A 57,671-nucleotide genomic window follows, 5' to 3' on the forward strand; every position below is an offset into this window, starting at 1 on the left:
AGATTGTCATTGATACCGTTATCCCGTGCCAGCTTCGCAATGGATACGCCGGGCTGGAGCGCTTGCTCAACCAGGCAGATTTTGAAGTCCAGCGGGAAATTGGGACGACGTCTTGAGGGTTTTGCGGGGGTTTGTTTCATGAGTAGCGTCCATTAAAAAAAATGATGGACATCATCTTCGACAACTTGACGGGTAATTAACAGACGGCTCTGGGCGTACGCTTACCCAGCTCTTGGACATGCTCGTGCTTTAAAAATCCGTAAAGCCAATTTAAATATCACAAATATTAATTTATAATTATATGTTTTATATAGATATTAAATAAAATCAATATTATTGACTCATGATAATTTTTCTTGACTACCTACTATAAACAGATCAACAATCTGTTTATAGTTTGTTTTGTGGGGTGTGTCATGGCTAAGCCAATCGATTACGAGCGCAAGAATAGAATCATCAGCCATGTCGTTGCCAACGGCCATGCCAAGGTCAATGAACTTGCCGAGCTTCTCGGCGTGACAACGGAAACCATTCGGAAAGATCTTGCCTACTTACAGGAGAAAAAGATCCTCGAAAAAGGGCATGGCGTTGTGACTCCCTCAAGTTCCTATCTTGAGAATCCCTACGCAGTTAAGGAAAGAAAAGATGTTGAGGCCAAAACGCAAATCGCGCATCTGGCCGCCAGCCTTGTTCCTGAGCAAGGCGTTGTCTTTCTGGATTCGGGCACAACAGTGGCCCAACTGGCTAAGCAATTGAACCTTCGCAACGACTTGACTATAGTAACAAATTCAATGATAGCCGCTCAGGTTCTTCAGGATACAGGCAATCAACTTCTGGTCACCGGCGGTGAGCTACGCCAAGCCAGCTTTTCCTACGTCGGCAGTTGGGCCATAAAGGCGCTTCAGCAGATTAAAGTGGATATTGCCTTTATGGGATGCGATGGCTTCCATGATGGCGGGCCATCCATCCGCTCCTTCCGTGAGCTGGATATTAAAGAAGCGGCAATAACGAGCGCTAAACGCTCTGTATTGTTGGCAGACAGCAGCAAATTCCAGCAAACCGGTATGTATCTGTACGCACCTTTCGAATCGTTTGATGTATTCATTATTGAACGTGCTCTTAATGCGGAAGAGAAACAGTATCTCCCTGACTCTTTGAATATGTTACATCCATAAGCGTATAAACTGAGGTTTAGATGGAAAAACAAATTTTTAAAATCGAGCCGTTTTTCGAACCCCGTATTTGGGGCGGTGAACGCTTAAAAAAACGTTACGGTTACACAACTGATATTTCCCCCGTTGGTGAAGTCTATAATGTGGTTGCGCTGCCTGGTCAGGCTGACTGTGTTGTTACTAGCATAGATAAGACCCTGTCGCAGCTCTATGTCGAAAAACAGGAATGGTTCAAATGCGACACCGTCCGGTTACCAATCCGCGTCAATATTCTTGATCCACTGGCTGATTTATCAGTGCAGTTACACCCGGGCGATGAATATGCACTCAAGCATGATAATTCCAGAGGTAAACCAGAAGCATGGGTCATTCTAAATGCGCCTGAAGATGGCCGCATTGCTTTCGGACATTATGCAAAATCCCGCGAAGAGTTCAGCATACTTAGCGAGAAAAAAGAATTTGATAAACTGGTTCGCTATATTCCTGCGAAAAAAGACTGGTATCTGGACATCCCGGCAGGCACTCTGCATGCCATTGGCAAAGATGTTCTGACTTATAACATCTCCCGCAATGCCGACCTGACCTATCGTCTGTACGATTACAACCGTATCGACCCGAAAACCGACCATGAGCGTCAATTACATATTGATAAAGTTATCGATAATGTGATTGTACCTGATGACGCAAAAGATTTTATATGGTTTGACAGCACCCATGAAAATGGCTGTGAAATTAGCCGTTACTGGAATGAGCCCGGCTTATATACACTGTTGCGGCTAAAAACCATCACCGAAGGACATTATTCACAACCGCGTTTCGCTTTTATTACGATTGTTGAAGGTAGCGGCCGGATTAATGGGATTTCGGTTAAAAAAGGTGAAACCATTCTCATTCCTGATAATTTTGGCACCCTAATATTTCGCGGTAAAATCGATTGTTTTATTGCAAGCTATGAAAACGAATAATTCCGGTTACGACAAATTAAATTAATTTTGGAAGGTCGCTATGAAATTACAACTCGCCATTGACAAACTGAATCTGCTGCAGGCACTTCAGGCAGTAGAAAAACTGGCTGCTTATGTTGATATCATCGAAGTCGGCACGCCATTCCTGCTTGATGCAGGCCGGGAAGCTGTTAAACAGCTGAAGGCGAAGTTTCCAAATAAAGAAGTGTTGTGTGATGCGAAAATAATGGATGCAGGCGGCTACGAAGCCAAACTAGCTTACGATGTGGGCGCAGATTACATCACTGTACTTGCTGTGACTGATGATCTGACCATTAAAGGCTGTGTGGAAGAAGCCAGAAAACAAGGTAAAAAAGTCCTTATTGATATGATCTGCATAAATGATTTCTCTGCCCGCGTTCCGGTACTCGAATCGTTAGGAGTGGATGTCATTGCCGTTCATACCGGCGCCGACCAGCAGGCCAGTGGACGTACTCCTTTGCAGGATCTTGAAGAACTGCGTCGCTGCGTAAAAAAGACGCCAATCGCCGTAGCCGGAGGGATCAGCAGCAAGACCATCAACAGTTATCTTGCTTTCCGCCCGGATATCATCATCGTCGGCAGCGGTATTCTGAACTCGCATGATCCTGAGAAGGAAGCGCGTCTTATCGCTCATGCGATAAAGGAGGCCAACAAATGAACGATGTAAAAAACAATGTTCATGAGATTTTAGCCGAACTCAACCGTAACGCCGAACAAATTGAGTCAGAAGGATTCAACAAGCTGCTTGATGAAATCATCACAGCGAAACGCATTTTTCTCGCGGGTTCAGGACGTTCCGGCCTGGTCATTCGGGCGTTTGCCAACCGTCTGATGCACCTAGGGCTGAACGTGAACGTTATTGGCGACGTGACGGCCACTTTCGCTCAAGAAGGCGACCTGCTAATCATCGGTTCCGGCTCCGGTGAGACCCAGAGTCTGGTTGCAATGTCCCAGAAAGCCAAAAAGAACGACCTCAGGGTCGCGCTTATTACCATGGCTCCAGGCTCTACCATTGCGCACCTTGCTGATGCGGTGTGTATCCTGCCTGGTGCTTCGCCTAAGGTTCAGGAAGAGGAGCCACAAGTCGCAAGCATCCAGCCAATGGGGTCTGGTTTTGAACAGCTTACACTGCTCTCATATGACGCGTTAATCATGGCACTGATGCCTCGGCTGAATCAGACCAGCGATTCAATGTTCATGCGACATGCAAACCTAGAGTAAGTAACCCGGTGAGACTAAATTCAGGGGGCTAATACAGCATATATAACTTGCCCACCCTATGACGAAACATAATAGAAAAAAATTTCTCTATATCAGATGAACATCTTATCTCTCATCCAGTAGATTAGCCCCATGCTGATTAATATACAAAAATATTGCCAGATGATGACGCTTAGCCACATGCTATATTCGCTCCGGTCAGGATAGACATCTTCGCTCCCAGGCATCTTAATTATCTAATAATTTGTTAAAATACAAGGGCCAGGACAAACTTCAATGGCAGGACTTGCCGAATATCCCCCCCTTCGTGGTGTTTATGCTTCAACCCGGCCATATTCTGGTACGCTGGAAAGAACAGACGAAAAATGACTGCTGGCCTGCCGGTCCAGTGTTCTCCCGCCGGGATAGCGAACGATCACAGAAGAAACTCCCTCACGACATCCTTGGCCCCAGCATAAGTGTCCCCTGACTTCGTGGTTCGCAAAGTGCCTGCGATGACGGCTTCAGGATCCTGGACATGACCGGTAAGATTGATACGCGCTTTTTCCACAATTTCCTCCTCGTGCATCGGCCGAAGGGCGCCGCCAAGCGGCACAAGCAGTGTATGCTCCGCCCTATCGCCAGCGAGACTCAAGACGATGACGCGCGCGCCGGGCTGGCGGTCCGCGCCGCGCATGCGTGCATCCAGCATCGGGTCCACCGCGACCCGGACTTTTGCCGCCAGCTCACGCAGGCGCGGCGAACGCAGGTTTTCCCCGGCATACCACGCAGCGCCGCGGGTCAGGCCCATGGCAGCGGCCGCCAGCGTGTACGGCAAACTGAACTGGGCATCGGTCGGATTGTCCGGCGCATAGTCCATGAAATCCTCCGCCAGCCGCGCGGGCGCATGCACCTCAATGCGGGCGATGTCCTCCGGCGTCCAGCCGGTGTCCCGCATAATGAGGTCCATGCACTCCAGGGCGCTTCCCAGCCAGCGGCAGGCCGGATAGCGCTTGAAACTGCCGTAGCCGATATACCAGCGGCTGCCCAGCCCGTCGGCCAAAATCTCCGGCGCAAAGCGGTCTGACCCCACCATCCGCCAATAGCCTTGCGGGCCATCCAGCACATCCCGGCTGCCCGCAAAACCCAATCGGGCCATGATGGCGGCCTGCACCCCCGCCTGTGCCGCCGGCGCGACGGCGTCCTTAAGCGCGGCGATGGGCCGGTCCCGCCAGTTGTATTTGTGCAGGCTGGGCACGCACGTCAAAGTCGCGGCCAAACCGATGGCCTGGTGCATCAGGCGTTCATCGAACCGGCACAGCCGACCATATACTACGGCGGCGCCGATGGCCTGGTGCTGGGCGACGCCATAGACCTGGGCGAAACGCTCCGCGCTCGGCTGCAGCGCATGGATAAGGCGATTATTCACCTCAAAACCGGCGGCCAGCGCCGCCAGCACATCGGCCCGATCAACGGCCCCCGGCTGCTGATCCAGCGCCGCCAGCGCCGCCGCCAACAGCGTGGCACCGGGATGGCCAAGACCTTTCCCATCAATTTCGACACCATCATCATGGTCGAGGGCATTGATGATAAAGGCATTGGCGAAAGCCGCCGCAGCCGGGGCATGCCGCCGGTTAGCGCCAAATACCAGGCAGGGCCCGGTTCCGCCAAGCGCCAGGGCGGCACCGCGTGCCCGCTGCGCCATGGAAGTGCGGCTGGCGGCCCAGCCGCAGCCGATGGCGTCAAGCATATGTAGTTGCAATTTGTGCAGAATCGCCGGCGGTACGTCCGTATCGGCCAAATGGGCCGCGAAGCGAACCAGGGTACGGGTCAATGTCATGGAGTAAAATCTCTGTTCAGCGCTTAAAGTAGCGAGCCTGGATACGCCGTTCCACATAGCTGGCCAGCACGGAAAGCGGCAGGATGGTGACGACAAAAAACAGGGCGACGAAGGTCAGCGTTTCCAGGGGCCGGAAAGTCGCGGTGCTCAGGCGCTGGCCCTGGTAGAGCAATTCACCTACCGCGATGTAGCTGCCGAGGACCGAGTTCTTTACCGACATGACGCATTGACCGACAAAGGCGGGCAGAATACGCAGGAAACCGATGGGCGCGGTAATACGCACAAGGACTTTGAAAGGGGTCATCCCTACCGCCAGCCCTGCTTCCGCTAATCCGGGGTCCACCGACTGCAAACCCGATCGGAAAATCTCGGCGAAAAAGACACTGCCATACAGCGCCAGGGCCAGCACGCAGGTCCAGTAAGACGATAACGTCAATCCCGTCAATATCGGCAGGCAGTAGTAGGCCCACACCACCAGTACCAGCGGTGGTATCGAACGCACCACTTCGATCAGCGCTTGCGCCGGCAGGCGCAGCAAGCGTGAGGATGCGGAGCGCAAGGGAGCCAGCACCAACCCGAGTAAAATGCCCAGCGTGACGGATAAGGCCAGCACCCGAAGGGTCATCAGAATGCCGTCGGCCAGCACACCCCGATACTCCAGCAGTACCCCAAAATCCCATTGATAAGCAGGCATAGTCAGTTTCTCTCGGGCATGGGACCGGACGAGGCAAGAAAACGGCGGATCGCCGTGTCAGGAGGACGTTGCAGTAGCGCCGCGGGCGTTCCCTGATCAACGATACGGCCCTGGTCGAGGAACAGAATGCGATGGCAGACCCGCAACGCAAACCGCATTTCATGTGTGACCACCAACATGGTGGTGCCGGAACCGGCCAAATCGGTCATGACCGACAGCACTTCACCGACCAGTTCAGGGTCCAGGGCGGACGTCGGTTCGTCGAACAGGATCAGGCGCGGTTGCATGGCCAATGCGCGGGCGATGGACACGCGCTGCTGTTGCCCGCCCGACAATGTCGCCGGGTAGGCCTGGGCCTTTGACTCTAATCCAATGCGGGTAAGGATCGCCATGGCTTGCGCGATGGCGATGTCGCGCGGCACACCGCGCACCGAAGTGGGCCCCTCTGTGACATTTTGCAGCACCGTCCGGTGCGGCCAGAGGTTAAAATGCTGAAACACCATCGACATTGCAGCGCGTTGCCGGGCCAGCGTACCCGCGCGCGCGGGATGACGTTTGGTTCCCTGGAATCCTATTTCTTCGTCAGCCAGCCAAATCTGGCCCGTATCGGGATGCTCAAGCCGGTTGAGGCAGCGCAACAGGGTCGATTTGCCCGATCCGCTGCGCCCGATCAACCCGATGACTTCGGCGGCATGGACGTTGAAAGAAATGTCGCTCAGTACCGGGCGACCGGCAAAAGACTTGCCCAGGGATTCAACTCTCAGCAACGGCGGCGGTAAAGACTCGCTCATGGTTTCGTTGCCTGGACGATATATTTGCTCCAGATACGGTCGAGCGTGCCGTCTTTCTCCAGGCTGTCAAGCCGCTGGTCCAGCCATTCACGCAACGCGGCCCGATCTTTGCGCAAGCCGATATTGGTGGGTTGCTCCTGCACCGGGGTGGGAATGATCATGGTGCCGCGGCCGCGCTTCGCGATGTATTGCGACATCTGAATATCGTTGGTGAGTAAAGCGTTGGCCCGCCCGCTCTCCAATTCGAGCTGCATGGCATCGCTGGTGGGAACAATGACCCACTGCGTTTTCACCAACCTGGGTTGTAGCAATGTGACCGCTGCCGAGCCGTCGATGGCGGCGAGTTTGACGGAGGCCGAGTTGACAGCGTCCCAGGTGGCATACCGACCGGCATCGTTTGCGAGCGTCAGGATGCCAATCTTGTGCGCGCCCATCGGCCGCGTAAAGTCGATGGCTTTGGCCCGCTCCGGCGTGTTGTTAAACCCGCCCAGCAAATCAAAACGATCGGACTGCAAACCAGCCACCGCCGTACCCCACTGGGTATCGATGTACTCGATGTTGACGCCGGTAGACTGAAACAAGGCCTGGGCAATATCCGGTACCAGACCGGTCCACTCATTGGTGCGCAGATCCTTCTGGTACCAGGGGGGCGCATTGACGGCACCGATACGCACGACCTTGCCGCCCAAGATATCCTGCAGGCTGGCGGCGGCGCACATCGAGGTCAGCCCGAACAGCATGCCCAAGGCTAAAGTAGAAGCGGCCACCCACTGTGTCATTCGAAATTTCATGTTATGCTCCAAAATGAATAATTTCGGCCAGTTTATAACCCAACATGCATTCACCAAAATGCATAATTCATATAAGAATATTCACTTATGGCAATGAGTCCGAAACAGCTTGATGTCTTCGTCAAGGTAGTACAGCTTGGATCGGTGACCGCGGCCGCCCAGGCGCTCGGTATGTCGCAGCCTTCGGTAAGTAAAAGCCTGGCATTGGTCGAACTGCAGATCGGTTTCACGTTGTTCGAACGCGCCAATGGAAAAATGGTACCCACCCCCGAGGCCGAACAGGTGTTTGAAGAGGCCATGCGCATGCAGGAGGGCATGGCCCGCTTCGAACGCTTCCTTGACCACGTACGGCGCTACCGTTTCGGTCAGTTGCGCGTTTGTGCCACCCCCGCCCTGGCGATCAACATGCTGCCGCTGGCCGCCGCCATGTTCCGGCAAGAATTTCCCGATTACGGCCTGGTGCTCGATATGTGCCTGAACAACGACATTGAGAACGCCGTCGGGCAGGGGCAGTACGACCTGGGGTTTATCGTTCAGCCGCAGGAGAGTTCGACACCGGTGGGCAACCTGGTTTGTCGTGGCGAGATAGTGTGCGTTATGCCGCAAACGCACCCATTGGCGGCGCAGGCGGCAATGACCTGGGACGATATCGATCCCCGCGAGCTGATCTACATCACCACCGACCCGCGCCTGATTGCCATGATGTCCGCCGCTATTCCCGGTTTTCGCGAACGTCCGGTATCCGCGCTGGAGACCAACCGATATACAATGGCGGTGAATCTGGTGCGCCAGGGGGCGGGATTGACGCTGGTAGACGAATTTACCCTGTCAGGCGCGAATATTGATGGCCTTTCCATCAAGCCATTCAACCCTAGGCTCCCCATAGCCATTACGGCCATTACCGCCGGGCGCAGCGTTGCGGCACAACCCACCGAGAGTTTTATCAAGGCGATGCGAACGCTTATTGACACGCCTTCGCGCAGGAAATAATGATAACGTTAATAATCAGGTTATCTAATTTCGTTATCCACAACAAAATAAGTTAAGAGAGAAGCGAAACAACCATGCAACCACTCTCTACCGCCCCAGCCAATGTGTTCCGATCGGTACGTTTTATCCTGACTGATATGGATGAAACGCTGACCTACCAGGGCAGGTTGGCTGCTTCTACCTACGCAGCGCTTGAGCGATTACAGGCGATAGGAATAAAAGCGATCCCCGTTACCGCGGCACCCGCGGGCTGGTGCGATCAGATGGCCAGGATGTGGCCGGTCGATGGCGTGATTGGCGAGAACGGCGGCCTGTTTTTCCAGCGGGTGCCGCATGGACATGGTGTAATGCGTACATTCTGGCATAAGCCGGAAGAACTACCGGGCATCCGTAACCGGCTTGACGACATCGCCAAAGAGGTGCTCGGTGCAATACCGGGTGCCACTTTCGCCGACGATCAGCCCTTCCGACTGACCAGTCTGGCTTTTGCGCAGCCTGGGGACCACGCTATTGCCCGCGGCCTGGCCGAGCACTTACGCGCCTCTGGCGCAAATACTACCATCAACAATCTATGGGTGTTGGGCTGGTTGGGTGACTATGACAAGCTGGTCATGACACGGCGCATACTGGCGGAGGTCTACGGCGTGGATATCGACTCCCGGTCGGATACAATTCTCTACACGGGAGATTCCACCAACGACGCGCCCATGTTCAGCTTCTTCCAACACACGGTGGGGGTCAGTACGGTGCGCCAATACCTGCACGAGATCCCCACTCCCCCCCGCTGGATCACACAAGGGCCGGGAGGCGCCGGTTTTATCGAAGCCGCAGAAGCCGTCATTGCTGCGTATCAGTACTGAATAGACGAACCAGCGGGCTGGACAAGAAGCGGCATATCCCCCGGCGGTGTTCATTTCCAAAGTAAATAAGGGCTGCTTGCTTTTTAACGATGTCGATCCTGCGCTCAGAGGCGATGTCTTTATAGTGTATGTAGCATCAACAAATGGCAGAGATTGCGACTTTTCATTACGGGAAGGTCAGCGCTTCGTGCGTCGCGGACGCGGCACGAAGCGTGCGCAAACCGATAAGCACGACCATCACCATGACGAGCCCCGCGACGATGGGTACGCCGAAGCCTGCCCGGGCGCCAAAGGCGTCGATAATCCGGCCCGAAAGTGCGCTGCCGAGCGCTACGCCAATACTGATGCCGGTCGTCATCCATGTCAGTCCTTCAGTGAGCTTGGACGGTGGAACAATGAGGGTGCCAAGATTCATGACGACGACCATGGTCGGCGCGAAGGATAGGCTTGCCACAAAGACCATTCCCGTCATGATATAGACGTCCGGTGAGAGAATGGGCAATATCGCTGTTACCGCCGTGACCAGTACGCCAATAAGGAACTGCCTCTCAAGCGGCAAGGCAATTCTGAACGCGCCGAAAGCCAGGCCGGAGATCACCGAGCCGAGCGCGTAGGCGGCAAGGATGAAACTGGCGGCCGTTGGCCAATGTTGTGCGTTGGCGAAGGCCACGACGGCCACATCGATTGAACCCCCAATCACGCCCATCGCCATAAGCGCCAGAAAGATGATACGAAGACCGGGGATACGCAAGGTAGAGCTTCCGATCCTTATGCCGCTGCTGACCACTTTCGGCTCCGTCTGCCGTTGCAAAAGAAAGGCGGTCATGCCAATCACCAGCAACAAGACGGCAGCAAGAGGTCCCGCTTCGGCAAAGACGCTCGTGCTCAAGGCAATGGCCAGTACTGGGCCAATAATATAGGACAGCTCTGTTAGCGCGGTATCGAGGGAAAAGGCCGTATGCAATAGCGGATTGCCTCGGAATAGCGCTGTCCAGCGCGCCCTTATCATGGCAGGCATGTTCGGCATTGTGCCGGCCAGTGCAGCAAGAATAAAAAGGAATGGAGCAGTGACTTTCATATAGGCTGCAATCAGCAGCGCCAGCAGCATGACAATGCTGAAGGCGGTAATAACCGGAAGAACCCGGCTCTGGCCGTGCCGGTCAACGAATTTTGACACGCGCGGGCCGATAAGCGCGTTTGCTAACGTAAATGTGGCTGCGACCGCGCCCGCCAGCCAATAAAGGCCACGCTGCTCCGCCAACATGGTAATGATGCCGATGCCGATCATCGCCTGTGGCAGGCGCACAATAAAACTCGCGAACACCAATCCCTTCACTCCGGGGGTCGTCAGCATGTCGCGATAAGGATTAGCCATGATATCTCCAATTTGTATTCCGGCGCCGGCTTAAATTTTGGTGTTACATTGATTTTTGGCATCATTTAGTGCAATGCCTAAATTTTATCTATGCTCTTATTTTAAATAGCAATTTACCACTATAACCTTATGTTATTTGAATCCATTTCCGGATACATTTCCCGCTGCTTGCAGCGGGGGTTTATTTACTAGCCATATTAAAGAGTAATGACACATTTGGCACCGGCGTCCCTTATGAGTAAGTGAACGGCGCGCGCAATGCTCACTCTCAATCACCATTTAGTTGCGACAGCGCGCGATTGAGTGCCTCAGCCAGATGCTTACGATGGTTGATGTCAGTCATCATCGTTAGATGTCCACCGGGAGGTCTGCATTAAAATCATAGTCCCCTAGACCTTGCGCTTTTTTTATCAGTTCTTCAAATTCGGTATCATCAATATCCCTGATTAGAATACCTAATTTATGGCGTTCCGCTTCGAAAGCCATTGCTTTCGCATGTGAAATGAAATCCAGCTTAATATCTTGATTTTTGTACATTAACTTATGAGGCGCGAGCGGACTGTTGCAGGCGGATGCGTACGCGGGCTTCAATCCGTTATATGAAGGAGGCCATATCCGCGAGGTCGGCTGCATGGCCCACGCCCGGCGCAAAATCCATGATATCCACGTGCGGCATCCGTCGCCGGCCACCACCGAAGCCCTGCATCGGATAGGTGGGCTGTATGCGATCGAAGCCGACACCCGGGGGCGTCCGGCCAAAGAACGACGACAGGCGCGCGAAGCGCGATCCCGATCGATACTCATCAGCCTGAGCGCTGGATCCGGGAAAAGCTCACCACGCTGTCGCGACAGGCCGATACGGCCAAGGCGTTCAACTACCTGATGAACCACTGGCAGGCGTTGTGTTACTACGCCAGCGGTGGTTGGGCGGAGATCGATAACAATATCGCGGAAAACGCGCTGCGGGTGGTGGGCCTGGGCCGGAAAAACTACCTGTTCATGGGCCCGGACAGCGGCGGCGACCGGGCGGCGTTGATGTACACGCGGTGTCGAACCGGAATCGTACCTGCGTCATGTACTGGCGATTATCGCGGATCATCCCATCACTAAGATCAAAGATCTCCTGCCGTGGAACCTCAACATCCCTGCTGAATAACTGTCAATAGGGTGCCGGGCGGGCGCTTACCCCAAAGCCGAGTTTTGTTGAGAACAAAAACATAATACAAGATGATGAATATCGCCGCCTTCATCGCCGCGAGCCAGAGAGTCAATTGATTATCCCCGCTGGATCAATCACACACCATCGCCAGCGCCGTCACAGATAAATTCGCAGGTATTCCGCCAGGCAAAGAATGGCCATCGCCTGGCCATAGGGCATCGGAGTCAATGGGATCTGACGATAATAGTCCAGATCCTTGCCCATCTCGGTGCCAAACGATACTTGTTTGAGTTCGCCATCGTCGCCGATATGGTCCACCACCCCGCGCACCGCTTTCTGGGCCACTGAGGCATATGACGGATCGATATACCGTTTGCGCACCGCCTTGAGTATACCGTAGGCGAAGCCGGCGGTAGCCGAACTTTCCAGATAGGAACCGCGGTCATCCAGCAGCGTGTGCCACAGTCCGCTGTCGTGTTGTAGCTCAGCCAGAGCTCGGACCTGGCTGGTTAGCACTTGCAATAGATAGCGCCGGGTGGCGTCCTGCTCCGGCAGGTCCAGCAGTTCAAGGAAATCAGGTATTGCCACCGTCAGCCAACTGTTGCCGCGTCCCCAGCGTGCCTGGGAAAAGTTATGATGGCCCTCAAAGGTCCAGCCGTGAAACCACAGTCCGGTTTCCCGGTCCATTAAATACTGAATATGCACCAGGAACTGATATTTGGCCTCTTCCACAAACTCGGGTCGGTTCAACAGCTTGCCGATTTTAGCCAACGGCAGCACGGTCATCATTATCGTGTCGTCCCACAGTTGCTGATGATTCTCTTTGTGGATAACGATATGTTGCAGCGCGCCTTTATCGGTACGCGGCATGCCGTACATTACCCATTCCGCCCAGCGTTCCAGGTAGGGGCGCCAGGCCGGATTGCGGGTTTCCTCGTAGCGATAGGCCAGCGTCAGCAAGGGGCATACGGTATTGACGTTTTTGGTTGGCGTGCCTTCAGCCAGCCGCGCGCTGAACCAGTCGTCGATAATTCCCCGCATTTGCTGGTCGCCGGTCTGCTGGTAATATTGATAAATACCGTACAAGCCAATGCCGTGGGTCCATTCCCAGCCGCCGGACCATCCCTTGGCATCAATCACCCGTCCATCGTCAAGATGCAGCACGAATTCGCCGGTAGGGTCCTCTATATTGATGAGATTATGAGTAACTTTGTGGATTAGCGTCTTAAGCGCGTCGCGGGAGATGAAATATTCCGGCTGGCGCAGTAACGCGCTGTGTGTTACGGGAAAGATTGTCATGAGGTTATCCTGCGTATTTATCGTTTTCAGAAGAGGGCATCGTGGAGCGCGCGTTACCGGCTTTGACCGCCGGGGCTTTGTGACGGTTTAGATAGCCGATGTTGTTATTCCCCCAGAGTGATTCGTATTGCAAACCAGTCAGCATTTCCACCGTGGCGCGAGTCTCGGGCGACACGCTTTCCGGCAGGGTGCGACTGGCGGCGCGCATCCGGCGGTTTTCGTCTTGCAGCAGTTGATGGGTGTGCAGATTAAGCTTATAGGTCAGGGATATGGCAAAGCCTATTGCCAGTACGCCTACCGTACCGACGCTGAGAATCAGTAGGATGGTATGGCTGACTTGCGGATCCTGCACGCTTTGACCGGAGACAAAGCCGGACAGCTGCATGACTATGCCCACCAGCATCACCGCCCCGGCCTGTGAAGCTTTACGGGTCATGGTCATCACGCCGGCAAAAATACCTTCCCGGCGTTGCGAGGTGATAATTTCATCCACATCGGAAATGTAGGTATAGGTATTCCACGGCACATAATTGATCCCGCCGCGGCCCAGCCCGGCAATGACGGAAATGAATAACAGCAAGGCGTATACATCGCTCATACCGGCATAATACACAAGCGCGAACGACGCAGAAGCCAGGCCGAACAGCACCACAACAAGGCGATAGGAAGGCGCGGGTCCGAAGCGGATGCACAGCGGGATCATGCCGATGACCGCCACGAATTGCAGAATAGCCATTACGCCCATCAGGTTAGAGGCCACCGTGGCGCTTTGCATTAGTACGAACACGACATAATAGGTAAACACCGCGTTGAACACATCCTGCGCGATATACCCCCCCAGATACAGCCCTAGATGCTGACGGAAAATCTTGATGCGCAGGGTCGAGGTGAGTTCGACGCGCAGGCGTTTGAGGCTCTGGCCTAGCGTCAATTGCTGCTTTTCGCGCTCAACCTTACGTTCAGCCTCGGATTTCAGCGCAGCCGGGCGCTCCCAGGTGAAGCAGTACACCAAGGCCAGCACGATGGCGCAGATAATAGTGAACACCAGACTGGAGTAGAAAAACGAAATGGCGTTGTCCTTACCGAAGTGGGACAGAAGAATGCCGGGCATGAACGCTGCCAGAATCGCGGACAGCTGTCCCATCGCGATACGGGCGCCGGAGAATTTTGTTTTCTGCCTAAAATCATCCGTCATTTCCGGCACCAGCGTTTCGTAGGGCACCAGAATCATGGTATAGACAACGTCGAATAACAAATAGGTCAGCAGGTAGAACCAGAAACCCATGCCGCCGACCCACATGAAGGTGTAGCTAAAGACACACGGGATGCCCAGCAGGATGAAGAATTTGCGCCGCCCGAACCGTTTACCGAACCAGTTGTTACCGAAGTTGTCGCTTAGGTAGCCCATTAGCGGGCTGGCGAAAGCGTCCAGCACGCGCGCGCACGCGAAGATAAAGGTGGCTTCAATGGGGGAAAGCCCACAGAAGGTGGTATAGAAATAAAGCAGCCAGGCAGCGGTCAACACGGCGGTGCCCGCGCCTAAAAAGTCCCCCGAGCCGTAGGCCAGATAATGGGGAAGTCCTATGGTACGTGTTTTCATTGTCATGGTGCCCCAAATTGAAAAGATTGGATGGGGAAAGACGCCGGCCCGTGATAAGTAAACCGGCGCCTTCTGCTCTATTATCTTTTATCGGCCGATGCTTAATCGGCGTGGGGAACCAGCAGAACCTTGACGGCTTCCGGCGTGCCGAAGGTTTTGAACGCTTCCTGCCAGTTATCAAGTGAAAATTTATGCGTAACTATGCCCTCGGCGGTCATCAGCTTGCGATGGAACAAGTCGATAACAGTTTCATAGCAGCCTGGGCTGAGATGCGCGCCACGGATATCAAGCTCTTTGCGATCGCCGATAATCGACCAGTCAACGGAGGTTTCCCGGCTGAAAACGCTGAATTCTACAAAACGTCCCAGCTTGCGCACCATTTGCAGCCCTTGATTTACGGCGGCGGGGTTGCCGGTAGCCTCAATATAGACATCGCAACCATAGCCATCGGTCATCGCTTTCACCCTGGCGACCACATCGTCTTCCAGCGGATTCAGCGCCTCGTCCGCCCCCAGTTTTTTCGCCAGCGCCAGGCGGTATGGCATGGTATCGATAACGATCAATTTTTTGGGCGTCTTCAGCTTAATGGCCTGGATCATACCCAGCCCTAATGTACCGGCTCCCGCCAGTACCACCACATCGTTAAATTCAATGCTGGCGCGGTTGACCGCATGTACGGAACAGGAGAAAGGCTCTATCAGGGCGCACTCTTCCGGCGACAGGCTCTTGGGGATTTTATGTACCCGGCTGGTGGGTTTGAACAACATATATTCCGCCATGCCGCCGTCGGCGTCCTGCTTTTGAAAACCGTAGATATCGTGTTTTTCGCACATCCAGTACTGCCCGTTGCGGCAGAATCGACACTTTTCACAGGGGACGATCTGCTCGGCGATCGCCCGATCGCCCAGCTCGACGCCGAAGTGCTCCAGCGCGTTCGGGCCGGCGGCCACGACTTCACCGTAGAACTCATGACCGGAGACCACCGGTGTTTTGACGTACCTGGGGAAAGTGTCATTTCCCCAGAACATCGGGGCGCCGTGATAGCAGTGGAAATCGGACGCGCAGATACCGCAGGCGCCAATCTTCACCAGCAGCTCCTTTTCCTTGGGCTGCGGCACGGGGGCCGATACCAGACGGTAGTCTTCGGGGCCAAAGTTGACCAATTGCTTGATTTCAGAAGGTAGAGTTGTCACGAATGTTCTTCCTATTACAATGATGTGCAATCAGGTTAAAATGTTTTCGTAAACATTAATAACAATCTTCGTGTTTTATGTGATCCATATTACAAATTATTTATTTTTTATCTATATATCAATCAATTGTATAAATATTTATTTTAATTTTTAAAAAAAATAATTTTCAATCTCAAAGTAATTCCAAAAAAAATTAGTATAATGTTTACGTAAACATATTGGTTATACAAAATTTTCGGCCTCCGATTACCCCTCATGGCAGTCTAAGCGGATGTTCTGGCCGTGTGCTGGAGCATCATGCGAAGGAGTAGTGGTTTTGGCTATGCGGGCTGCAATGTAGTGGATGTAGCGTTTTACTTTATGCCGCTTAACGTGGGTGCGGTCATCTGACCGCCGGGTTAAACGCGGTCTAGGGCCGCGATGGCCCTGCCGGGGCTTGAGGTTATGAACACTTTCTTTTGCCGGAGCGCTGTTGACTGGATTTATCGCGCCAGTCCTGACGAGTACGAGTAAATCCCTGGTCTTTTAGCGATGGTTTTTCAAGAAGCCATTGATAATCGTGCGTTGTTGCCAGGGGCGCTCTTCAATCGCCGCGATCAGGTTTTCCGCGACGGTCATTGCCCATTGTTTGTAATCATGCACCACGCAGGGGTAGAACAGGCCGAAATCCTCCGCATTAGGAATATCATCAATCGACAGAAAATCGATCATATTGAGTGACCAGCGAGCGGCAATGTTGCTGGCGGCAAGTGAAATAGCACCATTAATGCCGATGATAGCGTCGTAATCGATCGCTCCGGAGGAGAAGTGGCTGGCTATTTTCTCCTTCGCCAAGTCGTAGCGATAATCGGCGTACAGGCGCGTGACCCGTACGTCAGACGGAATATTTTCACAAATACCGTTTACTCGCGAGCGGGTGATGCGCGAACGCTCGTTGCCCCCGACGATCAGGAGCTTTCGGTAGCCTTTGTCCCTAACCACTGAAGCAATAAGCTCGCCGGCGCGCTGGTCATTCACACAGACTGCGGGCAGAGAGGTATTGAACTGGCGGTCGAACTGAATCAGTTTAGTCGAAGAATTATACAGTATTTTCAGATGGCTGACGTCATAGTCCGGCGTATCGTTAATGACCGACAGCACCACGCCCGCCGCTTTATAGCTAACCAAAGTGTTGATGGCCCTGGCCTCCGACTCCCGGCTGCCGCGGGTGGTGAAAATCATCACGGAATACCCTTTGGCCTCGGCATGATGACACATTTCCTGGATCACGTAGGCGTAGCTTTGGTTAAACGTATCATCGGTGACAATACCTATAATCGGGCTCTGCGTGGTTTTGATATTTTGCGCGAAAACGTTAGGAACATAGTCTAACTGGCGCGCAATCCGCAGAATTTTCTCCCGGGTTTGCGTTTTTACTTTTTCCGGCGCGGTAAAGGTTCGGGAAACGGTAATACTGCTTACGCCGGCGAGGAGCGCAATATCCGTGATTGTGGCAGATTTATGACTAAAAGCTTTCATAAGGCGAAGATCACCGATCCGAAAGGGATCCAGTATACCATCTAAAATACCTGGGATTATCCACAAGTTTTAAGAGTGTTGTTTTAATGACGATAGCCGGCCACGCAAAGCCCGCTTGCCGCCATCAAGACGGCGACCAGCGCCAGTAAAATAAAGCTCGGCACCCAGTCGCCGGCAAGCTGATGAAGCCCGCCAATCACGGCGGGACTGGCTGACGCCACAATGTAACCTACCCCTTGGACAAAAGATGAAATTGCCCGGTTATCATCAAGGTTTGTGGCATGCGCCATGACCAGCATGAAAACGACTGAAAATCCCCCTCCCGCGCCGATACCGCCAAAAAAGATCCACAGAAAACAGACTTTCGGCGCCATAATCAGCCCTACCGGCAAAATGAACCACGCGATTGCCACAATCAGAAACAGCCGGGCATGGGAAAAATGCATTGTCGACCTCAGCCAGGGAATGCCAAAACAGCCCACGATACCGAGAATTTGAAACAGTGATGCCGCGAAACCCGCCTGGTAGATATTCATGCCCCCGCGTTGCACCAAATAATCCGGCAACCAAGCCGTCATGCCATAAAAAATAAAGGTATGGCAAGCGAAAGCCGCGGCCAGCAACCACGCCACCGGCCGGCGACTGGCGGTTTTATTGGCCGGCGCTGATTCCCCGATGGCGCTTTGCCCGCGGGAGACGACTGTTGTCTGACGGGGCCGCGAGTGATAGCCGATATGCGACGCGGACGTATTACGCGCGGCCAGGTATGCCACCCCGGCCCATAAGACCATCGCCAGCAGCGCCAAAATGCACCAGCTCGCCAAGGCGAAACGCCAGCCGAAGGCCGAGGCCAGCGGAGCGGTGAAAGCGGAACTCAGCATGGCTCCCACGCTCATCGCCATGACGTATACGCCGGTCATTAGGTCTGAGCGGCGGGAAAAATCCCGGGCAATGACCATCAGGCAGACGATATTGCCCAGCGTCAAGGCGGCCCCCAGAACGAAGGTGCCCGCAAAGATGGCATTTAACCCTCCTGCGGACCGTAGCAGCGTGCCGAGGACTATTGCGCACAATGTAATAAAAATGGCGCGCTCAATGGACACTTTTGCAAGGATCAGCGAGGCAAACGGCGTGAGGATACCGAAGCAGAAAACCGGAATGGCCGTCAACACCCCCGCGAGGCCCGAACTGATACCGAGGCCCGCCCTGATATCGGCGATCGCTGAAGGTAGGGAGGTCAGCGGCGCGCGCAGATTTAAGGCCAATGTAATAAATGCAGCTAACAAAATAACGTTATAAATTCGGAGTTTCCGACCGGCTCTTTTCTTTTCCGGGCTGAGCCACACCTGTAAGATTTTATTCATTTTTTACTCAGGGCATTCTTTCTGTCAGCGGCATGATGGGGTTGGAGAACAAGATCAATTATGCGCCGCAATCAAAAAAAATATTTATAATCAGTAGGTTGTAAGCTATTCTTTATTAACTTTAGAGTTTAAAAATCATCATTCGCTGACTGATAAATTTTACTGGAACATATTAAGCAGGAAAGTAAGTGTTGCGTTAAAAATAATGTCAAATTGCTTTTGATGAACATTTCACTGCAGTCCAGAGGACAAGCGGAGTTTTGTGAAGATCATGAAATCGGCGCTCAATAGGTAACGGGGTCCGCTCGCCACGCGATTTTGGTTTTACCCGGGTATCCAGCCCCAGCCGCGAGGGACAAACGCTTTGGAAACTGGTCATAATTCTTTAGCGGTAGCCGGAACAGATAGATTCCTTTGTTCTTTATACAACCGGTTTTGGCAATACCGCCAGTAGGTCTTTATCAGGTTGAACACAGTTACTAGGATTAACGGCGCGGATAAAGGAATATGTGCTAGTACCACGCCGCTGGCAACTGACCGCGCCAGGATTAAATAGATATTTTTCATGGCGCATGTGATGCCTGATTTTGCTATTCAGTAGGGCAAACAAAGTCATAATTTATGAGGAGAAATGGCGTAAACGGGCGGCGAACTCGCCTTGCCGTTCGATATTGACCTGACGATACTGACTCCCCTCCCGTGCCCCATCATCCTGATTTGGCAACATTAGGAACCGTTAAGGAACTATTGAGGCTCTCTCTGCCATTATGCAACCTCATTCATTTCTCTGTTGTGCATGTAGGTAGGTTAACGTTATCGGACGGGCTGTGGGGGCCCGGCTATTTTTCATCACCCAGGCAGGTTCCGTTTGCGGTGCTCTTTCATCAGCGAGTAGCCGCTTGCCTTGTTCACGGTCGAACACATCGACAATAAACGACCAGAATACCGACACCACAAACAGGTTAAAGACGGAAACCCAAATAAGGAAAGCCCTGCCGACCCACACCGAATGGCCGGGTGTGGCCACCGTCATCAGCAGCATGAAGATAAGCAGGTTGACGATAAAAAAACGGTAGGTTAAAGCAATAAAACGCTCGCGTGGCCATCGCCGCACCGCGGCGGCAAACAGCGGGTTCACCGCCAGCATCGCCAGCAGCGTGCCGGTAAACAGCCAGGGCAAATCGCGCATGCCGCCCGTCACGCCCAACCCATCCCGAATCGGCCGCAGCACATAATAAGCCAGAAAAAGGGCAAACACATACAGCCAGGACCATGCCAGCGCCGGGATCTCTTCTGGTTGGATATTAACGATCCGCCGTAGCGAGCCGGTAAGCGTGTTGATAACAATTTTGCCGTTCGTCAATTTTGTGGGCATTAGATAACTATTCCATCGTTATGGGGTCTATTTGGCATTAATGGGCCCGTATTCAGCGTTTCCCGGGCTAACTCATCGATTATCCTGGCATTAAATTTAACAGGCGCACACTGTATAAAACAGTCCGTAAATCCGCATAGGCTAATGAAAGCGGTGCATTAATGGTCATTTAAACCTCCTGGGCGATAGTGTCCCTTTTCCTGGCTATATCACAGATAGGGGTTCCTCATTAATGAATGCGAAGGAATGGTCTTGGCGCTCGGAAAATAGCGTAATCCTAGCGGAGGACGACTCATGAACATCACTCATAACGGCAAGTAAAACATAAGGGTAATTGTTCCTGAATAACTCTTCTATAGTTTGTTATATAAAGCAAGTGATCACTTTTTTTCGAAAATCTTGAGGATCTCGATTAGGTTCTTGTGAGTATAAATCTTCCTTCTTTTCGGAACTGATAATGAGAGATATTTATCAGCCACCACCCAAGAATCTGCTCAAAGGGTGCTTCATCATTATTTGAAAGCGGCAGTTTATGCGGAAGAAAACGCTTCCGTCCTGAACGATAACACAATTTTCTGAGGTACTTTCTCTATGTCTACATGGTTAATTACCGGTTGTTCCACCGGACTTGGTCGCTATCTCGCTCAGGCGGTTCTGGAGCGTGGATGGAACGCGGTGGTTACCGCGCGGGATCCGGTAAAGGTTCAGGATATTGTCACATCCTATCCCGACACCGCGCTGGCCGTGGCGCTGGATGTGACCGACAGCACCCAGATCGCCGAGGTGGTGCGTCAGGCTGAAGCCCGCTTTGGCGCGGTGGACGTATTAGTCAACAACGCCGGCCATGGTTATCGCGCGGCGGTGGAGGAAGGCGACGAGGCTGATGTCGACGAACTGTTTGCCACCAACTTCTTTGGCCCGGTGAAGATGATCAAGGCGATACTGCGCGGCATGCGGTCCCGGCGCAACGGTATCATTGTCAACGTTTCCTCTATCGCCGGTCGAGGCGCCGAGCCAGGGTCTGGATATTACGCGGCGACCAAATTCGCTTTGGAGGGGATGTCCGATGCACTGCGCAAGGAAATCGCACCGCTTGGTATCAAAGTCGTAGTGGTGGAACCCGGCGCGTTTCGCACCGATTTTGCCGGCCGCTCATTGCAGCAATCAAAGAATGTCATCACCGATTATGCCAATACAGCTGGGCTGCGCCGCAAAGAAAAGGATGAGAGCCATGGCAAGCAGCCGGGCGATTCCGCACGCGGCGCCCAGGTAATCATTAAAGCCGTCGAGGCGGCTGACGCGCCCTTCAGGCTGCTATTGGGCAGCGATGCCGTTAAGTATGTCCGCTCCCAATTGGAAACCCAGCTAACAGAAGTGAATGCCTGGGAAAAAATCAGTGTCACCACCGATTTCCCCAGCTGAGATCTCCGCCGCCGCGGCTTACTTATTTCCCAAGTCAGGGCGGCGATAATGGCATTGTTAATGTTCTTATATTGGCTTTCGGGTGTCAATTAAGAGGATCAGGCAAGCATTATCCATGATCACGTCTATTGTGCAGTACCCAAAGTACTTATATTTTTTGATCACAATGCGACATGTTTAAAATGCCGAATACGACAAATTTAATAAGTAGCAGGCAGTTTAGGATCTTTATGAGTTCTCTTCCTGAATTATCATTATCCAGAACAACGGAGTTTACAGATGAAAACCACCGGCTATGCCGCCTTCAGTACCACTACCCCATTGGCGCCGTTTGTATTCGAACGGCGCGCGCTGCGCCCTAACGACGTCGCCATGGAGATACTCTTTTGCGGCGTCTGTCATTCGGATCTCCATACGGCGCATAACGATTGGGGCTGGACAACCTATCCTATTGTTCCCGGTCATGAAATTGTCGGTCGGGTGACCGAAGTCGGCCCCGACGTCACACGCTATAAGGTGGGGGACGCGGTGGCTGTGGGCTGCATGGTGGACAGTTGTATGGAATGCGACCAGTGCCATAACGGCGAGGAGCAGCTCTGCCGGGAAGGCAATACCGGCACCTATTGCGGTCTGGACCGCATTACCCATGAACCGACACAAGGCGGTTACTCCAAACATTTAGTGGTGCGCGAAGAATTTGTGCTGCGCGTTCCTGACGGGCTGGATCTTTCACGGGCGGCACCGCTGCTGTGTGCCGGCATCACGACCTATTCACCGCTGCGCACCTGGAACGTTGGTCCTGGCAGCCGGGTCGGTGTGATTGGCCTTGGCGGGTTGGGCCATATGGCGGTCAAGCTGGCGGTCGGCCTGGGCGCGGATGTGACTGTATTGAGTCGCACCACCAACAAGGAAGCCGATGCCCTTGCCCTGGGCGCCGATCGTCTGCTGGTCTCCTCGGATGACGGGGCGATGTCGCAGGCCGCCTCTGGTTTCGATCTGATTATCGACACCGTGCCGGTCAAGCATGACCTCAATCCCTACATGCCGCTGTTGGATGTCGACGGTACGCTGGTGTTGGTGGGACAGGTCGGCCCCCTTGCTGAACCAAGCACCGTGCCATTGATCCTGGGCCGTCGCCGGATTGCCGGCTCGCCTATCGGCGGCATTCGCGAAACCCAGGAAATGCTCGACTTGTGCGCAAAGAAAAACATCCTGCCTGACTGCGAGATGATCCGTATGGATCAGATAAACGAGGCTTTCGAGCGTATGGAACATGCGGATGTACGCTATCGCTTTGTCATAGACATGGCCTCTTTGCCGGCGTAATACGACACAGGTTTTGGCCCTTTCTCCACGCACAATCAAAACATTGTGCGTGGTATTAATTAATCAGCCCGACCAATACGCAACGCTGCCATTTCCGTTTCACTCATCTCCAACGAGTGGTTCTGCCCACTTTCCGAGGCCTGAACCGCTGCCTCAAGTACCGCCATCACCGCCAACGACTGCAGTGGAGGCACCGGATTTGCGCCTTTACCGTTCAGCGCATCACGCACCTGAAGGTAGAATTGACGCTGGTCACCCGCCGGCGTAGGCAATTGACGCGGCGTTTCATCACCGACATACAACGTTAGCGCGTCACTGTCCTCCCCCCAACCGGCACTCCCCGGTGTCATGCCGCCCACCAGTTGGCTTTCCTGACAATCGGCTCGTTGTTTTATCACGCTGCCTTTTGTGCCATGCACACTGAAACGCGAAATGCCCCCCGCCACCAGCATGCTGCAGTGCAAAACCACTCGGAGCGTAGGATAGTTCAAAACCACATGCGCCCAGTCGTTAATCTTTGAGTCATCGCGCAGGGTGGCAATATTGCCCTGGACACTTTCCGGCAGGCCAAACAATTGCAGTACCTGGTCGATCAGGTGCGGCCCGATATCAAACCATACCCCGCCACCAGGAACATTCTGCTCGCGCCAGCGTTCGCGCACCTGTGGCCGGAAGCGATCGATATGAGATTCAAACTGCACGACTCGCCCGATATGGCCTTGCTCAATGACTTGGCGAACGCCAAGGTAATCGCTGTCCCAACGGCGGTTATGGAAAACGGTTAACTGGCACTGACGAAGTTTCGCCAACTCGATGAGCTCACGGGCTTCCTGCATATCCAGCGTGAAAGGCTTATCTACCACCACATGCTTGTTTTTCTCCAGCGCATAGCGCGCCAGCGATGCATGAGTCATATTAGGCGAAGCAATCACAACCAGATCCACCTCTGGATGGGCAATCGCCTGTTGCGGATCGGCAATCACCATAACATCGGGCAGATCGGCATGGACCTTTTGCGCATCTCGTGAAGCCACAACAAACAAACGCAGGCCAGGAGTAGCGCTCAGTAAAGGAGCATGGAATGTCTTGCCGGCAAAACCATAGCCAATAAGCGCCACGTTTAGCATTTTATCGGTAGGTGAGGTTACGTTACTCATAGTTCTCTCCTGGTATATTATCGCCGATGAGGTTCTCTCCGGGCATCAGAAGGCACCATCAATATCGGTAACACCGATCAATTTGTGGTTGACGAATTCTTTTAAACCCAGGCCGATGAGCTCCCGTCCATAACCGGAGCGACGCACACCGCCGAACGGCAAGTCGGCTTTGACTGCCGTCGGATGGTTGATGTAGACCATGCCGGTTGAAATCTTCTCGGCTACCTTGACGCCATGCTCGATGTCCTGAGTGAACACGGAACCGCCCAGGCCGAACGGCGAATCGTTGGCGATGGCAATCGCCTCGGCTTCATCCTTAGCCCTGAAGATCAGCGAAACCGGCCCGAAGAACTCCCAGTAGTAAGCCGGGTTGTCCGGTGTCAGGCCGGTGAGCATCACCGGGCGCACAAAGGCACCCTGCGACGGCACCTCCGCACCTATCACTGTGGCAGTGGCGCCGTGGGAGACCGCCTGTTTGACCTGTTTGCGCACGCCCTCAGCCGCATCCTGTGAAGACAATGGCGCCAGGGTGGTCGACGGGTCTAGAGGATCACCCGCCTTTAGCGCGGCCACGCCCGCGGTGTAGCGCTCGACGAACTCGTGGTAGAGGGCATCTACCACAATTATGCGCTTGGACGAGCAGCACACCTGGCCGGCGTTCCAATGGCGACCAAACACCGCCCATTTGACCGTCCTGTCCAGGTCGGCATCGGCCAGCACGATGAAGGCGTCCGTACCACCCAGCTCCATCGTGGACTTCTTTAGCGCCCTGCCGGCCTGAGCCGCCACCACCGCACCAGCGTCTTCAGATCCGGTCAACGCCACACCATGCACCCGCGAGTCTTTAATGATAGTCTCGAGCTGTTCTCGAGTTGCATAAAGATTTCTGAAACCACCGACGGGTAGCCCGGCCTCCAGCATCAACTTCTCAAACATATCGGCGCACTGAGGCACGTTAGAGGCGTGCTTAAGCACGACCACATTTCCCACGGCCAGCTGCGGTGCAATGATCCGGGCAATTTGATAATAAGGGAAGTTCCATGGTTCGATAGCCAGGATAATACCCAATGGTTCGTGCACCAGCCGGGCCTCAACAATCGCCTTATCCTTACAAGGCAAAGACTCTGGTGCCAGCAGCGCCTCGGCATTCTCGACATAGTACTCGAAGATGGCGGCAGATAACTCGACTTCCGCTTCAGCTTCGGTGAGCAGTTTGCCCATTTCCAGGGTCAACAGCCTGGCATATTCCGTATGTTTTTCCCGCAACAAATCCGCGGCCTTCTGCAAAATGACCACACGCTCGGCAATAGGCGTGGCCTTCCATGCCTGAAAAGCGGCATGTCCCTCATCTAAGGCCTGAGCAACTTCATCATAGGTGGCGTTGGGGAAGATTTTCAGGGTTTCACCCGTATAGGGATTAGTCGTTGCGTAAGTCATGATAAAAGCTCCTTGACATTCGGGATTACGCCGGTGCGGCGGACAGCGAGACCCTATCTGTCACAAAGCCATAGCTCACATCGGACTTCTCCATACGCATGGAGGCCTTGTTGACGTTACGGCTGCTTTCTTTACGAAGCAAAGAAGTCGAGTTGAGCATTGGAAGGCAATCGCGACACATTGGGGGATAGCCTCAGCCTTTCTTTTTTTTCTTGGAACATGTTACAGGCACCTAATACTTCGATTAAGAACAAAATCCCGAATGTGCTACTGAGTCTAATTCATAAATGAATGGTCAACGCTATGCGCAAAGGAGGCGCCGCCTAGGCTCTTGGCATGAAAATTTTTCGGTATCAACTCGAAGGCATCGGACTTGGATAGACGTAGGAAATAATTCCGTCAATGCGCCAGTCCAATGATTATCCAGCAGTCAACCTTAGGATAGACAGCGTGATCATTCCTGGTAACGCAGCGCATCGATGATGATAGATAAGGCAGGAGAGAATTCCCGCCGATTCGGATAATAGAGATGATAGCCCGGATAAGGGGCGCACCAGTCGTCGAGCAAACGAATCAACCTCCCCTCTGCGATATGCTCCAGCACCATGTCCTCGGGGACAAAAGCCAGGCCATGACCCGCCAGTGCCGCCCTGACGATGGACGAACTGTTGTTAAATACCCATTGTCCCGTCACACGAAGCTTGACCTGCTGCCCATCCTTATCAAAATCCCACGGCATTAAGCCTCCATGGGTCGGAAGCCGAAGATTGATGCAATTGTGCTGAGCTAAATCATGCGGTGTCCTGGGCATTGTCCGTTTCCCGAAATAGTCAGGTGAACCGACAACAGCGATGCGCATATCCGGGCCGATGCGCACGGCAATCATGTCTTTTGCCACCTGGTTGCCCATGCGAACACCGGCGTCGTAACGCTGGGAGACAATGTCCGCCATCTGGTAATCGATGGTGATCTCGACATCAATATCGGGATACTCGCCAAGGATTTTAGACAACTTTGGCCACAGGTAGCTATTTGCGGCGTGCTCAGCCGAGGTAATGCGAACCGTGCCGACGGGCTTGTCACGAAGCGCGTCCACAACGCCCAGTTCAGCATCGATCTCCTCAAGTCGGGTCGACACGTTGAGAAATAGCCGTTCCCCCGCCTCGGTCGTTGAAATACTTCGGGTGGTACGGGTCAACAATTGGACGCCTACCTGGGCTTCGAGGCCACTGATGGCATGGCTTAATGCGGAAGGGGTCACGCCAAGCAGGGCCGCTGCCCGGGTAAAGCTGCCTTCGCGCACGACGTTGATGAAGGCGAGAACCTGGCTGAAGTTTTTGCGTGCCATTCTAGGAAACCTCCGCTAGCTCTGAAGGGTAGCGGAGTGCTTCGATCAACACCGCCATCGCCCGCGAAGAAGATTGACGACGTATCGGATAGCAGAGGTGATACCCCGGAAAAGTGGGGCTCCAATCTGCCAGAACCTGTATGAGCTGCCCCGTAGCGATATAGGACCGCGCCATTTCCTCCGGCACATAACCAAGGCCGAATCCAGCCAGAGCGGCATGCAGAATCTGCCGGGTACTATTAAAAACCAGTTGACCGTCGACCCGCACATTCAATTGCTGCTTTCCCTTTTTGAACTCCCAAGCGTAAATCTCGCCGTGGCTCATCAGGTGCAAATTGATGCATTCATGCTCGGTGAGGTCGTGCGGCGTCGTGGGAGCGGGACGTCTGGTCAGGTAGGCCGGCGAAGCAACGATCGCCACACGCATGTCCGGAGCGATCCGTACGGCGGTCATATCACGAGCGACTTCACTGCCCAGGCGTACACCCATGTCATATCGCTCTGTGACAATATCGGCAAAGCGTGCATCCACGATGAGTTCGACCTTGATCTCGGGATACCTGGGCAGCAGTTTAACCAGCCGGGGCCAAAGTACGGTTTCGGCCGCATTTTCAGTAGCAGAGATGCGGATAGTGCCTGCAGGCTTGTCTCGCAACTCGCCGACAGCCGTCATTTCATCCTCGATTTCCTCGAACCGGGGCGCGATGCGATCTATCAATCGCTGTCCGACCTCTGTTGGCGACACGCTACGGGTGGTGCGGGTCAGCAGCCGCACCCCCATTCTTTCCTCAAGGGAACGCATGGTATGGCTCAGCGCCGACTGGGACATACCGAGTTGCGCCGCAGCCCGCGTAAAACTTCGTTCGCGGGCAACCGCAATGAAGACCAATAGATCGCTGTAGTTATCTCTCGGCATGGCCTTTGTCCCTATACCTTATTCATGAAAATGACTCACAAGTGTTTCCCAACTTTACCATCTAGTCGCGACCAGATCCATTCTCTATAGTTATGATCATAGTAAAAAAGCATCACAACAGCGCCATCAAGGGCCCCTCATCTTTGTTGCTCACGCGCTGTGGATAACCCGAGTATCCGGTTCCGTCAGCCCGTTGCCGTGCGGCTTCGCCGGTCATGCGTTGATGCACCTTTACAGGAGAAACAGCATATGCAGAAGCGCACATTAGGAAAGGACAAGCTTGAAGTCTCCGCCCTCGGTTTGGGTTGCATGGGCTTGAGTGTCGCCTATGGTCCGGCCACGAATACCCCGCAAGCTGTCTCACTCATTCGGGCCGCGGTGGACGGCGGCGTGACATTTTTCGATACGGCTGAGCTCTATGGACCTTTTCTCAATGAGGAAGTGGTCGGCGAGGCACTTGCCTCGGTAGGCGACAAAGGCATCACGCCGGCACAGATTGCGCTTGCGTGGCTACTGGCACAAAAACCGTGGATCGTGCCAATCCCTGGCACAACCAGGCCGCACAGTCTGCAAGAGAACCTCGGTGCCACCGCGATACACCGTTCAGATACGGATTTGACCAGGATCGCAGGCGCCCTGAATGAAGTGAAGATACAGGGTGAGCGCTATCCCGCTGCAATGCAGGCCCAGATTGGGCGCTAATCCGGGAGACGCAAAATGGCAATACAACATGAGTCAATCCATCAGACGGTGATGTCCACACTGGCACCCCTTCCATTGAGCACAACTACCAACAGTAGTGGCGGAGTGTGGCAAGTGGGTTCACGGATACTTGTGGCCTATTTTTCACGCTCTGGAAATACGCGCGTCATCGCAGGACTGATTCACCGTAAGCTCGGGACCGACCTCTTCGAGATCCGCCCCGCCTCGCCCTATCCCGAGGATTATCTGGAGACGGTCGAGCAGGCCCGGCAGGAACGCGACTGCGGTTTTCAGCCCCCTCTTAAGGCCGGTGTCGCTAATATGGCGGCCTACGAAACCGTATTCCTTGGTTTCCCCGTATGGGGAGAGACCGTGCCGCCGGTTATCCGCTCCTTCTTATCTGTGCATGACTTGTCCGGTAAAACACTGATCCCCTTCATTACCCACGGTGGCTATGGGTTCGGCAACAGCCAGTCCGTCATCGCCAGCCATGCACCGAAGGCACGATTAGTCAGGGGTTTCGAGATGGAGGCGGATCAGGAAAGACGCACTATGGAAAGTGTGGCGGATTGGCTGAAAGGAGTAGCGGTAAAAAGCTGACCACGGGCTTACTTCAGCCTATCTGGGCGCTAAAGGAAGAATCCACACAATCAAGCAGAATTAAAAGGCCCCCCTATGAAGTCACTTGCATTAAATACCGCCGCTTTGCTGCTTCTTGCTGCAAATGTATCAGCCCAACAGATGCCTGAGGTGACGGTCACTAGTGTCGGCTCGCAGCCGTCCAGCGCCGGTCCCGAGAAGAATTTCACCGGGTCGGTTCGTGTGGATTCCCGTTTTCAGGCCACCTCACCGGGCAGGGCCGGTGGCGGCATTGTCACGTTCGAGCCGGGTGCCCGTACAGCCTGGCATACCCATCCACTGGGGCAAACTTTGATCGTCACTGCCGGCGTGGGCTGGGTCCAGCAATGGGGCAAATCACCTCAAGAAATCCGGCCGGGTGATATCGTCTGGATCCCACCGGGTGTCAAGCACTGGCATGGTGCCGCTGCCACCACCGGCATGACCCACATCGCCATCGCCGAGGCGCTGGACGGGAAATCGGTCGATTGGCTGGAAAAGGTATCAGACGAACAGTATCAAACCTCGACATCACGTACTTCGACGAAGTAGAAACAGTGCTTTGTCATTCTTTTTTTGGCATCGAGTTGTGACGAACTGAGAACGGCGGACGATAAAGCCTTCGAAGGTCCTAACCCGACACGATGGGAACTCTGATAATTTAGAAGAATTCAAGGATCCGACTCATGTCTCGTAGTGATTTAAAACGCGATCCACGCCACTGTGAAACAATAAACCTAAAACGTCGTCATCTACTGGCATCCGCTGCGGTCCTGGGCATAGCGCCATGGTTGCTCTCTGCCTGTATGACGTCCTCCTCTTTCGCTGCAGATATCCATACCTCCACCACTACCGGTTTTCTGCCGGCCAGTCAGCGGCGCAAATTGGGCACACTTGAAGTCTCTTCCATTGGCCTGGGATGCCAATGGGTTCCGGGTACGGTCGGGGATTCGGTATCCGACTTCTACCACAGCACCCTCGACCGGAAAGCGGCGATCAAACTCATCAGGACGGCAGTTGATCGTGGGATTACGCTTATCGACACCGCTGAAGCCTATGGACCCTTCATCTCCGAGGAAATTGTCGGTGAGGCGTTGCAGGGCATCCGCGACAAGGTGGTCATTGAGACCAAGTACGGCTGGAACTTCGATCAGAAGACGGGCAAGCCGCTCGGCGGCCTCAACAGCCGGCCGGAACACATCAAGCTCGTGGTCGAGGGCATGTTGCGGCGTCTGCGCACCGATCACATCGATCTGCTCTACCAGCACCGCGTCGACCCGGCCGTGCCGATCGAAGATGTGGCCGGCGCGATAAAAGATCTGATCGCCGAGGGCAAAGTACTGCATTACGGCCTCTCCGAGCCCGGCATCCAGACCATCCGCCGTGCGCATGCGGCACATCCGCTGACGGCGATCCAGAACGAGTACTCCATGCTCTGGCGCGGACCGGAGGCGGAAGTCCTGCCGGTATGCGAGGAACTGGGCATCGGCTTTGTCTGCTGGAGTCCGCTTGGCATGGGTTTTCTCACCGGCAAGATAACGGCCGATACGCGTTTCGTCCCGGACGGTCCGCGGGAATTTCGTGCGACAGTCCCCCGCTTTGCCCCCGATGCCCTGCGCGCCAACATGGCGCTGGTGGACGTGGTGAAGACCTGGGCTGAACGTAAGAACGCGACACCGGCCCAGCTCGCGCTGGCGTGGCTGTTGGCGCAGAAACCCTGGATTGTTCCGATTCCTGGCACCACCAAGATCGCCCATATGGAAGAAAACCTTGGCGCCGCCGCGATTAGGTTCACTCCCGATGAACTGCGCGAGCTCAACGCTTCGGTGGCTTCAATCAAGATCCAAGGCGACCGGCTTTCAAAAGGCGTTCTCGCATTGTCAGACGTGGAAGCGCCGCCGGAGCATTAACGAAACTTCGCGTTCGGGCTCGTGACGGCATAAGTCAATTTCTGGATGAGGGTATCTAATCATCATTGCAGAGTAAAACCGCCATCAACGGTCAGGGCAGAGCCAGTAACGTACGATGCGGCATCAGAAAGCAGCCATAGTGCGCCTTGTCCGACTTCTTCAGCGGAACCTGAACGGCCAAGTACCGGCTGATGTGAGGTGCCCTTTTCCTGGGCCGCTATTCTTTTCTGTTGCTGAACATTAATCATCGGCGTATCCGTTGCTCCAGGGTAAATAACGTTAACCCGGATTTTATCCTTGCCATAATCAAGCGCCGCGCTGCGGGTCGGCCCAAGAATACCGTGCCTGGCAGTAACATATTCGGGAGCGGCAGGAAGCGCGAGGATACTCGCAACGGAGCCCGTGTTAACGATCGATCCGCCGCCTGTCTTCAGCATGGCCGCTATTTCATACTTCATGCATAGGAATACGCCGGTGAGATCGATACCTAATGTATGATGCCATTCGGCCTGTTCGACCAAGTGCAAACGCTTATTGGAATAACCGACGCCAGCATTGTTGAAAGCCCCATCGATACGGCTAAAGCTATCAAGCGCGGCGTCCACCATTGCACGGACATCATCCTCTGAGGACACATCGGTACGAATAAATCGCGCCATTTTACCGTTTGCCGTCAGCTCATTGGCCAAAGATTCCCCATTTTTAACGTTCACATCCGCAAGCAGCAAATAAGCCCCTGCCATGGCAAAGAGTCTGGCGGAAGCTTTACCGATGCCGCTGCCGGCCCCGGTGACAATTATTGTTTTTCCAGCAAGTTCACTGCTCATATGCTATTACTCCTGTTGATTAACCAGCACGCAAAGAATGAATTCACCCGCACCATCCTGGTCAGGTAAATAAATCAATTATAATTATTTACCTGACCAGTGCTCACGAGAAGATATTAATTTCACCTAGGGATTAATTAATAAAATTTCACCGCATTGTTATAGTTAACTACGGTTAAAAGTCTGGCTCATTCAGCAACGAATGATAATCTTGCCGAAATGCGAACCACTACCGAGATGGGCATAGGCTGCCTTGGCATCGTTGAATTCAAAAATACGGTCAATCACTGGCTTGATGTTGGACATCGTCATTACCGCACAAACATCTTCGAGCGTTTCACGGCTGCCAACTGAAAACGGTCTGAAAGTCGCCAGACTGCCAAATAACGCAAAAAAATCTATGCCTTCGCCTTGGGCGCTTAAAAAACCAATGGATGCGATTTCACCGCCGGGAGCAATCGCACGAAGAGACTCGGCAATCGTTCCCGGCCCGCCCACTTCCACAATGAGATCAACCCCCTTACCATGCGTCAATTCCCGCACCCGCTTGCCCCATTGGGGTTCTTCCTTGTAATTGATAACCTCGCTGGCACCAAACTGGCGTAATCGCTCCGCCTTGGCAACACTTGAGGTTGTTGCAATGACCGAGGCGCCAAGAACCTTTGCAAACTGCAAAGCGAAGATAGAGACGCCGCCGGTTCCTTGAATAAGTACTCTGTGTCCAGCGCGTATTTGCGAAGTGCCACACAAAGCATTCCATGCCGTAACAGCTGCGCATGGCAGGGTCGCCGCCTCCTCGAAGGAAAGATTGTCAGGAATGCGGACAATGGCTTCCTGGCTGACCACTTTAAATTCGCAAAGCCAGCCATCGTTCTCACTGCCATAACCACGCTGATTCGAATAGATCGGCATCCGGCCGCCAAACCACCGTGCGTGGAAAATACCCGCCACCCGATCGCCAGTTTTGAAATCTTCCACATCAGGCCCGACTTCGACCACCTCCCCCGCTCCGTCACTGGTTGGCACCAAGCCCTTACGATGGCTTAAAGGATATGTATTGCCTAACATGGCAATATCACGATAATTCAATGAGACAGCCCGGACCCTGATTAATACTTCGCCTCTTTGCGGTTGAGGGGTATTCTCTTCATAAAGTTGAAGATCGTCCAAGCTTCTAAAATCAACCAAACGATAAGACTTCATAAGATCAACCTTTTGTATTGCCATTTATATAGATAATTATGCCGAACTTATCTAAGCGTAAAATCAGTCCCCCCAGGTCATAAAATCTTATACTTCTGAAGCAGGGCGCATTAAAGACCATAGGATCTTAATAAGCTATACATGATGAATGATTTTTTGTATATGTGATATTATTGCATATACTTGTGAATTATTTTCATAAATTATTCATTTTCATAATTTATATCTTACATTGATTACTTGTCTGAGAATTTTTTTGAGATTTTAGATATTCAAAATATTCATATCAAGCCAGATGATTTCTAATTTTGACTGTAATTTTGCATATGACCAACAAAAAATATAACTTATTTTAAAGCAATTTAATTCCCCTGCGAACGTTCCCGTTAGGTCATTTTCGAATAAAGCATGATTGATGAATATTACTCACAAATGCTTGCATGTTTACCTTACTAATCAAAAATAATTTTATTTGATATCATTCTTTGACGTAACTTCTTGCACTATTAATCGAAGAATTCATATTTGAGGTATTCATGAAGCATACAAAAATCGCATTTATCATTTTATGTTCATATTTTATACTAAGCACAGCTAGCGCTGCAATTCAAACTGAAAAAACACTCGGTCAGCAAAAAATCGGCGCCATTTCTGCTGAGGGTGCATGTACACTTGATAATTTGACCGAGCAATTTTCTAAGAAAGCAGATAAAGAAGGAGCAAGTTCCTTCAAAATTGTCGCCGCCGGCGGTAAGAATAAACTTTATGGCGTCGCGAACATATACAAGTAAGTAATAATTTGCAGGGGGTTACTCACCTAAATGTAACATTTTAAATATCAAAATTTGGATATGAATCGCTATTTTTTATATGTAACGCTGCGGTTTTATATTATATAAGTCTGTATGCGATACTAATGACCTCGCAAAAGGCGCCAACGATGATCAGACAAGAAATAATTATTATGGATTTACTTGAATGGATTGAGGATAATATCTCAAAGCCGTTGAAAATTGAGGATATAGCAGTAAAATCCGGCTATTCAAAACGGCATCTGCAAAGAATTTTCCTTCAGGTAACACAGCAAAGTTTAGGTAGCTTTATCCGTGACAAAAAATTAGACTTAGCCGCTAACGATCTTATTGGTACTAAACAACCTATTATTAATATATTATGCCACTATGGATTTGAATCTCAGCAATCATTCACTCGCGCTTTTGTCAAAAAATACAGCATCCCTCCAGGCACTTATCGCCGTATACATCTCACCACGCACTGTTCAAATCCTCCTGCAAACGATGTAATTTAGCGGCTTGGCTGCAACTCAGGCAAACAGCGATAAATATTCCATTATATGCTTAGCAGAAAGATCATTTGATATCGGCAGAGATGTTTTTTTACCCTGCCGGGAAACGGCTTAACCTGTTAGTGCAAAACAGCCCTGGCGTGTTCACTGCGACGTTGCCTATAGGGTCAAGGTCTTGATCTGCCATATCAAATTTATAAATATCTACATCTTTTTCAATAAGCTGACGCAAGCAACTCCTTCCCACCACTGAGAAAACCGCTGTGTTTTGTTCGCAAGGATAACGGGTTCACCGATGCGCGGCGTAAGCAATGTATAAGGACGTCCCGCGCTGGCTTTTACTATACGGTCAAAGGGTTCATTCCAGTCATGCGCGGCAATGCTGAACCGGCCTATATGACCAGGAAGCAGAGCCTGAGCCCCAAGATCTTGCGCCGCCTGTGCGACCTCCTCCGGGAACATATGGATGTAAGCCCAGCGCGGATCGTACTGGCCGCTATCCAGGGCAACCAAATCGAATCCACCAAACCGCTTGCCGATGTCCGGGAAATGCGGGCCGTACCCGCTGTCGCCACTGAAAAATAGCCTGCGCGTCGGCGTTTGCAGCGCATAACCTACCCATAGGGTCTTATTGAGCGTGAACATCCGGCCTGAGTAGTGCCGGGCCGGCAACACGTGAATATCAAGTCCCGGCTCAAGCGTCAACGTGGTATTCCAGTCCGCTTCATGAATGCGGTCACGGGAATAACCCCAACCTTCAAAATAGGTTCCCACACCTAAACCTACGACAACGTGCCTGACTTTGGCCATCATCGCCCTGGCTGTGGGATAGTCCAGGTGGTCCCAGTGGTCGTGCGTGATCAGCAAAACATCGATAGCGGGCATATCCTCAGCCGAGTACGGGGTGGTGCCATCAAACGCCACGTTGGTGCCGGGGAACGGCCCGGCGTTTATGCTGAACACCGGGTCGATCAGGATCCGCTTGCCACCGAGCTGGAGGAAGTACGAAGAATGACCAAGCCAAATAACCACATCCTGATCGGGCGGCAACGCCTTCAGATCGACCCTGACGGAAGGCAGGGCTACCGGAGGCTTCAGGTTCGGATTGCGATCCAGCAGCATCGACAGGACGTTCGACGCAAAGCCGCTGTCCCCGGTTCGCATCGGCGTGTCGACCAGGTTGTGGAACTCCCCGTCCACGTAATGGGGGGAGCGCTCCACCGCCTGGAGACGAACGCCTGCAGGCAATGCGCCGAACTTGGGCTGTTGCAGGTAAGCGTAGCCGCCCGCGATGCAGATACCCACCAGCAGCAAGACGACAATACCCGCACGGCGCAGCTTGCTCATGGTCGATCCGCGCGAAACAAAGGGCGCCCCTGAATCACAGGGTTCTGCCGTAGAACGCTGTCAGCTTGCCGATGGCGGAGTTCACATACTTGGGAACCCAGTAGGTTTCGATATGCGTTGCGCCATCGATAATGAACAATTCCTTGTCCTTCGCGCCGGTGGCCTTGGGGAACGCATCTTTGGTCATGTAGAGGCTGTCGGCCTTGCTGCCCGCGATCATCAACAATGGCTGCTGGATCAGATCAATATGGTCGGTGGCGTCGAAACGCATCAGGTCAAGCAGGCTGCTGGTGGTGTACTTGAAGGTCGAACCAGGGTGCGCATACGTCTTCCAGTAGTACTCATAGCCCTGTCGATACAGTTCAAACGGCAATTTGGCAATCTGCGCATCGGTGAGGTTGGCATCTCCCGAATATTGTACTTTGCCGCCGGCCGCTTCCTGGGCGCGGGCAGCGGAAGCCTGCTGCAGGCGTTGCTGGATGGTGTCCATCTGCGAATCATTGTAGCCGTTGCGACGAACCCGTCCCGAATTGAACATGCTCACCGTCGCCAGCGATTTGAAGCGCTTGTCGGTTTGCGCCGCGGCCAGCGAGTATCCGCCGCCGCCGCAGATGCCGAGCAGGCCCAGGCGTTTCCCATCAACGCCGGCATACTGAGTGATGTAGTCCGCCATGCCGTGGATATCCTCGATGCGGTACATCGGTTTGTCCACGCTGCGCGGCTCGCCACCGCTGGCTCCCTGATATGTCGCATCTGCAGTGATGGTGATGTAGCCATGCTCAGCCAGTCGCTGTGCATACAGACCGGCCACCTGCTCTTTCACCCCGCCGTTCGGATGCGCTACCACCACCGTCGGATAGGACTTCTTCGGATCATAGTTAGCAGGGGTATAGACGTTGGCGGCAATATCCAGGCCATTGAGCTTGTACGTGACCGGATGGATGTTGACCTTGCCCGGCTCATTCTTGGTAATGGCGCCATCGTAGACGAGGGTAAACGGGTTATTTCGATAGTCCGCCGCCCCGGCGTTGCCTGCCGAGATACCGATCATCGCGGCCAAAAGGGTGGCCTTCAAAGCTGTGTACTTCATGTAAATACTCCTGAAAGTTAAAAATGCTGCGTCCCGTAAAGAATCTTCGGAACCTTAATGACCGTCGGCCGTTGCCTCCGCTTTTCATCGTTCCTCCGCTGCAGTTCACGTACTTTTTGATCAGTCCAGTTTTTTCTCAGAGAGAAACCGCGACACGAGATCGGCAATCTGGACATTATTCAAGTCTGCAAACGGAAAATGGGTATTGCCTTTAATGCCGATCTCGGGCAGATGCACGACCGTGACATCACCGCCGTGCCGGTTAACGGCATCGCGCCACTTGCGCGCCATTTCCAGACGCGCGCGCCAGCTATCCTGCGCCGGCATATCGGTCGGCTTGTCGGGTATGTTGTCGCCGTAGTAAATAACAATGGGGATACGCGTCAACGCCATAAATCTATCCTTGGAAATAGCCTCAGCCCGCACTGTGTCAAAGGAGCTTGGGATCGGAGCCGGTACCTCGCCTTCAGGGAATATGAAGCTGCTGCCCGGCTCAAACGCCACGATAGCTTTGACATTCCGGTTCTTGATGGCGGTCAGCCACCCCGGCCCGCCACCTTGTGAATGGGTGAAGAGAATGCCGGGACCTGTCTTGTCAAAGAGTGCGGACACGCCGTCAGAAACGACATTCATGTCGAACGGCCCGGTGTTCGGCGTCATGGATCTGAAGAACTGGTTGAGCGTCTTGGCGCTACGGTCAAATTGCACGCCCTTAAAATACTCGGGCCAGACACCCACGCGGAACTGGTTAAACCACATTTGTTCGTCCGGCGTAGGCTTGACTATCGTCTCGACCATGCTGCGGCCGGCATTTCCCCGGCGTGGTTGGTCAATCAGATACGTGGAGAAACCGCGGCGTAGAAAAATGTTTTGAAAACCCTCGCGACCATCTGCCGTGGTTTCCCAGGTTTTTGAGAATTGGCCGGCCCCATGCCACATGACGATCGGATACTTCCTCGGATGAACGGGAATTTGATAGAAGGCGTAGAGATGGTCGCCGTGATAGGTTTGGCCTGCCGACTCCATAGGCTTCTTGGGGTCAAACGTGCCCGGCGCGGTGTTCACACTCCCGCCGACGGTAAAACTTCCCTGCGCCTGAATGACCAGCGGCTTTTGCGGGGTTGTGTCTGCAGCGATCGCATGATAACCAGCGACCATAGAAGCCACGACCAACGCGATAGCCCAGACTTGTTTCCAGGGGTTTTTCATCTTGTTATTTCCTCGTCACATTACTTATCAGGTTGCGCATATACAGCTTTGATAATCGGCAGGGCCGACATCGCACGTGGCCATCCAGCATAAAACGCGAGCTGAGTGGCGACCTCTGCCGCCTGGGTCTTCGTCAATCCACTTTCCCTGGCCTTGTTCAGGTGGAAGGAAAGCTGATCAAGCTGCCCTCGGGCGATAAGAGCCGCCGCCGTGATCAAACTGCGGTCGCGCGGCGCCAGATCGGGCTGGCGCCATAGATCCGCGAAGAGGACATCGTCGGTATAACGCGCCAGTTCCGGCGCTATCGGCGCAACATTTTCCTTGACAGCCGCCGCCCTCTCCGCCTCAGCGGCTTTATCGACGGGCAACAGCTCCGACGACTCGGGACGCGTCTTATCAGGCGTTATGCCGCGCTGTTTGAAAACACTCTTCGCTATCCCTACAGCCGACATGGCATTCGGCCAGCCCGTATAAAAAGCCAGGTGGGTAATCAATCCGATGATTTCGCTGGGCTTCACCCCATTATCCAGCGCCAAATTGATGTGCGAGGTCATCTGCGCCGCCTGCCCATTGGCGAGCAATGAGGACAAGGTCACCAGACTGCGGTCGCGGGGGGTCAGTTCGGTGCGCTTCCACAGGTCGCCAAACAACACGCTTTGGGTGTAAGCAAAGAGCTGGGGCGCGGTCTCCCTGGCCTCACGTGCAGCCGGGGTGTCCGGTACAACGTCCTGAGCGGTAACTTGCGCCGACAGGCTAACCATCAGGGTGGGAATCAGCGTGCTGAGAAGTTTCATGACAGTGACGTCCTGTTCAATCCGAGTGGTGGTCCATCTGGATACTACGGGCAAAATCTATTTTGATTAAGGGCACTATTACGCATGTTCTGTTGAATGAGATTCATTAATGACTATTGCTATAGGTTGCTAAATATTGCAACGGCGGCTAAATCAGCGGGTGATAGTCGCTTTCTTTGGCCATTAATGAGCTGAATTCAAAAGTCTTTGCTGATTTTGCTATCTAGTCGCTTACAGGCTTAAAGGCTAGATTTTAAGAAGAGTAAATCTTTTTCGTGGATGGAACAGGCGGGGCCACTTCGGTTGTTAATGGTAAACAATTTTTGTGATGCCGCTGATGGCAATTCCTGACGGAGAGTGATTCTAATCTCAATTTCTGATGTCTGATGCTGGACAAGCAGGATACAAATGCAGTGATGCACATTTGGAGAAGCTAAATGCAGTTTTCTCACCGGCACCATCAAAAATGATGCGACCTTCGGCAGTGACGACTTTCGCAGCAAGGTACCACGATTCTCGCCGGAAGCTCTCAAAGCAAATCAGGCGCTAGTGGACCTGCTTGGTCAGATCGCCAAGGATAGAGCGGTCACACCGGCGCAAATTGCTCTTGCCTGGCTGCTGGCGCAAAAGCCGTGGATTGTGCCGATCCCGGGCACCACTAGGCTACATCGCCTGGAAGAAAACCTGGGCGCCGCGTCGGTGGAATTATCTGAAGCCGATTTGAACAAGATCGCTGATGTCCTTAATGAGGTCAAGATTCAAGGCGACCGCTATCCCGCCGCTTTACAAGCGCGCGTCGGGCGTTAATTCGGTAAATATAATGTTGGAGATGAACATATGCAAATGCAAGACCTGAACGGTAAAGTCGCGGTCATTACCGGCGCATCAAGTGGCATCGGCGAAGCCACGGCACGTCTGCTTGCCGCTGAGGGCGTGCATATCGTACTGGCGGCGCGGCGTCGTGACCGAATCGAAGCCCTGGTGGAAGAGCTTGGGAACCAGGCGACGGCCATTGAGACCGACGTTACCGACAACAGCCAGGTCGAATGGCTGTTCGCGCAGGTAAAAGACACTTTCGGCGGGCTCGACCTGCTCCTGAACAATGCGGGCCTCGGTATTCATGCCCCATTCACTGACAGTTCACCGGAACAATGGCGCGGCATGATCGATACCAATCTGATCGGGCTGCTTAATTGTACTCATGCGGCCATTCCGCTGTTGAAAGGCCGTCCCGGCGCGATGATCGCCTCGGTATCCAGCACTGGCGGCCGCTATGGCGTGGAAGGTTGGTCAGTCTACTGCGCGACCAAGTACGCCGTGGTCGGCTTTCATGAAACATTGCGAAAGGAACTGGGCGCGGAGGGTATTCGCGTTTCGGTTATCGAACCCGGAGCTGTCTGGACGGAATTTGGCCACAATCTGCCAGAGCAGGCGCTACGCGAGCGGCGCGAAGCTTTGGATGCCCTACATGCCGAGGATGTCGCCCAAGCGGTCGTTTATGCCTTTGCTCAGCCGCCCCGTGTTTTGGTGCAGGAAATCCTTGTTCGGCCTGTAAAGCAGGTTGCGCCCTAATCAAGCAATTTGCCTAAACACATTACCATTAACCCTATATCCAGAGTAAACCCATGAAAAATCGTACCCTTGGCAACAAACTGGACGTTTCAGCCCTTGGCCTGGGCTGCATGAGCATGAGTGCCCTGTATGGTCCACCCGCAGACAAGCTAGAAATGATCAAGCTTATCCGTGAAGCCCACGATCGCGGTGTCACCCTGTTCGATACCGCCGAGTCCTACGGACCGTTCATCAACGAAGAACTGGTTGGCGAAGCGCTGCAACCGATCCGTGACCAGGTAGTTATCGCGACCAAATTCGGCTTCGACATCGATTTGGAAACCGGTGAGCGCCGTGGCGGCACCAACAGCCGGCCGGAGCATATCAAGGCCGCTGTAGAGGCTTGTCTCAAGCGCTTGCGTACCGATTACATCGACCTGCTCTACCAGCACCGGGTGGACCCTAAGGTGCCGATAGAGGACGTGGCCGGCGCGGTCAGGGACCTGATTGCCGAAGGCAAGGTCAGGCACTTCGGCTTGTCCGAGGCCGGGGTGAAGACAATCCGCCGCGCCCATGCGGTACAACCGGTGACCGTGGTGCAGAGTGAATATTCGTTGTTTTGGCGCGAACCCGAAGCCGAGCTGATACCGGTACTTGAAGAACTCGGCATCGGTTTCGTCCCCTTCAGCCCGCTCGGTGCTGGTTTTCTCACCGGCAAGATTGATGAAAACACAACGTTCGATCCAACCGATTTCCGTAACAATGTACCCCGTTTTTCTGCGCAAGCCCGTAAGGCGAACTTCGCTTTAGTCGACCTTATCAAAGCGGTCGGCGAGCGCAAGGGAGCAACACCGGCTCAAGTCGCCCTGGCTTGGCTGCTGGCGCAGAAGCCGTGGATCGTGCCGATCCCCGGCACTACCAGGCCCCACCGTCTTGAGGAAAACCTGGGTGCGGTTGATGTGGCGCTGACGGCGTCTGATCTTGATGAAATCAACCGGGCAGCCGCAAAAATTGAGGTTCAGGGTGAGCGGCTGCCTGAAGCAGCCATGAAGATGACGGGACTCTAACGGGAAAAAAGGCTCCTGCTTTGAGGCGGGGGTCTGCTGGACTGATGTTGACATCCGACGCCATCGGTGCATCACGGGAGATCGCGACTCTGCAGCCGCTTAGCACCACGCTATGACAAGCGATCCCCTGTCGGATAAACTGTTTTGATGCGGTCTTCTGGCGGTTTCCCGCTAACTCGCCTGTTACATATAGAGCCAGAGAATGATATGAACGTAAAAACAAAAGTAACGACAGTGGCGTGGATGGCCACCTCCATCGTCATGACCGTTGGCTGGCCGGCCAGTAACGCGGCCGAACGCCAAGCCTCATCCGTTACCGCCAGCACTGAAGTGTGGAAAATTACAAACATACGCACCGCCTACGCCGACGGCACGTATACCGCTACCGGGCAATATGGAAATGCGCCCTCGTTTATCACGGTCACCGTCACGCTGCACGCCGGTGTCATTACCTCCGCCGACGTCAAAACCCATGCTACCAACCCGACTTCCCTGGACTATCAGCGGCGATTCGCCGCCGCAGTCCCCGCGGTCGTGGTCGGCAAGCCTATCGAGCAGGTCAAGGTGGACCGACTTGCCGGCTCAAGCGGCACGCCGGAAGGATTTAATGCCGCGCTTGAACAGATAAAGAAACAGGCGGCCAAATCAGGTTGACCCCCCTGATACACACTTGAAGTTGTATAACCACACAGACCTGATCGGAATATCACCACCGTTAAGCAATGGCAATGTGAAAGACTCATTCATCACAATTGACGCAATGAATCGAGCAGAGGCTAACTCTTATAAGGCCTCTGCCCCAACTTTTACCTCCTCATTTATTTGCAATAGTCGCAACCAGCCTTGCATCACGGGTTATCGGCATTTGCGCGCGGTGCTTAACTTCAAGGATCATGTGGATTGTTTGTCCAGGCCGGGCATCCGCCGGTACAGTGAATGAGGTATCCAGGGCCGATGGGCGGACAATATCAACAATATTCGGGTAGGTGCCCGCCTCTTGATACTGCCACAAATGGACCACAAGCGTATTATTGTCGGGATCCGATGCTATCCCGTTGAGAATGACCTTCTCTCCCGGCTGCACGACAATCTCCGTTTTGCCGCCGGCAAGACAGACCATCGGCGGATGGTTGGCATCCTTATAAGAGGCCGTCTGCCATTGCGAGCGCGCCGCCAGTTCCTGCTGCAAGGCTGGGATAAAACGTGCGATGGGATACGCCACGATAAAATCCATCTCCACCTCCAGCAGTATTACGGCGGTGGAATGGCTCGTCGCTGTGCCCTGGATCTTCGCCGCCGTTGGCTCGATGATTAACTCTTATCATTCGGATAAAACGGGCGATTATAAATGGCATTTGGCGATACCCATTTTTATCGGCGCTCTTTTCCTTGCCATATCAGTCTCACTGGGTTCCGCCTTTCCGGTAATGGCTTTGCTGACGTTAAGTTTAGGTTTAGGGTTTATCTATTGTTACTCAGTTTATTGGGCGGCCTTAAGCTCTTATGCCGCCGAGGATGTATTGGCGGTTTCCATGGGTTTTATCAATGCCATCGGCAATCTGGGCGGCTTTGTCGGACCGTTCGCCGTGGGATACTTAATTGATAAAACCGGGAGCTTTGTGATGGGTGAATGCGTCCTCATCCTGTCGCTGGTTATCGCCGGATTATGCGCCTTGCGCCTTAAACGTTAGATCCTGTCCTTCCGCTGGTGGCGTTCTGTCTGTTCTGCGGGCCGACCCGGGTTTCGTTCGTATATGACCGCTACTTTTTCTCGCGCCCCTAGGCCATCGGCACAACGATGGCCTAGGGAACCGCCCAGTTCATCTCCTCCAAGTCTTGAGCACTCCTATCATGTGCGGTTCTTTTACAGTGCTGGATTATCTATTTCAATAACGGTTCAACGAGCTGATATTGCTTATTTCGGTGATCGTAATGAGGTGGCACCTGCAGCCACTTCGTCATCGACTCCCCGGTTGGTTTATGCTGCGCTTCGCTGGCTTTTTTTTATGACCATGAGGGCACTGGCCACTGTAAATAGCGCCATGATCCAGGCCATCGTCCAGGGTGTGCCGTCACTCATCCACGCCAACAGTAGTGAGGAAATAATCCCACTTCCATACTGTAATGAGCCAATCAATGCCGAGGCTGAACCTGCAATCTCCGGAACTTCATCCATTGCTGCGGCAGTTGACGTCGCAGCAATAATCCCGTTCATTGAGAAAAAGATAAAAACGGCGACAGCAATAAGTACGATACCGCCCACCTGTAATTTTGTGGCCAGCGCCAATATCACTGCCGCAGTGGCGGCAATCATTATGGCTATTTTCAGCAGTGTTTCAAGTCTGTGCCGTTGTACCAGCTTACGGTTAAAAGCGCTGATACCCATCAGTCCAATAATATTTACCGCAAACAGCCAGCCATAATGCTGAGGATCAACCTGGTAATAACTGATATAAACAAACGGCGAGCCGGTGATAAAGGCATAGGCTGCAACATAATAGAGAGTCACGCACAGCGTATAACGCATGAATTTCCAATTCTTCAAAAGAGAAAAATAATTACCAAAGGCACTGCCAATGGAGGCTTTGACCCGTCTTTCTACAGGAAGCGTTTCCGGTAACCACCACAAAGAGATAAACATCAGTGTCCCTATAATGGCCAGTAACCAGAAAATGGCGTGCCAGGAGGCCACCCTGACAATCTGTCCACCGAGCAGCGGGCCAATTATAGGTGCGATGGCCATAATCATCATCAGCGTCGACAGCATTTGCGCAGCACGGGTGCGTGTAAATAAATCCCTAATCATGGCACGTGCCAGCATGGGGCCAATACAGGCACCCATAGCCTGGAATACCCGCCAAAAAACAATTTGTGTTATATCCTGGGACAGGGCGCAACCAATGGAACCGATCACAAACAGCACCATGCCGATAAATAACGGCAGACGCCGCCCCAGACGATCGCTTATTGGTCCCCAAACAAGCTGGGCAATTGTAAAACCAATCAAAAATCCGGTGATGGTCAGTTCCGCGCTACCGTGAAGATCGGCTGACATGGCTGGCATCGCCGGTAGATAAATATCAGTAGACAACGATGTAAATGCCATTAAAGCACTCAGAATGACGATAAATAGCAGTCCGGTATTTTGAGGAGTTGCGACAAGCACGCGCCTTTTTGTTTTATTCATAATGCTCTGTTTAAGTGTTAATAACGAGTTCACAGGCGTACTTACCTTATATTGCGAAGATTGTTATTCTAGTCTTAAACAAGTGTCAGGTAACCTTATGAAAATATAATACGGCTATGAGTGAAATTCATGAATAGATCTGATAGCAGCAGGTGGCGCGGCCAAAACAAAAATCATTATTCCCGCGCCCCGTCTGGCCGCAGCCAGCGTTACCTGGGCTATTTATTGACGGTAATGATCACCCGGCGGTACGACGTCAGCGATGGCAGGCCATCATCCTGTACGGCTAAAATGATATGCTCGATTCCGGCGTTTTGCGGCGTCACGGTGACCTTCCCCGCGCTCCCCCCATTAATGGCCAACAACGGTCGTGCATTGAGCGGCTCGTCTCCTCTTTGGCCTTGTACCTCGTCATTAGCCACCTGCTTCGAGGTTGCCGAACCGGCTTCGGGATAGGCTATCCACCGATAGCTCAGCCTGTTGCCGTCCGGATCCTTGGTGCCCTGCGCATCAAGCACCACCGGCTTGCCTATTTGAGCGGCAATGTAGATGGTGTCTTTACCCGAATGATTATTCACCACCACCATCGGGTTATGGTTGGCATGGGCAAAATCTTTAATGGTCCAGTCCATACGGGCGGCGAAGTCGTGCTGGTATGCCTCGCGCCAGCGCCAGATGGTGGCCTGGTTAGAGGTATAACTCTTGCCGTCGGAGCCGATGACCGTATCCGCCGCGTTGGGATTACCGGGGAAAAAGTCGCCTCCACTGGTCCAGACCGGACGGGTTTCACCATGGGGTTGGCGCAGGATATAACGTCCCCCCCATCCGCCCCAGCCCGGGTTCATCTCACTGTTTAGCCCATTGCGTATTAACCCCAGGTATGACGGCGTATCGCCTTCCATGATAAACATGTACTGCGGGTAACCTTTACCCATCGGTCCTTTGCCGCGGATATTACGGTCAAGCCAGCTATTGGCGACTGTGGTGAAATCGGCGCCGGGCGCATTACGGTAGTACTTGTCGCCGCTGATGCCGGTCCAGGTGGCGCGGGCGTAATCTTCGCCATTCTGGGTGGAGGGGTCGACAATATAGGTGATGGCGGAAAAGTTATTGCGTATCCAGATGCCAGCATCATCCTGATCGGAAATAGCGTAGACAATAAGATGACCGGTCAGTGTCTCGACCTCGGCCGCGCTGTGCGTGGCTTTTAAATCGTTAAGCGCCTGCGCCAGCGTATTGGCCCCTCCCCACAAGCTGATATATAGCGGTCGAACGGCCGAAACGCTGTTCTCAATAGAGCGCAGCAGCAAATCGGAACCTTGGGTGGATTTACCTTTGCCGACCGCAGCCATGCCGTAATGGCCCTGGCCGGAAGCCACGATGCCCCTTAGCGCCGAGGCGGCGGGAAACGCGGAGTCATGGTGCAGCAGATTAGGCTGCACCTCGGCATAATGGCCCAGAACCAGATTGATGATATCCGGATGGACGATATCTCTTTGCCAGGTGGAGGTAGTGGCCACCAGGCCTTCGACGTTCATCTCATTTGAATAGAGCAAAAAGCGGGTCATGGACATTTGATCATCAGGTTCGTTACCGATATCCGTTAATACAAAAACGCGCGGCCTGGCTTGAAAGGAGACCGTTTTAGCGGCTAAAGAGGGGATATCCGATGCGGCAATACTATAGACTGGTATCGCCAGCGCCACTCCGTGCAATAATGCCATGGCGCATATTACGCGATTAAACCGTGGTTTCTTCGACATGTTTTATCTCCTTGCTGGGGAAATTCAAATAAATTTCAGAGGTGTCTAAATTTAATGAATATATATTCATTGTTGATTTTTTATGTTTCTTGCGTATTATAAGGTTAAAAAAGACATAGTGCAGCGATTTAATCTGTAATAGTGAGGACGTTCACATTAGACGTACACTTTCGGCTAAACATCCGCGGAGTCGATGAGACGTCGTCCATTGACACCAGGATACGCGGTAATAATCTGCCTGCCGCCACATAGTGACATCAATGTTGTCGGTATCGAGACGGCCGACTCAGCCGACAGAATAGCGTAAGCTGCAACGGCAAAATCAATAATAAGAATGAGTGATAGCAAAATATCCTCCATCGGCTTCTTGGGTGTTTTATTTTCTAATGGCATATTAGAGGGGGTATTGTGGCAAAAGTCGTATTACCAGATTGTCCTTATTAATAAAGTCCGGCGCACCTTTATCGTTTTAAAAATTAAACAAGCGCGCTTTGATCTGCGCCCCGGATCCTGGACAATCTATGCTGCTTCCTTTAACCGGTATTGTACCGGACTCAGCCCATCAAGCTTTTCTCTTATCCTTTGATGATTATAATAATCAATATACTCGACAATATCCTGTTTGAGCTCATGCAGGCTGCTATATTCTTTCAGATAAAAGCACTCCGACTTCAGCGTGCCAAAAAAGCTTTCCATCGCAGCATTATCCAGACACACTCCTCTATGTGACATACTTTGCACTATCCCATGGTTTCGCAACCAGCGGTGCCAGCGTGGCATCTGGTATTGCCATCCCTGATCACTGTGAAGCAACGGGCTTTCGCCGCCCGACAGACGTTTTACAGCGCCATTGAGCATCTCCTCTACCTTCCCCCTCATGGCTAGAGGCGACGAAACGCTAGCTACGCGATCCCTACCCGACTTGGCGTTGGTACTCAGCGATCCGCGCCGCCCGATTGATGGCCTAGTTACCGGGAGTCGCCGAAAAATGGTTGCCCTTATTTAGCCAGGTATATTTAACCAGCCCAGCGGAGATCTGCCGAGCAAATGGGTAGTCCATATTCGAGGCTGAGTATTATTGGAATATTCATATTTCAATTTTAATTTTTAGTCTCCTTATCAACCCAAGCCGAAATCTCTTGATAAGGAACGAAAATAGTTTGATCTCTCTTGGGATGTGTTGCTGTCAAGACACCAATAATCGCTTCATTATTTCCGTATACCGGGCCGCCGCTCATGCCCTGAATGCCTCCGGCGTTACTCAAACCCACCAGGCAGCTTTTTTGTGGCTTATCCCACCACCCGAACTCTTGCAACACGCCGGAAGATGACGTGGGCATCGCAGTATAGGCATTGTAGCCATAGAGATTCATTATCTCGCCTTTCTTGGCTGCCTCTACGGTGGGTAATTTGCGGCCAGCATTGTCATGATATATGATAGCCACATCGCATATGGGGTTGTAAGCCTTCACCCTGACCATCATTATTTTTGCGATATGCCCAGCGGTAAGACTGTATTTTGCGGTGATAGGGAAGCTGGAACCGACAGCACCTGCCAGTACGGGAATGCCGACAAAATGGATATCCGCTTTATTTCTTGCCGTTTGGTCAATATGATATTGTCCTACGGCACTACATGCGGATAAAAAAATAGAAAATAAAATAATTAGTGAGTTAATTTTCATATTTTTGACTTTATAGTTGAACTTTTACGTAATTTATCTGTCAAATTATTACTTATGGAAAATATTTCATGAAAACATGATTTAACATCAAATAATCTTTCCTTTAACAAATAGCTTCGTTTAAGCACGCAACTTTTAACCGTTAGGCAAGTTTATGCAAAAAACAAAAAGGTTCTTTGACTAAATGAAGGTGGGTCATTTTTCCGCGAGCAACATATATTGACGGTGTCATTGATAAAATATACAGCATTATCGCCGCTTCGCTTTTCAATAGCGACGTCCAAGCCTTCCACGAAGGCAGCAGGTTACCCTTTTCCGGGCATGGAATGCCTGCTTTGACCAAGCGGCTGAATGCATGATTCAATATCAGATGATGGGAATGTGAAACGTGATATGAAAAACGGGTTGACTCTATCTGATAGTGTGAGTTTTCAGATTTTTCTACCTAAATTAAGCCGATGCATATCTCGCATGTTTAGCTAAAATATGTTGAGGACATTCGTCTGTATAATAATCGGCACTCCTGTTAACTGACATCATAACCCTAATGGCGCCTAAATGCGAATGCATGGCGAAGAAAACCGGGCATCCCTTTTTTAAGAACCGGTATCCTTTGTTATCTATACATTTATTAATAAATTTATTTATAAAAAATATTAACTGGATTTTTATATTAGCATTACTGTCAGCATCCAAGGCCGATGAAAAATTACTGATTGTTCGTGGGATCGTCTGTAGATTTCAAATCAACCGGGCTAAATTGCCAATGAAAAGAGATAATTACCGGCCCCGCATGGGCTCGGCTGGAAATGGTGGTTAGCGCTGATTATAATTATGACTATCGTATGTTTCAATACTTTTAAAAATTGATCATACTGTGGCTTTTCATGGCAATCGCACGCATCACATAACTTGCAGGTTCAGTTCTGCTGGTCAGTTCAGCTCGTGTAGCGCTTCACCTTTATAATGCCTTTCGGTTATCCATTTTTCGACATAAGATTATATCCGGCCATCTTTGACAACCTCGTTGGCAGCTGTCGTGTAACCGCCGTTAATCGCTATGGAAGACCTATGGTCAACTGCGCTTCGCCGAAAGTGGGGTTAACCCAATGACAATGCCTGCGGCACGCCCATCAACTGGGCCGGAAGACAACTGACGGAGCAGCCGTTGGGCAAATTGAGCGTTACGGTATCCGGCACGATTATGCTCAACGGCAACGCGGCACGCGGAAATATAGGCCGGCGACACTGTTGTTATAGCATCGTCCTTATGGTCTTTGATCCAATAATAAAAGGCGCTGAAGGAGGTGGCGTGCTAACGGCAATACTCTTGTTTGGTCAAGCCACTGTAAACATCCCGACGTCAAAGCCATGCACTTTTTGAGTTCATCGGCGAACTTCGGGTTATCCGATACTCTTCCGGCGTCAGGTTTCCCAGTGATTCATGAGGCCGTTCCTGGTTATACTCATCCAGCCATTTTTCAGTAATATCCCGAACCTCCTGCAGTGTCCTGAACAGATAAAAATCCAGCACTTCATTGCGGTAGGTTTTATTGAAGCGCTCAATAATATCGCGGAAAACGCGCTGCGGGTGGTGAGTCTTGGCCGGAAAAACTATCTGTTCATGGGATCCGATAGCGGTGGGAACCGGGCGGCGTTGATGTATACGCTAATCGGCAGTTGCAAACTGAACGGCGTGGAGCCGGAAGCGTATCTGCGCCATCTGCTGGCGACAATCGCAGATCATCCCATCAATAAAATCAAAGAACTCCTGCCATGGAACCTCGACATCCCTGCTGAATAACTGTCAATACGGTGCTGGGCAGCCGCTTACGATGGGAATGGCAGCGGCCTATGAAATGCATGCTGGTCCGTTCTATTTTCAACAGGGGGAGAGAGGGCGATATTAACCTCCTTATTGCCGCTAGTTGTCTTCAGGGGCGCGGCAGTCATGCCGGGATCGATGCTGGACATTGTTGGAATACCGGCTATTTGAATAACCAACCGGCTATTGGCGGCTTCGACATGTCCTTGTTCTAACAAATCAAGACGGTCCGCCCAATCCTGCATCATGATCCGTCGTTGTTCTACATAGGCCGCGTGGTTGTACGCTGCGCTCACTTTATTCGGGTCGGGATGAGAAAGCTGTGTCTCTATCCATGCCTTTGGATAACCAATTTCATGCAGTGCAGTTGAAATTGTGCCGCGGATACCGTGGCCGGTCAGACGATCTTTATATCCCATTCGTTTGAGAGCCTGGTTAAGTGTGTTTTCACTCATGCGCTTTTTCAGGGTATGCGTCCCTGCTGGCCACCTGGCCCTGGGCTCGGCGGCGCAGGCTCCAGCGCGACCCAAATTCGGCCCGGGCGCTACACATCCTCGAAGTCCTGAGCGTGGGAGCCATCATGTTTTCCGAAGCCAGCCAGTGGCTGCGCGCGCTGTAGGAGGCGGTGATGACCTTGCAGACCACCGACTATCTGGAGTACTACCTGACGCTGGTCGCTTGGCTCGTTAACAACGGCGTCTGGAACATCCTCGTTGCCAGCGGGCTGTTCGCCCTGCCCTTTGCCGGGATTTTCATCCAGGAATGGCTGCGAGCGCGAACCGAGGGGGCAGACGAGGGCAATAAAGGTGTGTTGTCCTCTATGCGCATTGAGAACCGCATTTGGATGGCGATCGTTGTCATCCTATTTGGTTGTGCGCCGTATATCGATGTCGACCTGTCCACCATCAAGTTCGACACCGCCCGTTCCACACAATGCCAGGTCAGCGTACCGCTGCCCACGGAGACCGGTTGGGAGAAATCCTTTACTACGCTCAATCACCAGAGCGCGAAAGTCCCGGTCTGGTGGTTCTTCATGCATGCCATCTCCAAAGCCGTAACCAGCGCGGCGGTAGCCAGCCGACATCCCCTGCGGCACAGATTTGCGGCAGATGCGTATGGAAATCGACAGTACACGCATCGACGATCCGGTTTTAGCCCAAGAGGTGGCTGATTTCACCCGCGATAGCTACGGTCGGGCGCGGGCAAAACTGTTCATGGGGCGACCGGAGCTCAGCGAGGCGCAGATGGACGATGTGACCTGGATCGGTTCGCAATATTACTGGCGCCCGGCCTTCGGCATGATCCATGTGCGCGGCAGGGCCGGCGGCCTGATTAACGGACTGCGCCAGGCCTGCCGTTCAATATCGCTCGACGCCGCCCTGGACTGTCTGCCTGATCAAGCGGACATCAGATCATCATCAGACGGGTATTCCCGCCGGCCGCCGCGGTATTGATACTCAACGAGCGTTCCAGCAATAACCGGTCAAGACGAATAGCGCTGTCGCCGTGGGCGAAGCCTTGCACCGACACAATCGCGCCTGGCCGTTGCGCCACCTGGCGACATACCGCGCGCAGCGCCTCGGTATCACCGTGATGCATCACCGCGTCAAAGTCATACGCGAAGCAATCCGCCCGGGGCGCCATATCCACGCAAGCCCGCACCGCCTCTGGCAAAGACTGATATAACGCGCGGCAATGCGCGGCATCCGGCCACAAGGCGCGACAGCCCACGCTGACGATGGCCGCCAGTTGTATCAGCAGATCCTGGTCGTCTTCCGCCAGCGACAGTACCCGTCGGCGCGGCAGCAGCCGATAACGGTTCTCCTCGCCGGTGGGGCCCGGCAAGAGACTGACCGTCCAGCATGCGCTTTCCGCCATGAACCGCCCGCACAGCACATGTATAGTGGTGTGGTTCACCGCCGCCCAGTCGCTTAGCGCGGCATGGGCTTCACTAAGCGCGGCAGGCGGCTGTGCGCGCGTCGGCTCGCCGGTCGCGGTATAACGCAGGCCACGCCATTGCGCGTCGCCGGGACATCGGGATAATAACCGGTACAGGTAAAGCGGGCCGCCCGCCTTCGGCCCGGTGCCGGACAACCCTTCCCCGCCGAAAGGCTGGACACCGACGACGGCGCCGACCATATTGCGATTGACGTAAAGATTGCCCGCGGCCACCGCGTCCGTCACCCGCCGCACCGTGCTGTCGATACGGGAGTGAAGCCCGAAGGTCAGCCCGTAACCGGATGCATTGATTTTCGCCATCAGCGCGGGCAGATCGCGGCTGGCAAAACGCACGACGTGCAACACCGGGCCAAAGACCTCTTTATCCAGTTGCTCGACAGCGGTGAGTTCGATGAGCGTCGGCAGAACAAAATGCCCCGCCTGCTCGTCTATTGCCCCATATGCGCTTTGGAACACCGTGAACCCTGCGCTTCTCATCTGTTCAATATGCGCGTCAATCTGCTGTTTTGCCGGCGCATCGATCACCGGACCGATGTCATTGGCCAGCCGCGCGGGATTGCCCACCCGTTGTTCCGCCATCGCGCCGCGCAAGGCATCAAGCAACGTATCCGCGATGTCCTGTTGGAGACAAAGCAACCGCAACGACGAACACCGCTGGCCGGCGCTGTCGAACGCTGAATTAACGCAATCGATAATCACCTGTTCCGGCAGCGCCGACGAATCCACCACCATCACGTTGATGCCGCCGGTTTCGGCGATCAACGGGATCGGATGTCCCTGCTTATCAACCCGTTCGGCGATCTGGCGCTGGATAATGGCCGCAACCTCGGTGGATCCGGTGAACATCACGCCATTAACCCGTTCATCGGCCACCAGAGTTTGGCCGACGGCTTCGCCCGTCCCCGGCAGCAATTGCAGCACATCATTCGGAATGCCCGCGTCGAGCAGCAATTTCACCGCCAGCGCGGCAATCAGCGGCGTCTGCTCGGCGGGCTTGGCAATGACGGCATTGCCCGTCGCCAGCGCCGCCGCGATCTGCCCGGTGAAGATTGCCAAGGGAAAATTCCACGGACTGATACACACCACCACGCCCAGCGGAATATGCGTGGCGTTATCGAACGTCTGGTTAACCTGAACAGCATAATAGTTTAGAAAATCAACCGCTTCACGCACTTCAGCGATAGCATTGCCGAAGGTTTTGCCCGCTTCGCGCACCAGCACGCCCAGCAGGGTTTCCATCTGGTTTTCCATCTGTTGCGCGGCGCGCCGCAGGATATCGGCACGCGCAGCCGCCGGAACCGCCGCCCAGCGCCCGGCAGCGCCCTGCGCACCGGCAAGCGCCTGCTCGATGTCCCGCGCAGTCGCTTCATGGACAAAGCCAATCACATCACGCGGTTCCGCCGGATTGATCACGGGTTGTGGTGCGGTAAGCTGCGTGACGCCGGCTATCAACGGCATCGCCAGAATCGGTTTGCGCGAGCCGGCCTGCAGTCTTTCTGTCAACCGTCGCAACTCCGCTTCATCATAAAGATTCAGCCCGCGCGCATTTTTTCTGGCTACGCCATAGAGCGCCTGCGGCAATGGAATTTTCGGGTGCGGCACGCCCACCGCGCCTTCGCGACGCGCCAGGTTTTCCACCTCGGCCAGCGGACTGGCGATCAGAGAGGCGATCGGTACCGCGCGATCGGCAATCTGATTAACAAATGAGCTATTGGATCCATTTTCCAGCAAGCGCCGCACCAAATACGGCAGCAGCGTTTGGTGCGTGCCCACCGGCGCATAAATCCGGCATGGCCGGTTCAGCTTCGTTGCACCCACCACGTCCTGATAGAGCGGCACCCCCATCCCGTGCAGGCATTGGAATTCGTATTGCCGATCGGTGTATTGTGGACCGGCAAGGTGATAAACGGCGGCCAGCGTATACGCATTGTGCGTGGCGAACTGCGGGTAGATAGCTGCCGGTGACGCGAGCAGTGCTTTCGCGCAGGCCAGGTAGGCGACATCCGTATAAACTTTTCGCGTAAATACCGGGTAGTCATGATGACCGGCAAGTTGGGCCCGCTTGATTTCGCTATCCCAGTACGCCCCCTTCACCAGACGCACGCGCAGGCGGCGCTGGTGTTTTTTCGCCAGCGTATCGAGGCAGGCGATAACCGCATAAGCGCGCTTTTGATACGCCTGCACGACAAACCCCAGACCATTCCAGCCCTGCAATTCCGGTTCTTCACATAACGCGGTAAGCAGATCCAGCGACACATCCAGCCGTTCGGCCTCTTCGGCATCGATAGCGATCGCCACGTCAAACGACTTCGCCATCAGCACCAGCGATTTCAATACGGGATAGATTTCGTCAAATACCCGATCGTACTGATGGCGGTTATAGCGTGGGTGGAGCGCGGACAATTTGAGCGAAAATTCCGGACCGTCATAGAGACCCTTGCCTTTGGCGTAGGCGCCGATGGCTTGCAGCGCATGCCGGCAGCGCGCGATGTAGTCTTGCGCATCGCGGCGGGTTAACGCCGCTTCACCGAGCATATCGTAGGTGTACGTGAAGCCTTGCGCTTCAATATCCGCGGCCTTCTCCAGCGCCCGATCGATCGTCTCGCCGGTGACGAAATGCCCGCTCATCAGGTGCATCGCGAGATCCATGGCTTTTCTGATCAATGGCGCCGTCGCTTTTTGCGCCAGATACCGCAGCCCTTTCGCCGCATCGACTTTATCCCCCCCGCCGGTCAGCGAACCGGTGACCAGCAATCCCCAGGTTGCCGCATTCAGCAGCAGTCCCCGGTCGCCGCCCAAATGCGCCTTCCAGTCGCGGCCGGGAATTTTGTCGCGGATCAGCAGGTCGCGCGTGCCGGCATCCGGAATGCGCAGCAGGGCTTCGGCCAGGCACATCAGCGCGATGCCTTCCCGCGAAGACAGCGAATACTCCCGCATCAGATTCTGCACCATGTCGGACCAGGTTTTCGACATCGCTTTGTTTCTCAGCGCCGAGGCCAGCGTGTGCGCCAGGTCTTGTATCGCACGTTCGGTTTCCGCGCAGAGCGTGGCTTGTTGCAGCAAGGCGGACACCACTTCCGGCTCCGGTGCTTCCCAGGCGCGGGTAATCGCGGTTCTTTTCTCATCTTGCGGCATAAGATGCGCGGTCACGGCCGCGAACGGAATATAAGCGGCGGGCTCGGTCTGGATGGAAACGCTGTTATTTTTATCTTCATCAACGGCCATGGCACTTCTCCATATGAACAATGAATAAATCGATTAACTGCCGGTATGCCCCAGCGATAACACGTAGCATGGCGGTCCCGCCCCGGCGAACCGTCCTGGTGAATCCGCATGAATACCGGCCAGGCAGGCCAGGTAAAAAAGCATCCCCCCGGCCGGTTCTCTTCAGCGGGGAATGCGCTTGCGCCATGCCTTATCCATCACCTGTTTACCGTTAAAGCAGACTATCATCCGTCCTTCGACGATGAAGTGTGTCAGATCGCTCTTCATGTCCAGAGTGATGTCGGCCTCGGTCCACCAGCCCCGGCGCCCGATTTTCATGGTTTGCGTCAACAGATAATGGGCCGAAAGCGGATCGCGGTTTTTCACCGTCAGCTGGCGCCGCAGGCTGTGATCCACCGTGGTATCGATATCGTCGAAACGGTACACGCCTTCGCCGAACACCCCGCCCACGCCATGGGTCACCGAGGTCCAGCTATCGGTCACCAAGTCATAGGTCAGGTTACGATCCACCCTGCCCGGAGACAACACCGTCACCGGCGTATCGGCGGCGGTTTCCGGCTGCGGATGGGGGCCGGCTATCGGCTGCGGCGCGTCACAGACCGGCAGCGACAGGCGGGCGCTGGACAGATCCAGCGATAGAGTGGCCTCTTCCGGCATCGGCCACACCATCGGCCAGAAGGTAGTGGCCACCGACAACCGCAGACGATGGCCGGCGGCAAACCGCCAGGCGATGCCGTCCAGCCGCAGACTGACGCCGACCGTTTCCCCCGGCACCAGCGGCACCTTGTTATCCTGCCCCCGCAGGTGAGCCAGGTTGACCCAGCCATGGGTGACCCGGTTGACCGCGCCATCCGGCGACACATCGGACAAACGGACATATAGCATGGCCGCCGGCCGGTCGCTTTTCAGCCGGACGCTGAATTCAGGCAGGCCAAAAATAACCAGCGGCTCAGGTAACGGTTCGCCTTCGAAGATCACCGCCTGGCCATCGTCCACCCGCTGATCGGGCGGACTTTCGCCCAAGACCCCCGCCCCCATCCACTCCCCGCCCATCAGCCCGTGGTTTTGCGGCGAGCATACCGCCACCCACGGCGCGGCGCCGGCCGGCCGGCGGTTCAGCTGTCCGCGGTCCAGGTACAGCGGGACGGCGCGGACGTTGCCGGCGCCGCCGGCGTCAAAGCCGATCCACTCACCTTTGGCCGTCGGCCGCAGGGCGGACGGCGGCTGGCTATCGTTCAGCCAGGCCTGGATCTTCGGTCCGCTCATGGCGGCGTTGTCCTTTCCCTTCAGCCAGCGATCCCACCAGACTACCCCCTCTTGCAAAAAGCCGATGGCCGGTGCCGGCGTACCGTCCTGGGGATAGATATGCGCCCAGGGGCCGATAATCGCCCGCGCCGGCACCTGGAGATTATCCATTAGGTGGAATACCGCGTTACTGTAGGCATCCGCCCAGCCGCCGATCGCCAGCACCGGGCACTGGATGGCGGGCCAATCCTCGCACACCGACCCGTGCCGCCAGTAATCATCGCGTAGCGGATGCTCCATCCATAGCGCCGGGAAAAACGGCATATTTTCCAGCCGGCCGATCCAGTCCCGCCACGCCCCCTCGCCCACCAGCGCCGGATCCTGCGGCCGGCTCTGGTAAGCCAGCATAATACCGCCCCACCACAGGTTATCGTTCAGCAGGCAACCGCCTTTGTAGTGAATATCATCGTTATAGCGATCGTCGGTGGAGCAGACGGTAATAATCGCCTTTAGCGCCGCCGGGCGACGGGCCGCCACCTGCAGACAGTTAAACCCGCCCCAGGACTTGCCCATCATGCCGACCGCGCCGCCGCACCATGGCTGACGGCTTATCCAGTCAATCACCTCCAGCGCGTCTTCCTGCTCCTGCAACAGGTATTCATCCGCCAGCAGACCATCGGACTCGCCGCTGCCGCGCATATCCACCCGCAGTACCGCATAGCCGTGACCGGCAAAATAGCCGTGCATCGGTTCGTCGCGAGTGCGGGTGCCGTCGCGCTTACGGTAGGGAATATACTCAAGGACCGCCGGGACCGGCGTGACCGACGCGCTGTCCGGCAGCCACATCCGCGCCGCCAGCCGCGTGCCGTCGCTCAATGTTATCCACAAATGTTCGGTCACGGTGACCGCATGGGGAAAGTCGCTGACAATCTGTTTCATAATGCTCCCGTCATGAGGGCGTTGGTCCGGTGGCCCAGCAGGTCATCCAGCCAGGTGGTGCGCATTTCCGGCACCGACGCCAGCAGGGTTTCGGTATAGGCATGCATCGGCTGGCTGAACACCTGCGCGGTGGCGCCGCTGGCGACGATGTTGCCCTGGTACATCACCGCCACCTGGTGAGCGATACGTTTGACCGTGCCGAGGTCGTGGGTAATAAACAAATAGGACAGGCCCAGTTGGTCCTGCAACTGCCGCAGCAGGTTAAGCACCTCTTCCGCCACCAGGGGATCGAGCGAAGAGGTGGCCTCGTCGCAAATGATCAGATCCGGCCTGGCCGCCAGCGCCCGGGCGATGCAGATGCGCTGTTTCTGGCCGCCGGAAAGTTCGCCCGGATAGCGGTCAATCA

52 protein-coding genes and 5 pseudogenes (1 of these 57 running past the window's edge) are annotated in these 57,671 nt (G+C 53.8%); 24 read left to right on the forward strand and 33 right to left on the reverse strand.

The features are described from left to right. Positions 1 to 140: transposase (locus GRH90_RS04415; protein ID WP_162364700.1), on the reverse strand; the 140-nt coding region annotated here is incomplete at its 3' end. A 276-nt stretch (positions 141 to 416) separates the two neighbouring features. Here GRH90_RS04415 and GRH90_RS04420 point away from each other — a divergent pair. The 4 genes from GRH90_RS04420 to hxlB are packed head-to-tail and all read left to right on the forward strand — an operon-like array spanning position 417 to position 3,379. Beyond that, positions 417 to 1,175: a DeoR/GlpR family DNA-binding transcription regulator gene (locus tag GRH90_RS04420; protein ID WP_162364701.1), complete on the forward strand. Its 759-nt coding sequence runs from the start codon at positions 417 to 419 to the stop codon at positions 1,173 to 1,175. 20 nt (positions 1,176 to 1,195) lie between these two features. Further along, complete coding sequence (locus GRH90_RS04425; RefSeq protein ID WP_162364702.1) at positions 1,196 to 2,137, forward strand: class I mannose-6-phosphate isomerase; 942 nt, start codon at positions 1,196 to 1,198, stop codon at positions 2,135 to 2,137. Between the two features lie 40 nt (positions 2,138 to 2,177). Further along, positions 2,178 to 2,816: a 3-hexulose-6-phosphate synthase gene (gene hxlA / locus GRH90_RS04430; RefSeq protein WP_162364703.1), complete on the forward strand. Its 639-nt coding sequence runs from the start codon at positions 2,178 to 2,180 to the stop codon at positions 2,814 to 2,816. Beyond that, positions 2,813 to 3,379 (forward strand): 6-phospho-3-hexuloisomerase, encoded by a 567-nt coding sequence (gene hxlB, locus GRH90_RS04435; protein WP_162364704.1) that lies wholly within the window; start codon positions 2,813 to 2,815, stop codon positions 3,377 to 3,379. Before hxlA ends, hxlB begins: the two co-directional genes overlap by 4 nt. 415 nt (positions 3,380 to 3,794) lie before the next feature. Here the strand turns inward: hxlB and GRH90_RS04440 are convergent, their stop codons facing one another. The 4 genes from GRH90_RS04440 to GRH90_RS04455 are packed head-to-tail and all read right to left on the reverse strand — an operon-like array spanning position 3,795 to position 7,474. Beyond that, complete coding sequence (locus tag GRH90_RS04440) at positions 3,795 to 5,198, reverse strand: MmgE/PrpD family protein (RefSeq protein ID WP_162364705.1); 1,404 nt, start codon at positions 5,196 to 5,198, stop codon at positions 3,795 to 3,797. A 16-nt stretch (positions 5,199 to 5,214) separates the two neighbouring features. Beyond that, the gene (locus GRH90_RS04445) at positions 5,215 to 5,892 is read right to left on the reverse strand and encodes an amino acid ABC transporter permease (protein WP_162364706.1); all 678 of its coding nucleotides are present in this window, start codon (positions 5,890 to 5,892) and stop codon (positions 5,215 to 5,217) included. 2 nt (positions 5,893 to 5,894) lie between these two features. Further along, positions 5,895 to 6,683: an amino acid ABC transporter ATP-binding protein gene (locus GRH90_RS04450; protein ID WP_162364707.1), complete on the reverse strand. Its 789-nt coding sequence runs from the start codon at positions 6,681 to 6,683 to the stop codon at positions 5,895 to 5,897. Then, positions 6,680 to 7,474, reverse strand: coding sequence for a substrate-binding periplasmic protein (locus GRH90_RS04455; RefSeq protein ID WP_162364708.1), 795 nt, complete (start codon positions 7,472 to 7,474; stop codon positions 6,680 to 6,682). Before GRH90_RS04455 ends, GRH90_RS04450 begins: the two co-directional genes overlap by 4 nt. A gap of 87 nt (positions 7,475 to 7,561) precedes the next feature. On the opposite strand from GRH90_RS04455, the gene GRH90_RS04460 reads away from it, so the two are divergent. Both GRH90_RS04460 and GRH90_RS04465 read left to right on the forward strand, forming a co-directional pair. After that, on the forward strand, positions 7,562 to 8,464 hold the full coding sequence (locus GRH90_RS04460; protein WP_246235869.1) for a LysR family transcriptional regulator: 903 nt from the start codon (positions 7,562 to 7,564) through the stop codon (positions 8,462 to 8,464). Positions 8,465 to 8,538: 74 nt separating this feature from the next. Next, entirely contained in the window at positions 8,539 to 9,324 is a 786-nt protein-coding gene (locus GRH90_RS04465) for an HAD-IIB family hydrolase (protein WP_162364709.1), read from the forward strand. 166 nt (positions 9,325 to 9,490) lie between these two features. Here GRH90_RS04465 and GRH90_RS04470 read toward each other — a convergent pair whose 3' ends face one another. Both GRH90_RS04470 and GRH90_RS04475 read right to left on the reverse strand, forming a co-directional pair. Beyond that, positions 9,491 to 10,699, reverse strand: coding sequence for an MFS transporter (locus GRH90_RS04470; protein WP_162364710.1), 1,209 nt, complete (start codon positions 10,697 to 10,699; stop codon positions 9,491 to 9,493). Between the two features lie 348 nt (positions 10,700 to 11,047). After that, complete coding sequence (locus GRH90_RS04475) at positions 11,048 to 11,236, reverse strand: hypothetical protein (protein ID WP_218586212.1); 189 nt, start codon at positions 11,234 to 11,236, stop codon at positions 11,048 to 11,050. 10 nt (positions 11,237 to 11,246) lie between these two features. Between GRH90_RS04475 and GRH90_RS26155 the strand changes: the two are divergent. Further along, a pseudogene (locus GRH90_RS26155) lies at positions 11,247 to 11,855 on the forward strand (IS66 family transposase); the annotation flags it as partial. Between the two features lie 159 nt (positions 11,856 to 12,014). Here the strand turns inward: GRH90_RS26155 and bglB are convergent. The 6 genes from bglB to GRH90_RS04515 all read right to left on the reverse strand — a co-directional run bounded on the left by bglB (position 12,015) and on the right by GRH90_RS04515 (position 20,207). Next, entirely contained in the window at positions 12,015 to 13,157 is a 1,143-nt protein-coding gene (gene bglB, locus GRH90_RS04490) for a beta-galactosidase BglB (RefSeq protein ID WP_162364712.1), read from the reverse strand. A gap of 4 nt (positions 13,158 to 13,161) precedes the next feature. Continuing rightward, positions 13,162 to 14,757: an MFS transporter gene (locus tag GRH90_RS04495; RefSeq protein WP_162364713.1), complete on the reverse strand. Its 1,596-nt coding sequence runs from the start codon at positions 14,755 to 14,757 to the stop codon at positions 13,162 to 13,164. Between the two features lie 101 nt (positions 14,758 to 14,858). Then, positions 14,859 to 15,950: an alcohol dehydrogenase catalytic domain-containing protein gene (locus GRH90_RS04500; RefSeq protein WP_162364714.1), complete on the reverse strand. Its 1,092-nt coding sequence runs from the start codon at positions 15,948 to 15,950 to the stop codon at positions 14,859 to 14,861. Positions 15,951 to 16,475: 525 nt separating this feature from the next. Further along, positions 16,476 to 17,468 (reverse strand): LacI family DNA-binding transcriptional regulator, encoded by a 993-nt coding sequence (locus tag GRH90_RS04505; RefSeq protein ID WP_162364715.1) that lies wholly within the window; start codon positions 17,466 to 17,468, stop codon positions 16,476 to 16,478. An 83-nt stretch (positions 17,469 to 17,551) separates the two neighbouring features. After that, positions 17,552 to 18,814 (reverse strand): MFS transporter, encoded by a 1,263-nt coding sequence (locus tag GRH90_RS04510; RefSeq protein WP_162364716.1) that lies wholly within the window; start codon positions 18,812 to 18,814, stop codon positions 17,552 to 17,554. 793 nt (positions 18,815 to 19,607) lie between these two features. Then, a complete protein-coding gene (locus GRH90_RS04515; RefSeq protein WP_246235873.1) occupies positions 19,608 to 20,207 on the reverse strand; it encodes a hypothetical protein in 600 nt (199 codons plus the stop codon). A gap of 591 nt (positions 20,208 to 20,798) precedes the next feature. On the opposite strand from GRH90_RS04515, the gene GRH90_RS04520 reads away from it, so the two are divergent. After that, positions 20,799 to 21,629, forward strand: a complete 831-nt coding sequence (locus GRH90_RS04520; RefSeq protein ID WP_162364717.1) for an oxidoreductase — start codon at positions 20,799 to 20,801, stop codon at positions 21,627 to 21,629. Between the two features lie 279 nt (positions 21,630 to 21,908). Then, positions 21,909 to 22,955 carry an NAD(P)-dependent alcohol dehydrogenase gene (locus GRH90_RS04525; RefSeq protein WP_162364718.1) on the forward strand — a complete coding sequence of 349 codons (1,047 nt, stop codon included), beginning with the start codon at positions 21,909 to 21,911 and terminating at the stop codon, positions 22,953 to 22,955. A gap of 59 nt (positions 22,956 to 23,014) precedes the next feature. Here the strand turns inward: GRH90_RS04525 and GRH90_RS04530 are convergent, their stop codons facing one another. The 4 genes from GRH90_RS04530 to GRH90_RS04545 form a co-directional block, all read right to left on the reverse strand. Beyond that, entirely contained in the window at positions 23,015 to 24,112 is a 1,098-nt protein-coding gene (locus GRH90_RS04530; protein ID WP_162364719.1) for an oxidoreductase, read from the reverse strand. Between the two features lie 45 nt (positions 24,113 to 24,157). Then, positions 24,158 to 25,549, reverse strand: coding sequence for an NAD-dependent succinate-semialdehyde dehydrogenase (locus GRH90_RS04535; protein WP_162364720.1), 1,392 nt, complete (start codon positions 25,547 to 25,549; stop codon positions 24,158 to 24,160). A 454-nt stretch (positions 25,550 to 26,003) separates the two neighbouring features. Continuing rightward, the gene (locus tag GRH90_RS04540) at positions 26,004 to 26,897 is read right to left on the reverse strand and encodes a LysR family transcriptional regulator (protein ID WP_162364721.1); all 894 of its coding nucleotides are present in this window, start codon (positions 26,895 to 26,897) and stop codon (positions 26,004 to 26,006) included. Between the two features lies 1 nt (position 26,898). Further along, positions 26,899 to 27,813, reverse strand: coding sequence for a LysR family transcriptional regulator (locus GRH90_RS04545; RefSeq protein ID WP_162364722.1), 915 nt, complete (start codon positions 27,811 to 27,813; stop codon positions 26,899 to 26,901). A gap of 249 nt (positions 27,814 to 28,062) precedes the next feature. On the opposite strand from GRH90_RS04545, the pseudogene GRH90_RS26805 reads away from it, so the two are divergent. The 5 genes and pseudogenes from GRH90_RS26805 to GRH90_RS04565 form a co-directional block, all read left to right on the forward strand. Further along, positions 28,063 to 28,290 (forward strand): annotated as a pseudogene (locus tag GRH90_RS26805) (aldo/keto reductase); the annotation flags it as partial. 3 nt (positions 28,291 to 28,293) lie between these two features. Further along, complete coding sequence (locus tag GRH90_RS26810; RefSeq protein WP_446678246.1) at positions 28,294 to 28,515, forward strand: aldo/keto reductase; 222 nt, start codon at positions 28,294 to 28,296, stop codon at positions 28,513 to 28,515. Between the two features lie 15 nt (positions 28,516 to 28,530). Beyond that, entirely contained in the window at positions 28,531 to 29,115 is a 585-nt protein-coding gene (locus GRH90_RS04555; RefSeq protein ID WP_162364724.1) for a flavodoxin, read from the forward strand. Positions 29,116 to 29,190: 75 nt separating this feature from the next. Further along, on the forward strand, positions 29,191 to 29,685 hold the full coding sequence (locus GRH90_RS04560) for a (R)-mandelonitrile lyase (RefSeq protein WP_162364725.1): 495 nt from the start codon (positions 29,191 to 29,193) through the stop codon (positions 29,683 to 29,685). 134 nt (positions 29,686 to 29,819) lie between these two features. Continuing rightward, on the forward strand, positions 29,820 to 31,043 hold the full coding sequence (locus GRH90_RS04565; protein WP_162364726.1) for an aldo/keto reductase: 1,224 nt from the start codon (positions 29,820 to 29,822) through the stop codon (positions 31,041 to 31,043). A gap of 62 nt (positions 31,044 to 31,105) precedes the next feature. Here GRH90_RS04565 and GRH90_RS04570 read toward each other — a convergent pair whose 3' ends face one another. Next, complete coding sequence (locus GRH90_RS04570; protein WP_162364727.1) at positions 31,106 to 31,870, reverse strand: SDR family NAD(P)-dependent oxidoreductase; 765 nt, start codon at positions 31,868 to 31,870, stop codon at positions 31,106 to 31,108. Positions 31,871 to 32,062: 192 nt separating this feature from the next. Continuing rightward, complete coding sequence (locus GRH90_RS04575) at positions 32,063 to 33,073, reverse strand: zinc-dependent alcohol dehydrogenase family protein (protein WP_162364728.1); 1,011 nt, start codon at positions 33,071 to 33,073, stop codon at positions 32,063 to 32,065. 536 nt (positions 33,074 to 33,609) lie between these two features. Here GRH90_RS04575 and GRH90_RS04580 point away from each other — a divergent pair. Together GRH90_RS04580 and GRH90_RS04585 are read left to right on the forward strand one after the other, a co-directional pair. Beyond that, positions 33,610 to 33,864, forward strand: coding sequence for a YdgH/BhsA/McbA-like domain containing protein (locus tag GRH90_RS04580; RefSeq protein ID WP_162364729.1), 255 nt, complete (start codon positions 33,610 to 33,612; stop codon positions 33,862 to 33,864). 149 nt (positions 33,865 to 34,013) lie between these two features. Beyond that, positions 34,014 to 34,382 carry a helix-turn-helix domain-containing protein gene (locus GRH90_RS04585; RefSeq protein ID WP_162364730.1) on the forward strand — a complete coding sequence of 123 codons (369 nt, stop codon included), beginning with the start codon at positions 34,014 to 34,016 and terminating at the stop codon, positions 34,380 to 34,382. Between the two features lie 201 nt (positions 34,383 to 34,583). On the opposite strand, the gene GRH90_RS04590 is transcribed toward GRH90_RS04585, so the two are convergent. The 4 genes from GRH90_RS04590 to GRH90_RS04605 all read right to left on the reverse strand — a co-directional run bounded on the left by GRH90_RS04590 (position 34,584) and on the right by GRH90_RS04605 (position 38,819). Further along, positions 34,584 to 35,726 (reverse strand): MBL fold metallo-hydrolase, encoded by a 1,143-nt coding sequence (locus GRH90_RS04590; protein WP_162364731.1) that lies wholly within the window; start codon positions 35,724 to 35,726, stop codon positions 34,584 to 34,586. Between the two features lie 34 nt (positions 35,727 to 35,760). Next, complete coding sequence (locus GRH90_RS04595) at positions 35,761 to 36,816, reverse strand: alpha/beta hydrolase (RefSeq protein WP_162364732.1); 1,056 nt, start codon at positions 36,814 to 36,816, stop codon at positions 35,761 to 35,763. A gap of 120 nt (positions 36,817 to 36,936) precedes the next feature. After that, positions 36,937 to 37,974, reverse strand: coding sequence for an alpha/beta hydrolase (locus GRH90_RS04600; RefSeq protein ID WP_246235892.1), 1,038 nt, complete (start codon positions 37,972 to 37,974; stop codon positions 36,937 to 36,939). A gap of 71 nt (positions 37,975 to 38,045) precedes the next feature. Further along, on the reverse strand, positions 38,046 to 38,819 hold the full coding sequence (locus GRH90_RS04605; RefSeq protein WP_162364734.1) for a carboxymuconolactone decarboxylase family protein: 774 nt from the start codon (positions 38,817 to 38,819) through the stop codon (positions 38,046 to 38,048). Between the two features lie 444 nt (positions 38,820 to 39,263). Here GRH90_RS04605 and GRH90_RS04610 point away from each other — a divergent pair. The 4 genes and pseudogenes from GRH90_RS04610 to GRH90_RS04625 all read left to right on the forward strand — a co-directional run. Continuing rightward, a pseudogene (locus GRH90_RS04610) lies at positions 39,264 to 39,626 on the forward strand (aldo/keto reductase); the annotation flags it as partial. A 30-nt stretch (positions 39,627 to 39,656) separates the two neighbouring features. After that, complete coding sequence (locus GRH90_RS04615) at positions 39,657 to 40,391, forward strand: SDR family oxidoreductase (protein WP_162364735.1); 735 nt, start codon at positions 39,657 to 39,659, stop codon at positions 40,389 to 40,391. Positions 40,392 to 40,444: 53 nt separating this feature from the next. Beyond that, the gene (locus GRH90_RS04620) at positions 40,445 to 41,437 is read left to right on the forward strand and encodes an aldo/keto reductase (RefSeq protein WP_162364736.1); all 993 of its coding nucleotides are present in this window, start codon (positions 40,445 to 40,447) and stop codon (positions 41,435 to 41,437) included. A 207-nt stretch (positions 41,438 to 41,644) separates the two neighbouring features. Then, complete coding sequence (locus tag GRH90_RS04625) at positions 41,645 to 42,091, forward strand: hypothetical protein (protein ID WP_178113014.1); 447 nt, start codon at positions 41,645 to 41,647, stop codon at positions 42,089 to 42,091. A 160-nt stretch (positions 42,092 to 42,251) separates the two neighbouring features. Here the strand turns inward: GRH90_RS04625 and GRH90_RS04630 are convergent, their stop codons facing one another. Continuing rightward, complete coding sequence (locus tag GRH90_RS04630; RefSeq protein WP_162364737.1) at positions 42,252 to 42,671, reverse strand: hypothetical protein; 420 nt, start codon at positions 42,669 to 42,671, stop codon at positions 42,252 to 42,254. Between the two features lie 43 nt (positions 42,672 to 42,714). On the opposite strand from GRH90_RS04630, the gene GRH90_RS04635 reads away from it, so the two are divergent. Next, positions 42,715 to 43,128, forward strand: a complete 414-nt coding sequence (locus GRH90_RS04635) for an MFS transporter (protein WP_218586213.1) — start codon at positions 42,715 to 42,717, stop codon at positions 43,126 to 43,128. A gap of 287 nt (positions 43,129 to 43,415) precedes the next feature. Here GRH90_RS04635 and GRH90_RS04640 read toward each other — a convergent pair whose 3' ends face one another. The 5 genes and pseudogenes from GRH90_RS04640 to GRH90_RS04660 form a co-directional block, all read right to left on the reverse strand. Next, positions 43,416 to 44,624, reverse strand: a complete 1,209-nt coding sequence (locus GRH90_RS04640; RefSeq protein ID WP_162364739.1) for a multidrug effflux MFS transporter — start codon at positions 44,622 to 44,624, stop codon at positions 43,416 to 43,418. A 218-nt stretch (positions 44,625 to 44,842) separates the two neighbouring features. Then, complete coding sequence (locus tag GRH90_RS04645) at positions 44,843 to 46,387, reverse strand: DUF1593 domain-containing protein (protein WP_246235875.1); 1,545 nt, start codon at positions 46,385 to 46,387, stop codon at positions 44,843 to 44,845. A gap of 519 nt (positions 46,388 to 46,906) precedes the next feature. Continuing rightward, positions 46,907 to 47,254: pseudogene (locus GRH90_RS04650) on the reverse strand (transposase); the annotation flags it as partial. Positions 47,255 to 47,487: 233 nt separating this feature from the next. Beyond that, a complete protein-coding gene (locus GRH90_RS04655; RefSeq protein ID WP_162364741.1) occupies positions 47,488 to 48,072 on the reverse strand; it encodes a hypothetical protein in 585 nt (194 codons plus the stop codon). A 1,363-nt stretch (positions 48,073 to 49,435) separates the two neighbouring features. Next, positions 49,436 to 49,591: an integrase core domain-containing protein gene (locus GRH90_RS04660; protein WP_512698837.1), complete on the reverse strand. Its 156-nt coding sequence runs from the start codon at positions 49,589 to 49,591 to the stop codon at positions 49,436 to 49,438. On the opposite strand from GRH90_RS04660, the gene GRH90_RS04665 reads away from it, so the two are divergent. After that, a complete protein-coding gene (locus tag GRH90_RS04665) occupies positions 49,517 to 49,876 on the forward strand; it encodes a transposase domain-containing protein (RefSeq protein ID WP_512698836.1) in 360 nt (119 codons plus the stop codon). The genes GRH90_RS04660 and GRH90_RS04665 overlap by 75 nt on opposite strands. Before the next feature lie 26 nt (positions 49,877 to 49,902). On the opposite strand, the gene GRH90_RS04670 is transcribed toward GRH90_RS04665, so the two are convergent. After that, positions 49,903 to 50,352, reverse strand: a complete 450-nt coding sequence (locus GRH90_RS04670; RefSeq protein ID WP_446678243.1) for a tyrosine-type recombinase/integrase — start codon at positions 50,350 to 50,352, stop codon at positions 49,903 to 49,905. A 173-nt stretch (positions 50,353 to 50,525) separates the two neighbouring features. On the opposite strand from GRH90_RS04670, the gene GRH90_RS04675 reads away from it, so the two are divergent. Both GRH90_RS04675 and GRH90_RS26815 read left to right on the forward strand, forming a co-directional pair. Continuing rightward, a complete protein-coding gene (locus GRH90_RS04675; protein ID WP_446678244.1) occupies positions 50,526 to 51,068 on the forward strand; it encodes a conjugal transfer protein TraG N-terminal domain-containing protein in 543 nt (180 codons plus the stop codon). Then, the gene (locus GRH90_RS26815) at positions 51,013 to 51,351 is read left to right on the forward strand and encodes a hypothetical protein (protein ID WP_446678245.1); all 339 of its coding nucleotides are present in this window, start codon (positions 51,013 to 51,015) and stop codon (positions 51,349 to 51,351) included. The genes GRH90_RS04675 and GRH90_RS26815 overlap by 56 nt, the downstream gene beginning before the upstream one ends. Here GRH90_RS26815 and putA read toward each other — a convergent pair. From putA to GRH90_RS04690, 3 genes and pseudogenes are all read right to left on the reverse strand, one after another. Next, a pseudogene (putA, locus tag GRH90_RS04680) lies at positions 51,305 to 55,018 on the reverse strand (trifunctional transcriptional regulator/proline dehydrogenase/L-glutamate gamma-semialdehyde dehydrogenase); the annotation flags it as partial. The gene GRH90_RS26815 and the pseudogene putA overlap by 47 nt on opposite strands. 225 nt (positions 55,019 to 55,243) lie before the next feature. After that, positions 55,244 to 57,265 (reverse strand): CocE/NonD family hydrolase, encoded by a 2,022-nt coding sequence (locus GRH90_RS04685; RefSeq protein ID WP_162364743.1) that lies wholly within the window; start codon positions 57,263 to 57,265, stop codon positions 55,244 to 55,246. Then, positions 57,262 to 57,671, reverse strand: the end of a protein-coding gene (locus tag GRH90_RS04690; protein WP_162364744.1) for an ABC transporter ATP-binding protein. It continues 1,216 nt past the right edge of the window; 410 of the gene's 1,626 nt are visible here — the last part of the coding sequence; its start codon lies off the right edge, out of view; its stop codon occupies positions 57,262 to 57,264. Before GRH90_RS04690 ends, GRH90_RS04685 begins: the two co-directional genes overlap by 4 nt.

It is taken from the genome of Acerihabitans arboris (assembly GCF_010131535.1).
Taxonomy (GTDB): Bacteria; Pseudomonadota; Gammaproteobacteria; order Enterobacterales; family Enterobacteriaceae; genus Acerihabitans; species Acerihabitans arboris.

What these genes read in the sequence shown, in the direction of transcription:
- GRH90_RS04580 (WP_162364729.1), top strand. Translation starts at nt 33,610, where the DNA reads ATGAAGCATACAAAAATCGCATTTATCATTTTATGTTCATATTTTATA.
- GRH90_RS04565 (WP_162364726.1), top strand. Translation starts at nt 29,820, where the DNA reads ATGTCTCGTAGTGATTTAAAACGCGATCCACGCCACTGTGAAACAATA.
- GRH90_RS04595 (WP_162364732.1), bottom strand. Translation starts at nt 36,816, where the DNA reads ATGAAGTACACAGCTTTGAAGGCCACCCTTTTGGCCGCGATGATCGGT.
- GRH90_RS04620 (WP_162364736.1), top strand. Translation starts at nt 40,445, where the DNA reads ATGAAAAATCGTACCCTTGGCAACAAACTGGACGTTTCAGCCCTTGGC.
- GRH90_RS04465 (WP_162364709.1), top strand. Translation starts at nt 8,539, where the DNA reads ATGCAACCACTCTCTACCGCCCCAGCCAATGTGTTCCGATCGGTACGT.
- GRH90_RS04425 (WP_162364702.1), top strand. Translation starts at nt 1,196, where the DNA reads ATGGAAAAACAAATTTTTAAAATCGAGCCGTTTTTCGAACCCCGTATT.
- GRH90_RS04575 (WP_162364728.1), bottom strand. Translation starts at nt 33,073, where the DNA reads ATGAAGTCTTATCGTTTGGTTGATTTTAGAAGCTTGGACGATCTTCAA.
- GRH90_RS04685 (WP_162364743.1), bottom strand. Translation starts at nt 57,265, where the DNA reads ATGAAACAGATTGTCAGCGACTTTCCCCATGCGGTCACCGTGACCGAA.
- GRH90_RS04600 (WP_246235892.1), bottom strand. Translation starts at nt 37,974, where the DNA reads ATGGTCGCTGGTTATCATGCGATCGCTGCAGACACAACCCCGCAAAAG.
- GRH90_RS04675 (WP_446678244.1), top strand. Translation starts at nt 50,526, where the DNA reads ATGACCTTGCAGACCACCGACTATCTGGAGTACTACCTGACGCTGGTC.
- GRH90_RS04665 (WP_512698836.1), top strand. Translation starts at nt 49,517, where the DNA reads ATGAGGCCGTTCCTGGTTATACTCATCCAGCCATTTTTCAGTAATATC.
- GRH90_RS04645 (WP_246235875.1), bottom strand. Translation starts at nt 46,387, where the DNA reads ATGTCGAAGAAACCACGGTTTAATCGCGTAATATGCGCCATGGCATTA.
- GRH90_RS04545 (WP_162364722.1), bottom strand. Translation starts at nt 27,813, where the DNA reads ATGCCGAGAGATAACTACAGCGATCTATTGGTCTTCATTGCGGTTGCC.
- GRH90_RS04560 (WP_162364725.1), top strand. Translation starts at nt 29,191, where the DNA reads ATGAAGTCACTTGCATTAAATACCGCCGCTTTGCTGCTTCTTGCTGCA.
- GRH90_RS04530 (WP_162364719.1), bottom strand. Translation starts at nt 24,112, where the DNA reads ATGAGTAACGTAACCTCACCTACCGATAAAATGCTAAACGTGGCGCTT.
- GRH90_RS04655 (WP_162364741.1), bottom strand. Translation starts at nt 48,072, where the DNA reads ATGAAAATTAACTCACTAATTATTTTATTTTCTATTTTTTTATCCGCA.
- GRH90_RS04670 (WP_446678243.1), bottom strand. Translation starts at nt 50,352, where the DNA reads ATGAGTGAAAACACACTTAACCAGGCTCTCAAACGAATGGGATATAAA.
- GRH90_RS04555 (WP_162364724.1), top strand. Translation starts at nt 28,531, where the DNA reads ATGGCAATACAACATGAGTCAATCCATCAGACGGTGATGTCCACACTG.
- GRH90_RS04615 (WP_162364735.1), top strand. Translation starts at nt 39,657, where the DNA reads ATGCAAATGCAAGACCTGAACGGTAAAGTCGCGGTCATTACCGGCGCA.
- GRH90_RS04495 (WP_162364713.1), bottom strand. Translation starts at nt 14,757, where the DNA reads ATGAAAACACGTACCATAGGACTTCCCCATTATCTGGCCTACGGCTCG.
- hxlA (WP_162364703.1), top strand. Translation starts at nt 2,178, where the DNA reads ATGAAATTACAACTCGCCATTGACAAACTGAATCTGCTGCAGGCACTT.
- GRH90_RS04475 (WP_218586212.1), bottom strand. Translation starts at nt 11,236, where the DNA reads ATGTACAAAAATCAAGATATTAAGCTGGATTTCATTTCACATGCGAAA.
- GRH90_RS04515 (WP_246235873.1), bottom strand. Translation starts at nt 20,207, where the DNA reads ATGCCCACAAAATTGACGAACGGCAAAATTGTTATCAACACGCTTACC.
- GRH90_RS04570 (WP_162364727.1), bottom strand. Translation starts at nt 31,870, where the DNA reads ATGAGCAGTGAACTTGCTGGAAAAACAATAATTGTCACCGGGGCCGGC.
- GRH90_RS04605 (WP_162364734.1), bottom strand. Translation starts at nt 38,819, where the DNA reads ATGAAACTTCTCAGCACGCTGATTCCCACCCTGATGGTTAGCCTGTCG.
- GRH90_RS04540 (WP_162364721.1), bottom strand. Translation starts at nt 26,897, where the DNA reads ATGGCACGCAAAAACTTCAGCCAGGTTCTCGCCTTCATCAACGTCGTG.
- bglB (WP_162364712.1), bottom strand. Translation starts at nt 13,157, where the DNA reads ATGACAATCTTTCCCGTAACACACAGCGCGTTACTGCGCCAGCCGGAA.
- GRH90_RS04445 (WP_162364706.1), bottom strand. Translation starts at nt 5,892, where the DNA reads ATGCCTGCTTATCAATGGGATTTTGGGGTACTGCTGGAGTATCGGGGT.
- GRH90_RS04585 (WP_162364730.1), top strand. Translation starts at nt 34,014, where the DNA reads ATGATCAGACAAGAAATAATTATTATGGATTTACTTGAATGGATTGAG.
- GRH90_RS04450 (WP_162364707.1), bottom strand. Translation starts at nt 6,683, where the DNA reads ATGAGCGAGTCTTTACCGCCGCCGTTGCTGAGAGTTGAATCCCTGGGC.
- GRH90_RS04535 (WP_162364720.1), bottom strand. Translation starts at nt 25,549, where the DNA reads ATGACTTACGCAACGACTAATCCCTATACGGGTGAAACCCTGAAAATC.
- GRH90_RS04460 (WP_246235869.1), top strand. Translation starts at nt 7,562, where the DNA reads ATGGCAATGAGTCCGAAACAGCTTGATGTCTTCGTCAAGGTAGTACAG.
- GRH90_RS04590 (WP_162364731.1), bottom strand. Translation starts at nt 35,726, where the DNA reads ATGAGCAAGCTGCGCCGTGCGGGTATTGTCGTCTTGCTGCTGGTGGGT.
- GRH90_RS04455 (WP_162364708.1), bottom strand. Translation starts at nt 7,474, where the DNA reads ATGAAATTTCGAATGACACAGTGGGTGGCCGCTTCTACTTTAGCCTTG.
- GRH90_RS04625 (WP_178113014.1), top strand. Translation starts at nt 41,645, where the DNA reads ATGAACGTAAAAACAAAAGTAACGACAGTGGCGTGGATGGCCACCTCC.
- GRH90_RS04505 (WP_162364715.1), bottom strand. Translation starts at nt 17,468, where the DNA reads ATGAAAGCTTTTAGTCATAAATCTGCCACAATCACGGATATTGCGCTC.
- GRH90_RS04440 (WP_162364705.1), bottom strand. Translation starts at nt 5,198, where the DNA reads ATGACATTGACCCGTACCCTGGTTCGCTTCGCGGCCCATTTGGCCGAT.
- GRH90_RS04470 (WP_162364710.1), bottom strand. Translation starts at nt 10,699, where the DNA reads ATGGCTAATCCTTATCGCGACATGCTGACGACCCCCGGAGTGAAGGGA.
- GRH90_RS04640 (WP_162364739.1), bottom strand. Translation starts at nt 44,624, where the DNA reads ATGAATAAAACAAAAAGGCGCGTGCTTGTCGCAACTCCTCAAAATACC.
- GRH90_RS04525 (WP_162364718.1), top strand. Translation starts at nt 21,909, where the DNA reads ATGAAAACCACCGGCTATGCCGCCTTCAGTACCACTACCCCATTGGCG.
- GRH90_RS26815 (WP_446678245.1), top strand. Translation starts at nt 51,013, where the DNA reads ATGGAAATCGACAGTACACGCATCGACGATCCGGTTTTAGCCCAAGAG.
- GRH90_RS04420 (WP_162364701.1), top strand. Translation starts at nt 417, where the DNA reads ATGGCTAAGCCAATCGATTACGAGCGCAAGAATAGAATCATCAGCCAT.
- GRH90_RS04630 (WP_162364737.1), bottom strand. Translation starts at nt 42,671, where the DNA reads ATGGATTTTATCGTGGCGTATCCCATCGCACGTTTTATCCCAGCCTTG.
- GRH90_RS04520 (WP_162364717.1), top strand. Translation starts at nt 20,799, where the DNA reads ATGTCTACATGGTTAATTACCGGTTGTTCCACCGGACTTGGTCGCTAT.
- hxlB (WP_162364704.1), top strand. Translation starts at nt 2,813, where the DNA reads ATGAACGATGTAAAAAACAATGTTCATGAGATTTTAGCCGAACTCAAC.